At 64.6% G+C, this 57,671-nt stretch carries 46 protein-coding genes (2 of these 46 only partly in view); 29 read left to right on the forward strand and 17 right to left on the reverse strand.

Annotated features, from left to right (window positions below):
* Positions 1–3,101, reverse strand: the 5' portion of a protein-coding gene (locus AC07P1_RS14195) for a S8 family serine peptidase (protein WP_494696404.1). The gene continues 82 nt to the left of window position 1, outside the view; only the first 3,101 of its 3,183 coding nucleotides appear in the window; it begins with the start codon at positions 3,099–3,101; its stop codon lies beyond the left edge, outside the window.
* Positions 3,102–3,130: 29 nt separating this feature from the next.
* Positions 3,131–3,925, reverse strand: a complete 795-nt coding sequence (locus tag AC07P1_RS14200) for an NF038120 family PEP-CTERM protein (protein WP_494696405.1) — start codon at positions 3,923–3,925, stop codon at positions 3,131–3,133.
* A 397-nt stretch (positions 3,926–4,322) separates the two neighbouring features.
* Here AC07P1_RS14200 and gspG point away from each other — a divergent pair, with 397 nt between their 5' ends.
* The 11 genes from gspG to AC07P1_RS14255 all read left to right on the forward strand — a co-directional run bounded on the left by gspG (position 4,323) and on the right by AC07P1_RS14255 (position 13,920).
* Entirely contained in the window at positions 4,323–4,766 is a 444-nt protein-coding gene (gspG, locus tag AC07P1_RS14205) for a type II secretion system major pseudopilin GspG (protein ID WP_494696406.1), read from the forward strand.
* A 72-nt stretch (positions 4,767–4,838) separates the two neighbouring features.
* Complete coding sequence (locus AC07P1_RS14210; protein WP_494696407.1) at positions 4,839–6,035, forward strand: type II secretion system F family protein; 1,197 nt, start codon at positions 4,839–4,841, stop codon at positions 6,033–6,035.
* Positions 6,032–7,756 (forward strand): GspE/PulE family protein, encoded by a 1,725-nt coding sequence (locus tag AC07P1_RS14215; protein WP_494696408.1) that lies wholly within the window; start codon positions 6,032–6,034, stop codon positions 7,754–7,756. Before AC07P1_RS14210 ends, AC07P1_RS14215 begins: the two co-directional genes overlap by 4 nt.
* A complete protein-coding gene (locus AC07P1_RS14220; protein WP_494696409.1) occupies positions 7,749–8,627 on the forward strand; it encodes a hypothetical protein in 879 nt (292 codons plus the stop codon). The genes AC07P1_RS14215 and AC07P1_RS14220 overlap by 8 nt, the downstream gene beginning before the upstream one ends.
* Entirely contained in the window at positions 8,624–9,193 is a 570-nt protein-coding gene (locus AC07P1_RS14225; RefSeq protein WP_494696410.1) for a PilN domain-containing protein, read from the forward strand. Before AC07P1_RS14220 ends, AC07P1_RS14225 begins: the two co-directional genes overlap by 4 nt.
* Positions 9,178–9,750 (forward strand): hypothetical protein, encoded by a 573-nt coding sequence (locus AC07P1_RS14230; protein ID WP_494696411.1) that lies wholly within the window; start codon positions 9,178–9,180, stop codon positions 9,748–9,750. Before AC07P1_RS14225 ends, AC07P1_RS14230 begins: the two co-directional genes overlap by 16 nt.
* A complete protein-coding gene (locus AC07P1_RS14235) occupies positions 9,747–10,304 on the forward strand; it encodes a hypothetical protein (RefSeq protein WP_494696412.1) in 558 nt (185 codons plus the stop codon). The genes AC07P1_RS14230 and AC07P1_RS14235 overlap by 4 nt, the downstream gene beginning before the upstream one ends.
* Positions 10,304–12,340: a secretin GspD/PilQ domain-containing protein gene (locus AC07P1_RS14240; RefSeq protein WP_494696413.1), complete on the forward strand. Its 2,037-nt coding sequence runs from the start codon at positions 10,304–10,306 to the stop codon at positions 12,338–12,340. The genes AC07P1_RS14235 and AC07P1_RS14240 overlap by 1 nt, the downstream gene beginning before the upstream one ends.
* Before the next feature lie 13 nt (positions 12,341–12,353).
* On the forward strand, positions 12,354–12,827 hold the full coding sequence (locus AC07P1_RS14245; RefSeq protein ID WP_494696414.1) for a type II secretion system protein: 474 nt from the start codon (positions 12,354–12,356) through the stop codon (positions 12,825–12,827).
* A complete protein-coding gene (locus tag AC07P1_RS14250) occupies positions 12,821–13,201 on the forward strand; it encodes a type II secretion system protein (RefSeq protein ID WP_494696415.1) in 381 nt (126 codons plus the stop codon). The genes AC07P1_RS14245 and AC07P1_RS14250 overlap by 7 nt, the downstream gene beginning before the upstream one ends.
* Entirely contained in the window at positions 13,201–13,920 is a 720-nt protein-coding gene (locus tag AC07P1_RS14255) for a type II secretion system protein (protein WP_494696416.1), read from the forward strand. The genes AC07P1_RS14250 and AC07P1_RS14255 overlap by 1 nt, the downstream gene beginning before the upstream one ends.
* A gap of 58 nt (positions 13,921–13,978) precedes the next feature.
* On the opposite strand, the gene murJ is transcribed toward AC07P1_RS14255, so the two are convergent.
* Positions 13,979–15,523 (reverse strand): murein biosynthesis integral membrane protein MurJ, encoded by a 1,545-nt coding sequence (murJ, locus tag AC07P1_RS14260; RefSeq protein WP_494696417.1) that lies wholly within the window; start codon positions 15,521–15,523, stop codon positions 13,979–13,981.
* 192 nt (positions 15,524–15,715) lie between these two features.
* On the opposite strand from murJ, the gene rpsT reads away from it, so the two are divergent.
* On the forward strand, positions 15,716–15,982 hold the full coding sequence (gene rpsT / locus AC07P1_RS14265) for a 30S ribosomal protein S20 (RefSeq protein WP_090315381.1): 267 nt from the start codon (positions 15,716–15,718) through the stop codon (positions 15,980–15,982).
* Between the two features lie 165 nt (positions 15,983–16,147).
* Here the strand turns inward: rpsT and AC07P1_RS14270 are convergent, their stop codons facing one another.
* Together AC07P1_RS14270 and AC07P1_RS14275 are read right to left on the reverse strand one after the other, a co-directional pair.
* Complete coding sequence (locus AC07P1_RS14270) at positions 16,148–17,317, reverse strand: acyltransferase family protein (protein WP_494696418.1); 1,170 nt, start codon at positions 17,315–17,317, stop codon at positions 16,148–16,150.
* Between the two features lie 89 nt (positions 17,318–17,406).
* Positions 17,407–17,970 carry a pseudouridine synthase gene (locus AC07P1_RS14275; RefSeq protein WP_494696419.1) on the reverse strand — a complete coding sequence of 188 codons (564 nt, stop codon included), beginning with the start codon at positions 17,968–17,970 and terminating at the stop codon, positions 17,407–17,409.
* Positions 17,971–18,180: 210 nt separating this feature from the next.
* Here AC07P1_RS14275 and icd point away from each other — a divergent pair, with 210 nt between their 5' ends.
* Entirely contained in the window at positions 18,181–19,440 is a 1,260-nt protein-coding gene (gene icd / locus AC07P1_RS14280; protein ID WP_494696420.1) for an NADP-dependent isocitrate dehydrogenase, read from the forward strand.
* Between the two features lie 158 nt (positions 19,441–19,598).
* On the opposite strand, the gene AC07P1_RS14285 is transcribed toward icd, so the two are convergent.
* On the reverse strand, positions 19,599–21,422 hold the full coding sequence (locus tag AC07P1_RS14285; protein WP_494696421.1) for a serine hydrolase domain-containing protein: 1,824 nt from the start codon (positions 21,420–21,422) through the stop codon (positions 19,599–19,601).
* Between the two features lie 120 nt (positions 21,423–21,542).
* A complete protein-coding gene (gene cspE / locus AC07P1_RS14290; protein ID WP_010395943.1) occupies positions 21,543–21,746 on the reverse strand; it encodes a transcription antiterminator/RNA stability regulator CspE in 204 nt (67 codons plus the stop codon).
* Between the two features lie 324 nt (positions 21,747–22,070).
* On the opposite strand from cspE, the gene clpS reads away from it, so the two are divergent.
* The 5 genes from clpS (at position 22,071) to AC07P1_RS14315 (ending at position 34,177) form a co-directional block, all read left to right on the forward strand.
* Entirely contained in the window at positions 22,071–22,373 is a 303-nt protein-coding gene (gene clpS / locus AC07P1_RS14295) for an ATP-dependent Clp protease adapter ClpS (protein ID WP_090315375.1), read from the forward strand.
* A complete protein-coding gene (clpA, locus tag AC07P1_RS14300; protein WP_315220997.1) occupies positions 22,370–24,676 on the forward strand; it encodes an ATP-dependent Clp protease ATP-binding subunit ClpA in 2,307 nt (768 codons plus the stop codon). Before clpS ends, clpA begins: the two co-directional genes overlap by 4 nt.
* Positions 24,677–24,898: 222 nt before the next feature.
* Positions 24,899–28,219, forward strand: a complete 3,321-nt coding sequence (locus tag AC07P1_RS14305; protein ID WP_494696422.1) for a S41 family peptidase — start codon at positions 24,899–24,901, stop codon at positions 28,217–28,219.
* A gap of 10 nt (positions 28,220–28,229) precedes the next feature.
* Positions 28,230–31,538, forward strand: coding sequence for a S41 family peptidase (locus tag AC07P1_RS14310; RefSeq protein ID WP_494696423.1), 3,309 nt, complete (start codon positions 28,230–28,232; stop codon positions 31,536–31,538).
* A gap of 194 nt (positions 31,539–31,732) precedes the next feature.
* Positions 31,733–34,177, forward strand: a complete 2,445-nt coding sequence (locus tag AC07P1_RS14315) for an FtsX-like permease family protein (RefSeq protein WP_494696424.1) — start codon at positions 31,733–31,735, stop codon at positions 34,175–34,177.
* A 22-nt stretch (positions 34,178–34,199) separates the two neighbouring features.
* Here the strand turns inward: AC07P1_RS14315 and AC07P1_RS14320 are convergent, their stop codons facing one another.
* From AC07P1_RS14320 to prpR, 5 genes are all read right to left on the reverse strand, one after another.
* A complete protein-coding gene (locus AC07P1_RS14320) occupies positions 34,200–34,334 on the reverse strand; it encodes a hypothetical protein (RefSeq protein WP_494696425.1) in 135 nt (44 codons plus the stop codon).
* Between the two features lie 139 nt (positions 34,335–34,473).
* A complete protein-coding gene (locus tag AC07P1_RS14325) occupies positions 34,474–35,199 on the reverse strand; it encodes a LytR/AlgR family response regulator transcription factor (protein WP_494696426.1) in 726 nt (241 codons plus the stop codon).
* A complete protein-coding gene (locus tag AC07P1_RS14330) occupies positions 35,199–36,239 on the reverse strand; it encodes a sensor histidine kinase (RefSeq protein ID WP_494696427.1) in 1,041 nt (346 codons plus the stop codon). Before AC07P1_RS14330 ends, AC07P1_RS14325 begins: the two co-directional genes overlap by 1 nt.
* A gap of 7 nt (positions 36,240–36,246) precedes the next feature.
* Positions 36,247–37,128 (reverse strand): alpha/beta fold hydrolase, encoded by an 882-nt coding sequence (locus tag AC07P1_RS14335; protein ID WP_494696428.1) that lies wholly within the window; start codon positions 37,126–37,128, stop codon positions 36,247–36,249.
* Positions 37,129–37,364: 236 nt separating this feature from the next.
* Positions 37,365–39,002 (reverse strand): propionate catabolism operon regulatory protein PrpR, encoded by a 1,638-nt coding sequence (gene prpR / locus AC07P1_RS14340; protein ID WP_494696429.1) that lies wholly within the window; start codon positions 39,000–39,002, stop codon positions 37,365–37,367.
* Positions 39,003–39,166: 164 nt separating this feature from the next.
* Between prpR and prpB the strand changes: the two genes are divergently transcribed.
* The 5 genes from prpB (at position 39,167) to AC07P1_RS14365 (ending at position 48,484) form a co-directional block, all read left to right on the forward strand.
* Positions 39,167–40,066 carry a methylisocitrate lyase gene (gene prpB / locus AC07P1_RS14345; protein WP_494696430.1) on the forward strand — a complete coding sequence of 300 codons (900 nt, stop codon included), beginning with the start codon at positions 39,167–39,169 and terminating at the stop codon, positions 40,064–40,066.
* 13 nt (positions 40,067–40,079) lie between these two features.
* Entirely contained in the window at positions 40,080–41,225 is a 1,146-nt protein-coding gene (prpC, locus tag AC07P1_RS14350) for a bifunctional 2-methylcitrate synthase/citrate synthase (RefSeq protein ID WP_494696431.1), read from the forward strand.
* Complete coding sequence (acnD, locus tag AC07P1_RS14355; protein ID WP_494696473.1) at positions 41,225–43,822, forward strand: Fe/S-dependent 2-methylisocitrate dehydratase AcnD; 2,598 nt, start codon at positions 41,225–41,227, stop codon at positions 43,820–43,822. Before prpC ends, acnD begins: the two co-directional genes overlap by 1 nt.
* Before the next feature lie 2 nt (positions 43,823–43,824).
* A complete protein-coding gene (gene prpF, locus AC07P1_RS14360; RefSeq protein WP_494696432.1) occupies positions 43,825–45,021 on the forward strand; it encodes a 2-methylaconitate cis-trans isomerase PrpF in 1,197 nt (398 codons plus the stop codon).
* 184 nt (positions 45,022–45,205) lie between these two features.
* Entirely contained in the window at positions 45,206–48,484 is a 3,279-nt protein-coding gene (locus tag AC07P1_RS14365; protein WP_494696433.1) for a bifunctional diguanylate cyclase/phosphodiesterase, read from the forward strand.
* Positions 48,485–48,525: 41 nt separating this feature from the next.
* On the opposite strand, the gene xth is transcribed toward AC07P1_RS14365, so the two are convergent.
* Entirely contained in the window at positions 48,526–49,290 is a 765-nt protein-coding gene (gene xth, locus AC07P1_RS14370; protein WP_494696434.1) for an exodeoxyribonuclease III, read from the reverse strand.
* A gap of 418 nt (positions 49,291–49,708) precedes the next feature.
* Here xth and AC07P1_RS14375 point away from each other — a divergent pair, with 418 nt between their 5' ends.
* Genes AC07P1_RS14375 through AC07P1_RS14385 form a run of 3 tightly spaced genes read left to right on the forward strand, consistent with a single transcriptional unit; the run spans position 49,709 to position 50,833 of the window.
* Positions 49,709–50,128: a phiTE_015 family protein gene (locus AC07P1_RS14375; RefSeq protein WP_494696435.1), complete on the forward strand. Its 420-nt coding sequence runs from the start codon at positions 49,709–49,711 to the stop codon at positions 50,126–50,128.
* Between the two features lie 4 nt (positions 50,129–50,132).
* Positions 50,133–50,324 carry a DUF1653 domain-containing protein gene (locus AC07P1_RS14380; RefSeq protein ID WP_471704870.1) on the forward strand — a complete coding sequence of 64 codons (192 nt, stop codon included), beginning with the start codon at positions 50,133–50,135 and terminating at the stop codon, positions 50,322–50,324.
* Between the two features lie 59 nt (positions 50,325–50,383).
* Entirely contained in the window at positions 50,384–50,833 is a 450-nt protein-coding gene (locus tag AC07P1_RS14385; RefSeq protein WP_494696436.1) for a hypothetical protein, read from the forward strand.
* Positions 50,834–51,043: 210 nt separating this feature from the next.
* Here AC07P1_RS14385 and AC07P1_RS14390 read toward each other — a convergent pair whose 3' ends face one another.
* On the reverse strand, positions 51,044–52,543 hold the full coding sequence (locus AC07P1_RS14390; protein ID WP_494696437.1) for a leucyl aminopeptidase: 1,500 nt from the start codon (positions 52,541–52,543) through the stop codon (positions 51,044–51,046).
* A gap of 110 nt (positions 52,544–52,653) precedes the next feature.
* Here AC07P1_RS14390 and lptF point away from each other — a divergent pair, with 110 nt between their 5' ends.
* Genes lptF through AC07P1_RS14405 form a run of 3 tightly spaced genes read left to right on the forward strand, consistent with a single transcriptional unit; the run spans position 52,654 to position 55,382 of the window.
* Complete coding sequence (gene lptF, locus AC07P1_RS14395) at positions 52,654–53,790, forward strand: LPS export ABC transporter permease LptF (RefSeq protein WP_494696438.1); 1,137 nt, start codon at positions 52,654–52,656, stop codon at positions 53,788–53,790.
* Positions 53,787–54,956 (forward strand): LPS export ABC transporter permease LptG, encoded by a 1,170-nt coding sequence (lptG, locus tag AC07P1_RS14400; protein WP_494696439.1) that lies wholly within the window; start codon positions 53,787–53,789, stop codon positions 54,954–54,956. The genes lptF and lptG overlap by 4 nt, the downstream gene beginning before the upstream one ends.
* Before the next feature lie 24 nt (positions 54,957–54,980).
* Positions 54,981–55,382 (forward strand): sirohydrochlorin chelatase, encoded by a 402-nt coding sequence (locus AC07P1_RS14405; protein ID WP_494696440.1) that lies wholly within the window; start codon positions 54,981–54,983, stop codon positions 55,380–55,382.
* Here AC07P1_RS14405 and AC07P1_RS14410 read toward each other — a convergent pair.
* The 3 genes in view from AC07P1_RS14410 to cobA are tightly spaced (at most 49 nt apart) and all read right to left on the reverse strand, a layout consistent with a single transcriptional unit that may run on beyond the window.
* Positions 55,360–56,148: a glutaminyl-peptide cyclotransferase gene (locus tag AC07P1_RS14410; RefSeq protein ID WP_494696441.1), complete on the reverse strand. Its 789-nt coding sequence runs from the start codon at positions 56,146–56,148 to the stop codon at positions 55,360–55,362. The two genes, AC07P1_RS14405 and AC07P1_RS14410, sit on opposite strands and share 23 nt — an antisense overlap.
* A gap of 14 nt (positions 56,149–56,162) precedes the next feature.
* Complete coding sequence (locus AC07P1_RS14415; RefSeq protein ID WP_494696442.1) at positions 56,163–56,891, reverse strand: hypothetical protein; 729 nt, start codon at positions 56,889–56,891, stop codon at positions 56,163–56,165.
* 49 nt (positions 56,892–56,940) lie between these two features.
* Positions 56,941–57,671, reverse strand: partial view of a uroporphyrinogen-III C-methyltransferase gene (cobA, locus tag AC07P1_RS14420; RefSeq protein ID WP_494696443.1) — the 3' portion only. 31 nt of this gene lie beyond the right edge of the window; 731 of the gene's 762 nt are visible here — the last part of the coding sequence; its start codon lies beyond the right edge, outside the window — the gene reads right to left on this strand; its stop codon occupies positions 56,941–56,943.

Genomic DNA, 57,671 nt, shown 5'->3' on the forward strand with positions numbered 1-57,671 from the left:
GTGGCGGCCACCGCGCCGGCCGGGTTGAGGAACTGCGCCCCGCCCAGATAGCGCTTGCCCGTCGCCAGGCCGCTCCAGCTGGCCGTGACGGTGGCGGCGCTGCCGGCGTACACCTTGCCCGGCGTGGTCAGGCGCAGGTTGCCGCCGACATCGGCGCGACCGACCACCGCCGACGACAGCGTGTAGTCGGTGGCCACCTTGTCGGCCGGCGCGTAGCCGACCACGCAGGCGCGGTAGGCGCCGGCGGCCGGGCTGTTGAGCATGACCGACTCGTTGGAGCCGCCGTTCAGGCTGGAGGCGGCGACGCTGCCGTCCGGCGCCAGCAGCACCAGGTCCAGATCGTCGTTGCCGTTGCCCGAGGAGGTGTCGCGGTCGAACAGTTCGACCGACAGCACCACCGCGTCCGCCGGCACGGACAGCGGCGTGACGACGGTGCCGACCACGTTGGCGCGGCAGGCGGCGGCCGAGGCCTCCAGGTCCGCCGGCGGCGCGCCGACGAAGGCGCGCACCGTTTGCGCGGCGCGGCTGATTTCCTTGAGGCCGCCGGCGGCCACGCCGAGGCGTCCGGTGAAGCCGGTGTTCACGCTCAGCAAGGTGGTGCTGGTGGCGCGCGTGCTCTTGACCAGATCCTTCGCCACGACCTGCTTGCCTTCGCGGGCGCTGACCGGCACGCGCACGACGTGGCTGCCGTCGGTGAGCACCAGTTCGCCGAACTGCCAGACGTTGGCCGGCGCCGTGGTGCGGGTCAGCTTGACCGTGAAGCTGGCGCTGGCGTTCGGCGCCAGCGTCAGCGAGGCCGGGGTTACCGTCACGCTGTAGCCAGGCAACGTGGCGCTGGCGGTGTAGGTCGCCGTGCCGGCGCCGACGTTGGTCACCGTGCGCAGCACGTCGGTCGAGCCGAGCGTGTTGCCGACGGTGATGGACGGCAGGTTCAGGTTGTAGCCGGCGATGTTGCCCGACGCGCATTGCGCGCTGATGCCCGCGCCGCACTGGTATTTCTTGTAGTCGAGCGCGCCGAGGTCGAACACCAGGCCCGGATCGGCGGCGCCGCCCGGGTTGTAGGCTTTGCCGTCGGCCGGGCGGCGCACCGTGCCGACCGGGTTGACGTGGCCGGCGCCCTGGGCCCACGGCAAGGTGCCGGTTTGCGGGCTCGGCAGGTTGTCGGTGAAGGTCGGGGTGGCGGTGGTCATCATGGCCGACTTGATGGCGGCCGGCGACCAGGTCGGATGCAGTTGCTTGAGCAGCGCGGCGATGCCGGCCACGTGCGGCGACGACATCGAGGTGCCGTCGTACAGCGCCCAGGCCAGCGGCACCGGCGACAAGGTGCCGCTGACCAGATTGGCGCGCTCGGCCGCGCTCAGGTCCGGCGTCACGCCGGCCAGCACGTTGGCGCCCGGCGCCGTCAGGTCCGGCTTGAGCACGTTGGCGTCGTAGCGGTTCGGCCCGCGCGAGGAGAAGCCGGTGATCACCGGCGCCGGCGTGGTGCTGGCGCCGATGGTGAAGCGGCTGATCGCGGCGGTGGCGCCGGCGCTGGTGGCGTAGGTCTTGACCAGCGCGCCGTCGGCGGCGCTGATGTGCACCGTCGGCACCACGTGCGGGTCGGCCACCAGGCCGGCGCCGTTGTCGACCAGGATCATGCCCACGCCGCCGGCCTGCTTGACGGCCAGGCTTTTGTCGACGCGGTCGTTGGTGCCGCGGTCGCAGGTGACGACCTTGCCGGCCACCTTGGCCGGGTCGAGCGCCGGCGCGCCGCCGTTCCAGCCGGTGCTGTAGCACAGGCGGCCGGCGGTGACGGCCACGCCGGCCACGCGCGCGTCCTCGCCGCGCACCAGCGGCGAGGATGGCAGCGCGGTGGCGTTGAGCGAGTAACCCTTGTACTGGGCGCCGTTGCCCAAGGTGGCGGTGGCGCCGAACACCCGGTCGTGGCTCGAGGCGGCCACGGTGGCCAGCCACGGGCTGATGTGGGCGACCTGGTTGCCCGGGCCGCTGTTGCCGGCCGAGGCGGAGACGAACACGCCGGCGTTGACCGCGTGCAGGAAGGCCTGGTCGACCGGATCGGCCAGGGTCTCGCCGCCGCCGATCGAGAAGTTGAGCACGTTCACGCCGTCGATCACGGCCCGTTCGATCGCCGCCACCGAGTCCTGGCCCCAGCAGCTGTTCTTGCTGCCCGTGGCCTCGTCCGGGGCGACGAAGGTCCAGCACACCTTGTAGGAGGCGATGCGCGCGCGCGGGGCCATGCCCGAGACGTCGCCGACGCCCGCGCCGCCCAGGTTGGCGGCCACGCCGTTGTTGCCGCCGGCCGTGGTCGAGGTGTGGGTGCCGTGGCCGCCGTGGCCGGTGGCGCCGCCGAGCGAGTCGCGCGGCGAGACGAACTCGGTCCAGTGCAGCGTGCGGCCGGTGCTGTCGAAGCCGTCCTTGAAGTAGCGCGCGCCGATCAGCTTGTTGTTGCAGGCGGCCACGGTGAAGCCTTCGCCGTCCTGGCAGCCGCCCTGCCAGTTGGCCGGCGCGTCGTAGACCAGGGTGCCGCTGTTGGCGAACGTCGGCTTGCCGTTGGCGTCGATGCGGTCGGCGTAGGACGGGTTTTCCGGCCAGATGCCGGTGTCGATGATGCCGATGACGATGTCCTCGCCGGCGTTGGCCTTGCCGCCGAGCTGGCTCCACAGGCCGGCCGCGCCGTCCAGGCCGAGGAAGGCGGGCGTGTAGTTGGTCAGCGGCTCGCGCGCGACGTCGGCGGTGACGGCGGCGACGTTGCCGCTCGCTTGCAGCGCGCGCACCTCGTCGTCGGTCAGCATGGCCGAGAAGCCGTTGAGCACGACCTTGTAGTCATACACCAGCGGCGCGTTGGCCACCAGCGCCTTGACGCTTTGCTGCTTTTGCGCCAGGTAGGCGCTGTAGGCCTGGGCGGCGGCCGTGGTGAGGTTGAGCTTGGAGCCGGCGACCGGTTTGGTGGCGGCCAGGCCGGCGATGCCGCCGGTGTAGGACGACACCGGCTGGTCGGCCAGTTGCACGATGTAGGGGCGGCGCGTGTCGTCGGCGTGGGCCGGCGACACGAGCGCCGTCAGCAGCAGCGCGATGGCGGCGGAAATGGGACGTAGTTTCATCGATGGTTCTTTCGGAATGGGGTGGGGACTCAGGCGGCGCGGGCGGCGCGGCGGCGGCGGGCGGCGGTGCCGACGGCCAGCAGGCCGGCGCCGAGCATCAGCCAGGTCTGCGGTTCGGGCACGGGAGTGACCGCGCTGGTGCCGAAACTGATGTTGTCGATGGCGAACTGGCCGCGGCCGGTGCTGCCGGCGTAGCAGCTGCCGCTGTCGTCGCACACGGCGCCGAAGAAGTCGAAGCCCAGGTACTTGGACATGCCGAAGTCGGCGGCGGTGTTGTACACGCCGAACTGGAAGCCGCTGGCGCCGGGGCCGGCCAGCGCGTAGGTGACCTGGTCGAAGCCGCCGCCGGCGATGAAGCCGCGCACCACCAGCAGGCCGGCCGTGGCCGGATAGCTGAAGCTGCTCGAGCCGAGGAAGCTGGCGTCGAAGGAAGTGAGGCTCAGCAGTTGGCCCGGCGTGGTGCTGGTGATCTCGATGATGCCGTCGTTCAGGCCGGTCAGGTAGCTGCCGTCGCTCGCCGGGCACTGCACGGCGCCGCAGGCGGCCACCGCGTCGGTGCCGTCGACGATGGCGCCGACCACGTCGCTCGGCTGCGCGTCCGGGTCGAAGCTGTAGCCGGCGATCTGCAAACCGTCGATGGTGAAGGCCCGTTGCACGGTCAGCTCGCCCGAGGCGTGGGTGCCGAAGGTGAGCGTGGTGTCGGCGCGGGCCGGGGACAGGGCGGCCAGGGTCAGGCCGGCGAGCAAGACGGCGCGGGCCAATTGTGTCGGCCGGGTGCGCGGTGCCGCGTGTGGCGCGGCGGGGAGGTGCGAGCTACGATTCATGAATCAACCTTTGGTAAGTGAGGCCACGATGGCGATGGGCTCCCCGGCCGGCGCGGACGCCCGCCCACGACAGGGATGTCAAATAGCTTAGCAAGCGCAACAATAAAGATGTGGGAGAATTAATAATATTGTTTCGGCCGCCGGCCGTTCGATCGTTGGAAAACGCGGCGGCGCGTGCAGGCATGCGGTTTGCAAGGCACCCGCCCACTGTGATTTATTTACAACATTGTGGCGCGCGCGGCTGTCGGCGCGGCCGGCCGCGCGCGCGGGGCTGGCGGGCTGAAGAAAAGATTGTCTAGCTGGCAAAGCGCATGGTAGTCTTGCCCCTGCGGCGGGCACCCGCCGCGCAGCTCCGGCAAGCAGCGGAACATCTCGGGTTAATTAAGGAGTTGGTCGGATGGAAGTGGCGAAGAATCGCGGTTGGACGGCGGCCCGCAAGGCCGGCGGCTTCACGTTGTTGGAATTGCTGGTGGTGATCGTCATCATCGGTCTGTTGGCGGCCTATGTCGGCCCCAAATATTTCGCCCAGTTGGGCAAGTCCGAGGTGACCATCGCCAAGGCGCAGATCGACGCGTTCGAGAAATCGCTCGACACCTACCGCCTCGACGTCGGCCGCTACCCGACCACCGAGGAGGGGCTGGGCGCGCTGGTGGTGGCGCCGGCCACGGCGGGCGCCAAATGGAACGGCCCGTACCTGAAAAAGGGCGTGCCGCCCGACCCGTGGGGCCACCCCTACCAGTACAAGGCGCCCGGCACCAAGTCCGAGTTCGAGATCACTTCGCTGGGACGCGACGGCCAACCCGGCGGCACCGGCGAGGACGCCGAGATCAGCTCGCAGTAAGCGTCCGGGTCCCCCCCACGCGCCGCGCCCTCCGCCGACCTCTCCCCACCGTCAACGAAAGCCGCATTCGTCATGCAGTTCGATGTCCGCACCTTGTCGGCCGATATGGTCATCTCCCATCTGCTCATCGATGGCCGCGATGAGGCCGACGCGCGCCGCCAGGTCGAGGCGCGCGGACTGTTCGTCAGCGCCATCGCGCCGGCGCGCGGCGGCCTGACCGGTGGCGGACGCGCCGGCAGGCGTCCGGCGCTTTCGCTGGTGTTGTTCAGCCAGGAGTTGCTGGCGCTGCTGACGGCCGGCCTGGGCATCGTCGAGGGGCTCGAGGCGCTGCTGGAAAAAGAGGCCAATCCGGCCACGCGCGGCGTGCTCGAGCGGCTGCTGGCCGGCCTGCGCGAGGGCCAGCGCTTCTCGGCCGTGCTGGCCGAGCAGCCGGAACTGTTCCCGCCGCTCTACATCGGCATCGTCAAGGCGGCCGAGGGCACCTCCGACCTGCCGCGTTCGCTGTCGCGCTTCATCGACTACCAGCAGCGCATCGACCTGGTGCGCGGCAAGCTGGTGTCGGCCGCCATCTACCCGTGCATCCTGCTGCTGGTCGGCGGCGGCGTCAGCCTGTTTTTGATCGGCTACGTGGTGCCGCGCTTCGCCGAGGTCTACCAGGGCGCCGGGCGCGACCTGCCGTGGCTGTCGCAGCAGATGCTCAACTGGGGCCAGTTCGCCAGCCAGCACACCACGCTGATGTTGGGCGGCATCGCGGCGGCGCTGGCGGCGCTGGTGCTGACGGTGCGCCACCTGATGGGCAGCGGCGGCATCGTCCGCCTGCTGAGCCGGCTGCCGGGCATCGGCGAGCGCGTGCGCATCTATGAATTGTCGCGGCTGTACCTGACCCTGGGCATGCTCAGCGAGGGCGGCATCACCATCGTGCACGCCATCGAGACGGTGCAGGGCATGGTCTCGGCCGGCATCCGCCAGAACCTGCAGGCGGCGCGCGCGGCCATCGAGGCCGGCCTGCCGCTGTCGACCGCCTTCGAGGCCAACCAGCTGACCACGCCGATCTCGCTGCGCATGCTGCGCGTGGGCGAGCGCACCGGCGACATGGGGCCGATGCTGACGCAGTCGGCGGCCTTCTACGACGGCGAGATCACCCGCTGGATCGACCGCTTCACCCGCACCTTCGAACCGCTGCTGATGGCCGCCATCGGCCTGATCGTCGGCGCCATCGTGGTGCTGCTTTACATGCCGATCTTTGATCTGGCCGGAGACATGTCATGACGGCCCAGGCCAACCTCGTCGATACCGGAGCGGGTTCCCCCGTGCCGGCGCTTGACACCGCGCTGGTGGCGCGCGCGCGCCATCTGCGCCAGCAATCGAAACGCACGCTGGTCGAGGAGCTCGAAGCGCTCAGCGGCATGGAGCCGCGCCTGGTGGTGCGGGCGCTGGCGCAGCCGTTCGGCATGACGGTGCTCGAGACGGTCGACATGCTGGCCTTCGTGCCGGCCTTCGACCTGCTGCCGCTGTCGCAGGCGATGGCGCGCCACTGCGTGCTGCTGCGCGGCTTCGACGGCGTGGTGGTCGGCGTCATCGCCGATCCGTTCGACCTCGATTTGCAAACCTGGCTCGGCACGCAGGCGCGCGCCACGCCGCACGCGCCGCTGCCGGTGCGCCTGGCGCTGCAGGCAGACATCCAGGCCTACCTGTCGAAGCAGGAGGAATCGGCGCGCGCCACCGACTCGCTGCTGCCCGGCGCCAGCGAAGGCCGGCGCGACGGCAAGACCGCCGCCGTGCTGTCGTTCGCGTCGGTGTCGGAGGCGGCCAGTCCGGCGGTCCGCCTGGTGAACTCCACCTTGTACGACGCGCTCAAGGCCGGCGCCTCCGACATCCACCTGGAGAGCACCTCCGGCGGCCTGGCCGTCAAGTACCGGGTCGACGGCGTGCTCGATCACGCCACCGCCGTCAACGGCATCGAGGTGGCCGAACAAATCATCTCGCGCCTGAAGGTGCTGGCCGAACTCGATATCGCCGAGCGCCGCGTGCCGCAGGACGGCAGCTTCCGGGTCGAGGCCAACGGCCGCGAGATCGATCTGCGCGTCTCCATCATGCCGAGCATCCACGGCGAGGACGCCGTCATCCGTATCCTCGACAAGCGCGCCATGATCGAGGCCTACGGCTCGCTGACCCTGGAGGCGCTGGGCTTCGACGCGCCGTCGCTGGCGACCTTGCGCGTGCTGGCGCAGGAGGCCTACGGCATGCTGCTGGTGACCGGGCCGACCGGCTCGGGCAAGACCACCACCCTGTATGCGGCGCTGACCGAGATCCACAACGGCCGCGAGAAGATCATCACCATCGAGGACCCGGTCGAGTACCAGCTGCCGGGCATCCTGCAGATTCCCGTCAACGAGAAGAAGGGCCTGACCTTCGCCAAGGGACTGCGCTCGATCCTGCGCCACGATCCGGACAAGATCATGGTGGGAGAGATCCGCGACCGCGAGACGGCGGAAATCGCCGTGCAGTCGGCGCTGACGGGCCACCTGGTGCTCACCACCGTGCACGCCAATAACGTGTTCGACGTGTTCGGCCGCTTTACCCACATGGGCATCGATCCGTACGCCTTCGTCTCGGCGCTGAACGGCATCTGGGCGCAGCGTCTGGTGCGCATCAACTGTCCGCACTGCGCGGTGGAATACATGCCGGACGACCATGAACTGGCCAGCGTCGGCCTGCGCCGCGTCGATGTCCATGATTACCGCTTCATGCAGGGGCCGGGCTGCGGCGACTGCCGTGGCACCGGCTACAAGGGGCGCCGCTCGATCGCCGAGATCCTGACCTTGAACGACGAGATTCGCGAGCTGATCGTCGACAAGCGGCCGATCCGCCAGATCAAACAGGCGGCCTACGAAAACGGCACGCGCAGCCTGCGCCAGGCCGCGCTGGAACTGGTCAAGCGTGGCGGCACCACCCTGGCCGAAATCAAACGGGTGACCTTGCATGCGTAGAACCATCGGACAATCGCTGCGCATCGGCGTGGCCGGCCACGCGGTCAGCCTGGTGCGCGTGAGCCGCTGGCGCGGAGAGCCCTTCACCGTGCTGGCGGAACACGCGTTCGCGCCGTCGGCCGCGCATCCGTTCGACGCCATCGCCAACGCCTTGCGCGCGCTGCTGGGCGAACAGGACGTGGGCGGCTGGCCCACCAGCATCGTGCTGGCCGACGAATTGACGCGCATGTGGCGCGTCACGCCGCCACCCGGCGCCACCCGCCTGGACGACATGGAGGCGGCGGCCGGCCTGCGCTTCCAGTCGCTGTACGGCGAGGCGCCGTCGGCCTGGAGGATATCGGCCGACTGGAACGCGGCCGAGCCGTTCTTCGCCGCCGCCATGCCGCGCGCGCTGCTGGCCGTGCTGGAGCTGGTGGCGCGGGAATTCAAACTGTCCATCGTCGGCGTCGAACCGCATTTCGTCAGCGCCTGGAACCGTTGGCGGCGCGGCATGAAGCAGGGTGCCTGGTTTGGCCTGCTGCACGACAATCTGCTGACGCTGGCCGCGATCGACGCCAGCGCCGGGAAGGGCAAAGGCGGGCAAGCGATGCGGGCGATCCGCGCGCTGCCGGTGCCGCCCGGAGCCGATCCGGCATGGCTGGCGCAGACCTTGAAGCGCGAGGCGCTGCTGCTCGATATGCCGCCGCCCGAACTGCTGCAGCTGTGCGGGGCGGCATCGGCCAGCCCGGCCAGCGCCGCCGCGTGGACGCGCTCCGCCGGCAACGGCAACGCCGCGCAGATTCCGTGCGAGGCGCTCGATCAGGCGCAGCAGGCCGGCGGCGCCGGGCTGTCGATGGCGGCGCTGCTGGCGCGCGGCGGGAGCCTGGCATGAGCATGCATAAGAAAGCAAGGCACAACGCGATGCACATCGACTTCGCGCCGCGCAGCCTGCGCCGCACCCTGTTCCACACGCATCCGGCGCTGCTGGCGCTGGGCGCCGCCGGACTGCTGTTGTGCGCGGGCGCTGCCTTCGGTGGCTGGAAGCTGGTCGAGCAAAAGCGTGAGCGCGAACAGCAGCTGCGCCATATCCAGCAACGCGCGGCCGCCATGTCGGCGCGGCCGGTGGAGGTGGCGCGGGTGGTGATACCCGAAGGGCAGGCTGCCTTCGTCAACGGCGCCATCATGCAATTGAACCTGCCATGGCGAGAATTGCAGGACGCCGTGGCCGCCGCCACGCCGCGCAATGTGGCGCTGGTGGCGATGGAGCCGGACCCGCGCAAGCAGGTGCTCAAGATCACCGCCGAGACCAAGACCAGCGACGATATGGTGGACTACGTGGCGGAACTCAAACAGCAGGAAACCTTTAGTGGCGTGGTGCTGACGCGCCACGAGATCAACGACCAGGACCCGTTGCGGCCCTTGCGCTTCCAGTTGGAGGCCACATGGATAACCCGTTGAGCACCATGAACGCCGTGAACGCGCGGGCGCTGGCGCTGCGCGCCCGTCTGGCCTTGCTGCGCCTTGGCGCGCCGGCCTGCGTGGCCATTGCCTTGTGCGTGGCCGGCGTGGCGGCGTGGGCGTGGCTGCTGCCGCAGCGCGCGGCGCAGGCGCGGGTGATGGCGCGGCCGTTGCCGGCGCCGTCCTCGCTGGTGACCGCGCCGCCGCCGCCATCGGCCAACCAGAACCTGGCCGACTTTTATCAGGTGCTGGGCGAGAAGCGCTACGCGGAACAGCAGGTCAAGGTGCTGTTCGACCTGGCCGCGAAATCCAATCTGGTGCTGAGCCAGGGCGAGTACAAGTCGGCCTACGACAAGGCCAGCCGCGTGAGCACCTACCAGATCATCCTGCCGGTCAAGGGGCCGTACCAGGCCATCTGGCAGTTCGCCATGCAGGGTTTGCGCGAGATGCCGTTTGCCTCGCTCGACGAAATCGGCTTCCGCCGCGACACCATCGCCGATGCGACGGTGGAGGCGCGCCTGCGCTTCACCTTGTACCTCAAGGACGGCGAACCATGAAGCCTTATCACATCGCGATGGGGGTGGCGCTGGTCGGCGCCGCCGCGCTGGTGGTTTTTGGCGACAACACGCCGTCGTCGGACATCGCCGAGCCGGTCGCGCGCCCCGCCAGGGCGCCGGGCGCGGTGTCATCCGTGCCGGCGCCGGCCGAGCGCGCCGACAAGGACGGTAAGGCGGCGGACGCGATGATCCTGCGGCTGGTGCCGCGCGCCACGCTGGTCGGCGACTCGGCCGACGCCGGCTTCGGCGCGGGCGAGGGGGTGTTCCTGGGCCAGAACTGGAATCCGCCGCCACCGCCGCCGCCGCAATCGCAATCGAACGCGCCGCCACCGCCGCCGATGGCGCCGCCGGTTCCTTTCAATTACTTCGGCAAAGCCGTCGCCGACGGCCAGTGGGAAGTTTACCTGGCGCGCGGCGACAAGACCTATGTGGTGCGCAACAAGACCGTGATCGAGGGCGCCTACCGCGTCGACCGGATCGCGCCGCCGTTGATGACCGTGACCTATCTGCCTTTGAATCAGGTACAACAGATTAATATTGGAGCATTCGACTGATGGCTAGTCATCTGAACACATGGCGCCGCCGCGCCGCGCTGCCCGCCATGCTGGCGATCGTCGTCGGCGTGAGCGGCTGCGCCGGGCAAATGGCCTTCCGCGAAGCCAACCAGCTGGTCGCCAAGGACCAGGTGGAGGCGGGCCTGCTCAAGTACCAGGAGGCCGTCAGGGCCGAACCGGGCAACGCCGAGTACCGCACCGCCTATCTGGTGGCGCGCGACCGCACCGTCCAGCGCCTGCTCGAACAGTCCGAGCGCCAGCTGGCGGAAGGCCGTCCCGATCTGGCGGAGCAGGGCTTCCGCCGCGTCCTCGGCATGGACCAGATGAACGAACGCGCGCGCAGCGGCCTGCGCGCGATAGAGCGCGACAGCCGCCAGGACAAGCTGCTGGCCGCCGCCATCGAGCACGTGAACAAGAAGGAATACGATCTGGCCAAGCTGCGCCTGAACGCGCTGCTGACCGAGACGCCGTCGAACGAGAAGGCGCGGCTGCTGCTGCTCGAGGTGACCGAGAAAAGCGCGCAGCCGGTGGTGGAGTCGGGCCTGTCGAAGTCGTACAAGCAACCCATCACGATCGAGTTCCGCGACGCCCCGCTCAAGCAGGTGTTCGAGGTGATCGCGCGCCGCTCCGGCCTGAACTTCGTGTTCGACAAGGACGTCAAGACCGACCAGCGCACCACCGTCATGCTGAAGAACAGCACCGTCGAATCGGCGATCTACTTTCTGCTGCTGACCAATCAGCTGGAGCAGCAGGTCATGGACGCCAACACGATCCTGATCTACCCGAACGTGGCGGCCAAGCTGAAGGAATACCAGGAGATGACGGTCAAGACCTTCTTCCTGGCGAACGCCGAGGCGAAGCTGGTGGCCAACACCCTCAAGACCATCCTGAAGTCGCGCGACGTGGTGGTCGACGAAAAACTCAATCTGCTGATCGTGCGCGACAACCCGGAGGCGATCCGCCTGGCCGAACGCCTGATCGCGGTGCAGGACGCGCCGGAGGCGGAGGTGATGCTGGAGGTGGAGATCCTGGAGGTCAAGCGCGGTACCCTGATGAACCTCGGTGTCGAGTGGCCGACCAGCGTGGGATTGACGCCGCTGTCGACCGCCGGCGGCACCGGCATCACGGTGCGCGATTTGCGGGGTTTGAATTCGGACACCATCGGCGTCACCGGCATATCGGCCGCCATCAACGCCAATAAGACCGACACCGATTCCAACCTGCTGGCCAATCCGCGGATCCGCGTGCGCAACAAGGAAAAGGCCAAGATCGTCATCGGCGACAAGCTGCCGGTGATCACGGCGACGGTATCGTCGGGCATCGGCGGTTTCGCCAGCGACAACGTCACCTATGTCGATGTGGGCCTGACGCTGAACGTCGAACCGACCATCTACCTGAACAACGAGGTGGCGATCCGCGTGCAACTGGAGGTGAGCAACCTGACCAACACCATCACCACCCGCAACGGCGGCACCGCCTACCAGATCGGCACGCGCCAGGCCAGCACCATGCTGCAACTCAAGGATGGCGAGAACCAGGTGCTGGCGGGCTTGATCAACAACGAGGAGCGCGGCACCGCCAGCAAGCTGCCCGGCGCCGGCGATTTGCCGATCGTCGGACGTCTGTTCGGCAGCAAGCGTGACGACAACCAGAAGACCGAGATCGTGCTGTCGATCACGCCGCGTTTGATTCGCAATGTGCAGCGTCCGGAGGCCAGCGCCTCCGAATTCTCGGCCGGCACGGAGGCGAGCTTCCGCCGCCGTCCGGACCTGACCGTGCGCACGCCGGTGCAGTTGCCGGCGCCGCCGGGCGCATTGTCGGCGCCAGCGGCGCCGCCGGCGCAGAACAATCCGGCCAGCGTGCCGACACCGGCGCCGGCCGAGGCGCAAGGCGCGACCACGCAGGCCATCCTGCCGCCGCCGGTGCAGGCAATGCCGCTGTCGACGGGCCAGCCGGCGCCGCTGCCGCCGACGCAAGGGGTGCAGCCGCAACCGGTGCAGCCGGCGGTCGAGATTTCGCCGTCACCGCAGCAGTGACGCCAGGGTGGGCATGATGCGCGCGCGCGGTTTCACGCTGATCGAGTTGCTGGTGACGCTGACCATCCTCGGCCTGCTCAGCGTACTGGTGATACCGACCGCGCAGGTGGTGGTGCAGCGCCGCCAGGAGCAGGAGCTGCGCGAGGCGCTGCATCAAATCCGCCAGGGCATCGACGCCTACAAGCTGGCCTACGACCAGGGCCGCATCACCAAGTCGCTGGCCTCGACCGGCTATCCGAAGACGCTGGAGCTGCTGGTCGAAGGCGTGCCGGATCTGCAAAACCCCAAGCAGGCGAAGATCTACTTTCTACGTCGCGTGCCGCGCGACCCGTTCAATCCCGATACTTCGCTGAGCGAGTCGCAATCGTGGGGCAAGCGCAGTTACGCCAGCGAAGCGGACCAACCGAGGGAGGGCGAGGATGTCTACGATGTTTTCAGCACGAGCGAGAAGAGCGGCCTGAATGGCGTTCCGTACAATAAATGGTGACCATGAAGACCAAAGGTTTTACGCTGATCGAGTTGCTGGTGGTGCTGGGCATCGTCGCCTTGATGCTGACGCTCGCGGTGCCGCGCTACTTCCCCAGCATCGACAAATCGAAGGAGGTGGTGTTGGCCGATAACCTGCGCAATGTGCGCAATGTGATCGACCAGTACTACGGCGACACGGGCCGCTATCCCGACTCGCTGGAGCAGCTGGTCGAGAAAAAATATCTGCGCGCGCTGCCGGTCGATCCGATCACCGACAGTGAAACCACGTGGGTCATCATTCCGCCGGAGGACGGCGCCAAGGGCGGCGTCTACAACATCAAGAGCGGCGCCCCCGGCAACGACCGTAGCGGCAAGCCTTACGCCGACTGGTGATGCGGCGGCCGCGCAAGCGCCGCGACGGCGGCTTCACCTATCTGAGCCTGATCATCCTGGTGGCGATCATCGGGCTGGTGTCGGCATCGGCGTTGAAACTGGGATCGGTGCTGCAGCGGAGCAGGGCGGAGCAGGAACTGCTCGACATCGGCGCCGCCTTCAGCGACGCGCTGCAAAGCTATGCCAACGCCACGCCGGCCGGTTTTCCGCCGCAGCCGCCGTCATTGAAGGAGCTGCTCAAGGACCCGCGCTTTCCGACCGTGCGGCGGCATCTGCGCAAGGTGTTTGTCGATCCGATGACGGGCAAGGCGGAATGGGGCATCACCTACCTGGGCGACAAGGTCGGCGTGCTGGCGGTGTACAGTTTGTCGGACGCGAAGCCGGTCAAGATAGGCAATTTTCCGCAGCGCTTCCAGGGGCTGGCCGGCAAGCAGAAGATCTCTGAGTGGCGCTTCGCGGCGACCGGCGGCACGCTGCCGGTACCGGGGCAGGGTGCGCAACCCGGCGCGGTGGAAGTGAAACCCGGCACGCCTTTGCCGGGCAGCCCGGTTATCCCGATTCCGCCGGCGCCGGTCGCGCCCGCGCCACCACCACCACCGCCCGAGCCGGAACCGACCCCGCCGCCACCGGAAGAAGAAAAACCGGCGCCGGAACCCGAGCCGGAACCGCCGCCCCAGCCCGCCCAGCCGGAGCCACAGGACCAAAACAAGCCGTCATAACACGTAGGGCGGATTAGCGAAGCGTAATCCGCCATGCACGCTCCGTCCGCGGCTCCGACTAACGCGCCGTGCGTTTGAAATCCCGGAACCGGAACCCCATCGCCATCAGCGCACCGAAATACACCAGCGCGGACGCGCCGATGACCACAACCAGCGCGCCGATGCGCAACAGCGTCTGATGCGCCATCCCTGTCCAATCGACCTGCGCCGCGCTGTACCACGCCGTGGCGCCCATCAGCGCGCAGGCGACCACCAGCTTGCAGAAAAACAGCAGCCAGCCGGGCTTGGGTGTGTAGATGCCACGCCGGCGCAGGCCGGTGAACAGCAAGCCCGCGTTCAGGCAGGCGCCCAGGCTGATCGACAGCGCCAGGCCCGCCACCGCCAGGTGCGGGACAAAAATCATGTTCATCAACTGGGTGGCGACCAGCACGCCGACCGCGATGCGTACCGGCGTGCGGATGTCCTGCCGCGCGAAGAAGGCCGGCGCGAGGATCTTGACCAGGATGATGCCGAGCAGGCCGACGCTGTAGGCGATCAGCGGCTCGGCCGACGCGTGCGCCGCCGCCGCCGTGAATGCGCCGTTCTGGAACAGGGTGGAAATCAGCGGCACGGCCAAGGTGGCCAAGCCCACGGCGGCGGGCATCGCCAGCAAAAAGGTCAGCCGCAAGCCCCAATCGAGCAGTGATGAGTATTCCTCGGTGTCGCCGCCGACGTTTGCCTTGGACAGGCTGGGCAGCAAAATGGTGCCCAGGGCCACGCCCAGCATGGCGGTCGGGAACTCCATCAGGCGGTCGGCGTAGGTCAGGAAGGAGATGCTGCCCTCGGCCAGGTTGGAGGCGATGCTGGTATTGATCAGCAGGCTGATTTGCGCGGCGGCGACGGCGAACACTGCCGGCCCCATTTTCTTGAGCACGCGGCGCACGCCCTCGTCGCGCAGTCCCGACAGCGGATTGAGCGAGATGCGCGGCAGCATGCGGATCTTCAGCAGCGCCGGGATCTGGATCGCCACCTGCAGCAGGCCGCCGACGAAGACCGCGATCGCCATTGCGTAGATGGGCCGCTCCAGGTGCTGCTGCAGGAACAGCGACGCCAGGATGGAGGCGATATTGAGCAGCACCGGCGTGAAGGCCGGGATCTTGAACTGGCTCCAGGTGTTTAATATGCCGCCGGCCAGCGCCACGAACGACATGAAGGCGATGTAGGGGAACATCAGGCGCGTCATCCACACGGCGGCGTCGAAATCGTCGGGTTGCAGGCCGCCGGCGACCAGCATCAACAGCAGCGGGGCGCCGATGATGCCCAGCCCGCTGATGACGACCGTGGCCCAGACCAGGGTGGTGCCGACGTGGTCCGCCAGGTTCCTGGTGGCTTGCTCGGTCTGCTTGTTCTTGTATTCGGATAAAATGGGCACGAACGCTTGCGAGAACGCCCCCTCGGCGAACAGCCGGCGCAACAGGTTGGGGATGCGGAAGGCGACGTTGTACGCATCGGTCATGCCGCCGGCGCCGAAGGCCCGGGCGATGAGGATTTCGCGCAACAATCCGGTGATACGGGACAGCATGGTCATGCTGCTCAGGGCGGCTAGAGTTTTAAGCAAGTTCATGGGGCATGATTATAGTTGCTCCCGTCGAAAAAGATCGCTATAATCGCAGGCTGTACAGAATTCTGTTACGCAGACACTAATGTTTGGCAGGCAGTAGTTTGACTCACATGGTTCGGCAGACGCTACTGAACGCACCTGTTTGACAAACAATAATGTTTGCAAACGCACCTTTACCCTGATTTAGGAAATTCCATGGCAAATACCGCACAAGCGCGCAAACGTGCTCGTCAAGCAGTCAAGCAAAACGCTCACAACTCGTCCCAGCGTTCGACCCTGCGCACCGCTATCAAAGCGGTTCGCAAAGCGATCCAGGGCGGCGACAAAGCTGCTGCGACCGCAATCTTCCAATCGTCCGTGTCGAAAATCGACAGCATCGCCGACAAGAAGATCATCCACAAAAACAAGGCAGCTCGTCATAAGAGCCGTCTGGCAGCTGCCCTGAAGGCACTGTCCGCTTAATTCCCCTCGTCGGGAGTACAAGCAGAAACCCGCGCTGACTTCGGTCGGCGCGGGTTTTTTCGCTTGTGGCGCGGAAAGTTGAATTGCTTGATGACCGGTAAAGGGGGGGGGGGGCGGTGACATCCGCCGGGCCCGGCCGGCGGATGCGAGGGGAGCCCTGAAGACTCAGGCGGCCAGCTTCGGCTTGAAACGCAGCAGTACTTGTTTGCCCATCTGTATGCCCTTCTTTTCCACCGAATTGAACAGCAGCCATCCGATCGCATAGCTGATCGGCAGGGCGATCGCGATGACGATGCCGAAGCGCACCACGCTTGGCAGTGCCACATAGGCGGCCTGGCGCGCCAGCAGGCCGCCCACGGGCAGCACGATGAGCAAATGCACGAGGTAGACGCTGTACGAGGTTTCGCCGAGGAACATGGCGATACGGTTGGACAGCAGCTTGCGCAGGCCGATGGTGGCGCCGGCCAGCGCTTTGCTGCCGGGGAGGGTGCCGTTATTCATCAGGTAGAACATGCCGATGACCAGGACCACGCGCGCCACGGCAACCTGGTTGCGTTCGAGGAAGAGCCACATCAGCGCCAGGCCGACGCCGGCCAGGAAGCCGAGATGCATGGTGCGTTCGGCGCGCGCCTGGGCGATCCACATGCCGATCAGGAAGACGTAGAACTTGATGGCGAGGAAGGCCGGCATCGGGAAGGAGTGGAAGTAATCGCGGAAGAACAGGCGGATGGCCAGGCACACGCCGATCAGCAGGCCGCTGGCGATGATCGGCGACAGGCGCGACATGACGATCATGATGAACGGGAAGAACAGGTAGAACTGCATTTCCAGTCCGATCGACCAGTCCGGCAAGGCGGTGCGGAACGCATAGGTCGGCGAGAACCCGAACAGGAAACTCACGTGCATGACGATGTTGGTCAGGCTTTGGTCCAGATAGCGTTCCGGCGCGGTGGCCGTCGACGGCCACACCTGCGCGATGGCCTCGCGGAAATGACCCATTTGCGGACCGGCCACCAGCGCCACCACCAGCACGACGTAGTACAGCGGCGCGATGCGGAAGAAGCGGCGCACCCAGAATTGTCCGATGGTGCGCGCCGATTCCCAGGGTTCTGTCTGCTTGCGGGCGATATAGTTATGCGCCATCAAGAAACCGGACAGCAGCATGAACAGGTCGACGGCGAGCTCGCCCCATGACAACAGCGGGATGTCGCGCAGGCCGGTCAGAATTTGAATGTGGGAAAGCAAAACCCAGATGGAAGCGAGCCCGCGCAAGCCGTCCAGCCAAGGCAGATTGCCCTGGTTTTGCCCTGTGGCCAGGGCGGAGTGGTTATTCATTTAATTGCCTATTGACTATGGTTGTGGAAGGCGCAACCTTCCGCTTCGATAGCATAGCACTTTTGCATCATTCCAGCCGTTCGTTTCGCTCAGCCGTTACTTAGCTCGTCTGGCCGCACCGGCATCGATTCGCCCGGCATCAGCGGATGGGTCGCCAGCGAGATGGCGCCGATGGCGCTGCGCACCAGCCGCAAGGTCGGCAAGCCGACCGCCGCCGTCATGCGCCGGACCTGGCGGTTCTTCCCCTCCTGCAAAGTAATCGCCAGCCAGCTGGTCGGCTGCCCCGCGCGCTCGCGGATCGGCGGAGTGCGCGGCCACAGCCACTCCGGCTCGGCGATCCGCACCGCCTTGCATGGCTTGGTGACGAAATCGCCCAGATCGATCGGCGCCTGCAATTTGGTCAGGCTGTCGGCGTCGGCCACGCCTTCGACCTGCACCAGATATACCTTGGCCTCCTTGTGGTCCGGATGGGCGATCTGGTGCTGCAGCTTGCCGTCGTCGGTCAGCAGCATCAAGCCCTCGCTGTCGGCGTCGAGACGGCCGGCGGGGTAGATGTTGGGGATCTTTAAATAGTCGGCCAGGGTGGCCTTGTCGTCCTGCGGCGAGAACTGGCACAGCACCTGGAAAGGTTTATTAAATAGAATGAGGGGCATGCTTGTGTGATGATGGAATTGGTGTAGGCTTAAAGGCCGGTGTCGTAAAATCGTGGCGCCCACTAAAATACTGGTGCATAATGCAAAACGCCTGTCTTATGTCTTATAGAAGACCTAGGTATTTGTACTAACTTGGCAATAAAACAAAGAATCCTTGCCCCGGTAGCTGTATTGTATGCCGCTTGCCGAGCGTCCATTTCGGAGAACACGATGTACCAACATATCAAAGTACCTGCCGACGGCCAGAAAATCACCGTCAACGCCGATTTTTCCCTGAATGTACCAGATAACCCGATCGTTCCCTACATCGAGGGCGATGGCACCGGCGCGGACATTACCCCGGTCATGCTCAAGGTGGTCGACGCGGCGGTGGCCAAGTCCTACGGCGGCAAGCGCAAGATCAACTGGATGGAAATTTTCGCCGGCGAAAAGTCGACCACCGTGTACGGCCCCGACGTGTGGCTGCCGGAGGAGACCCTGGCCGCGGTGAAGGATTACGTGGTATCGATCAAGGGTCCGCTGACGACGCCGGTCGGCGGCGGCATCCGCTCGCTCAACGTCGCGCTGCGCCAGCAGCTGGACCTGTACGTCTGCCTGCGTCCGGTGCGTTACTTCACCGGCGTGCCGTCGCCGGTCAAAGAGCCCGAGAAAACCAACATGGTCATCTTCCGCGAGAACTCGGAAGACATCTACGCCGGTATCGAATACCAGCAGGGTTCGGAAGGTGCCAAGAAATTGCTCGACTTCCTGGTCAAGGAAATGGGCGTGACCAAGATCCGCTTCCCGGAAACGTCGGGCCTGGGCATCAAGCCGGTATCGATCGAAGGCACGCAGCGCCTGGTGCGCAAGGCGATCCAGTACGCGATCGACAACGACAAGCCATCGGTGACTATCGTCCACAAGGGCAACATCATGAAGTACACCGAGGGTGGCTTCCGTGACTGGGCCTACGAGCTGGCGCTGAAGGAATTCGGCGCGGAGCTGATCGACGGCGGCCCATGGTGCAAGGTCAAGAATCCGAAGACCGGGCGCGACATCACGATCAAGGATTCGATCGCCGACGCCTTCCTGCAGCAGATTTTGTTGCGTCCGGCGGAATACAGCGTCATCGCCACGTTGAACCTGAACGGCGACTACATCTCCGACGCGCTGGCGGCCCAGGTGGGCGGCATCGGCATCGCGCCGGGCGCCAACCTGTCGGACTCGGTGGCGATGTTCGAAGCGACGCACGGCACCGCGCCCAAGTATGCAGGCAAGGATTATGTGAATCCGGGTTCGCTGATTCTGTCGGCGGAGATGATGCTGCGTCACATGGGCTGGACCGAGGCGGCCGATCTGATCATCAAGTCGATGGAAAAAGCCATCGACTCGAAGAAGGTCACGTACGACTTCGCGCGCTTGATGGAAGGCGCGACGCAGGTATCGTGCTCCGGCTTCGGCGAGGTCATGATCGAGCAGATGCAGGACTAAGTTTGCGCCGTGTGATTTGTCACGGAGATACGTAGGGCGGATTAGGCGGAACGCCGTAATCGGCCATGGATGCGCCGTCGGCGGCTCAACCATGGCCGATTACGCTACGCTAATCCGCCCTACGTGTTTTAGATGTGGTTTCATACCGTGGCCGTGAGCTACTTCCAGAGCATGAACGGCAGCATGCCCCACGCGGCCAGCACCAGCATGCATTGCAGGCTGGCGATCAGCGCCAGCGTATCTCCGACGTGCCGTTGCCCACCGCGCCACTGCATCGCCAGCCCCGCCGCCAACGTCAGCGGCAACACCGCCGTCACCACCGCCAGCATCCCGCTGGCCACCGTCAATTCCCCCATCCGCATGAACGACTGCATGTAAAACAGCGGCGCCGGCAGCGCCAGCGCGAACACGCCCATCAACGGCGCGAACAGCGGATCGCGCGTCCGCAGCCGCCTGCGCAGCAGCCGCCAGCAACCGATAGTCACAATGTAGGCCAGCCCCAGCAGGCCTATCGCCAGGCTGGCCCATAGCCCGATGAACCGCACCATGTCCGCCTTGGCATAGTTGCGGATGCCGTCGCTGACGATGCGCTGGCCGTCGTCGCCGATCAGCATCACGTGCGTGTTGCCCAGGCGCCCGTCCTGAGTGAACAAGTGGCCGCCGGTCGGCGTCAGCACGCTCGGCTTGCCCTGGAACGGCGTCAGCCGCACAACGTCATCCTCCCGCTCCACCCGCATGAAGTTAAATACGATGTCGGTCCAGGCCAGATTGCTGACTCTATGCATCGCCGGCACATAAATCCCGAGCCAGTCGGCGATGTCGGCGGCCGGAGCGCCGGGCTGCACCGCTGGCGCGGCGGGCTGGAGATGCAGCGCGTCGCTCAGCAACTTGTTGAAGCGGTCGTAGTCCGCCGTTTCGCTGTCCGTATTCATGGCGACGAAGAACGCCTTGCGCTGCGCCGGGTACACGCACAACATGGCGTTGAAGCCGACCGTGGTGCCGGGATGGCAGTAGCCGAGCTGGCCGTGACGGTCGCGTCCGACCAAGGCGTGGCCGTGGCCGGTCGTCAGGCCCGCCCGCACGGCTTCGGTGCCGCTCGGCGTGCCCAGCTGCGCCATCAGCCTCGGGTCGATGAAGGGGCGGCCGTCGATGCCGCCGTCACCCATGAGAAAAACGGCGAAGCGCGCCATGTCGGCGGCGGTGGTGGTGAGCCGGTCGGCCGGGGACAGGTAGCTGCGCACGGCGGCCTGTGTGACGCCGCGTTCGAAATGGCCCATCGCCAGGCCCGGGTCCGCCTCCGGCCCGGTTTGTGTGACGAAGCCGAACGTGCTGTCGCGCATGCCCAACGGTTGCAGCAGGTGCGCGTCCAGGTAGCGGTCGTAGCGCTGGCCGCCGACCGCTTCGATGACCATGCCCAGCAGCGCGTAGCCGATGTTGGAATAGGCGAAGCGGCTGCCCGGCCGCGCTTGCACGGTCAGCAGCGCCGCATCGGACGGCGCGTCGGCGAAGGCGGCGCCGAGCGGTGTGTCGGCCCGCGCCGCCAGGCTGAAGATGTGCCACAGCCGGAAGTTCTCCAACCCGGCCGTGTGCGAGAGCAAGTGCCGCACGCGGATCGGATCGGTGTCTTGCCACGGATTGGTGAACGATAACGCCGGCAGCAAGGTGGCGACCGGCGTGTCGAGCGAGAGCTTGCCCTCGGTGATCAGGCGCAGCACCCCGGCCGCCAGCGCGACCTTGGCGACGGAGCCGACCTGCACCCGGTGGTCGGCGCGCATCGGCGCGCCGCTGTCGGCGTTGGCCAGTCCGGCCGCGCCGGTGGCCGCGCCGCCCTCGGGCGTGACGGCGACCCAGACGGCGCCGGTCAGCTGTTCTTGCTGCAAGGTGCGTTGTATTTCGGTCGCCAGCGACGGCGAGCCAAAGCCGGACATCGGCGTCGCCAGGACAATCAGGGTGGCCGCCACCAGCGTTATCAGATGAGTCATAGGGGAGAGGGGAACGTCGGACTTCTACAACACTTTCGTTTGGCTATCCAGGGCCGGGGGCGACCGACGGACGAAAAAAAACCCCGCAGACGGGGTTTTTCACATCTGGTGCCGTGTAACTTAGGCAGCTTGGATGTTGGAAGCTTGCTTGCCTTTAGGGCCTTGCGTGACTTCGAATTGAACTTTTTGACCTTCTTTGAGGGTCTTGAAACCGTTCATGTTGATTGCGGAGAAGTGAGCGAACAAATCCTCGCCGCCGTCATCTGGAGTGATGAAGCCAAAACCTTTGGAATCATTGAACCACTTAACTGTACCTGTTGCCATAAAAAGAACTTTCAAAATTAAAACGGATCACACGAGCCATAAAAGCAAGAAGCTTCTTGCCCCCTCCTCACGCCTCACTTCTTATCAACATGTACATTTCTGCACGAAGCCGATAACGCATTGTTAGCGGACAGATTTTTAAAGTCAAGCAGATTTGTATGCATTTTGCTACTTTTGATCTGCTTAGCGAAAAAGCAACTCTTGATTTTAACAAATGGGTCGCCATCTGCGCCATGTTAAGAAAACGCGTAAGATGGAAAACAATTGAATGTGTATAGTGAAATGCACATTGCATCAACCCCGAAAGCATTAGAATATAAGCGTATGGCAACCAAGCATGACACCGAAACCCTTTTGGAGCGGCAAGCGCTGAAGCCGCCACCTTTGTACCAGGTGGCGTTGCTCAACGATGACTACACACCGATGGAGTTTGTAGTCGCTATCATCCAGGAGTATTTCAACAAAGACCGTGAAACAGCCACGCAAATAATGCTCAGTGTTCATCGCTACGGCAAAGGAGTGTGCGGCGTGTTCTCTAAAGATATAGCCTGTACCAAAGTGGAGTTCGTTTTAACGCATGCGCGCAAGGCAGGTCATCCCCTGCAGTGCGTGATGGAGGAAGTATGATTGCGCAGGAATTAGAAGTAAGTTTGCACATGGCGTTTGTCGAAGCGCGACAGGCCCGGCACGAATTCATCACGGTGGAGCACTTGCTGCTGGCCTTGCTGGACAACCCTTCGGCTGCCGAAGTGTTGCGCGCATGCGCCGTCAACATTGAAGATCTGCGCAAAACCCTGACCAATTTCATCGGCGATAACACGCCGACCGTGCCCGGCACCGGTGAGGTCGATACCCAGCCGACGCTCGGTTTCCAACGCGTGATCCAGCGCGCCATCATGCACGTGCAGTCGGCGTCCAATGGCAAGAAGGAAGTGACCGGCGCCAACGTGCTGGTGGCGATCTTCGGCGAGAAGGACTCGCACGCGGTCTACTACCTGCACCAGCAGGGCGTGACGCGTCTGGACGTGGTCAACTTCATTTCGCACGGCGTGCGCAAGGACCAGCAGACCGATGCCGCCAAGGCATCCGAAGGCGTGGAAGAGGGCGCTCCGGGCGGCGAAGGCCAGACCAAGGAAAGCCCGCTGGACCAGTTCACCCAAAACCTGAACAAGTCCGCCGCCGAGGGCAAGATCGATCCGCTGATCGGCCGCGAGGACGAAGTCGACCGCGTGATCCAGATCCTGTGCCGCCGCCGCAAGAACAATCCGCTGCTGGTCGGCGAGGCCGGCGTCGGCAAGACCGCCATCGCCGAAGGCCTGGCCTACCGCATCACGCAAAGCGACGTGCCGGAGATCCTGCAAAACGCCGTCGTGTACTCGCTCGACATGGGCGCGCTGCTGGCCGGCACCAAGTATCGCGGTGACTTCGAACAGCGCCTCAAGGCTGTCTTGAAGCAATTGAAGGACAACCCGAACGGCATCCTGTTCATCGACGAGATCCACACCATCATCGGCGCCGGTTCCGCCTCGGGCGGCACGCTGGACGCATCGAACCTGCTGAAGCCGGCGTTGGCCAACGGCCAGCTGAAGTGCATCGGCGCGACCACCTACACGGAATTCCGTGGCGTGTTCGAGAAGGACCACGCGTTGAGCCGCCGCTTCCAGAAAGTGGACGTCAACGAGCCGACCGTCGAGCAGACCGTGCAGATCCTGCGCGGCCTGAAGTCGCGCTTCGAAGAGCATCATGGCGTCAAGTATTCGTCGTCGGCGCTGTCGACCGCCGCCGAACTGGCCGCGCGCTTCATCAACGACCGCCATCTGCCCGACAAGGCGATCGACGTCATCGACGAGGCCGGTGCAGCGCAGCGCATCCTGCCGAAGTCGAAGCAGAAGAAAACCATCGGCAAGACCGAGATCGAGGACATCATCGCCAAGATCGCCCGTATCCCGCCGCAGACCGTCAACCAGGACGACCGCAGCAAGCTGCAGACCATCGACCGCGATTTGCGCAACGTGGTGTTCGGCCAGGATCCTGCGATCGAAGCGCTGGCGTCGGCGATCAAGATGGCGCGCGCCGGTCTGGGCAAGACCGACAAACCGATCGGCTCCTTCCTGTTCTCCGGTCCCACCGGCGTCGGCAAGACCGAGGTGGCGAAGCAGCTGGCCTTCATCCTGGGCATCGAGCTGATTCGTTTCGACATGTCCGAGTACATGGAGCGCCACGCCGTGTCGCGCCTGATCGGCGCGCCGCCGGGTTACGTCGGTTTCGACCAGGGCGGGTTGCTGACCGAAGCCATCACCAAGAAGCCGCACGCGGTGCTGCTGCTCGATGAGATTGAAAAAGCCCATCCGGACATTTTCAACATCCTGCTGCAGGTGATGGACCATGGCACGTTGACCGACAACAACGGACGCAAGGCCGACTTCCGCAACGTGATCATCATCATGACCACCAACGCGGGCGCCGAGAGCTTGCAGAAGTCGTCGATCGGCTTTACGAATTCCAAGCAGGCGGGCGACGAGATGGCCGACATCAAGCGCATGTTCACGCCGGAGTTCCGCAACCGTATCGACGCAACCATCAGCTTCCGCGCGCTGGACGAGGAAATCATCCTGCGCGTGGTGGACAAGTTCCTGATGCAGCTGGAAGAGCAGCTGCACGAGAAGAAGGTCGAAGCGATCTTCACCGAGAAACTGCGCAAGTTCCTCGCGAAGAAGGGTTTCGATCCGCTGATGGGCGCACGGCCGATGTCGCGCCTGATCCAGGACATGATCCGCAAGGCGCTGGCCGACGAGCTGCTGTTCGGCCGTCTGGTGACCGGTGGCCGCGTGACCGTCGATCTGGACGAGAAGGATGTCGTCAAGCTGGAGTTCCCGGAACCGCCGGACGCCGCGCCGACGACGCCGCCGGAGACCGTCGAAGTCGACTAAATACTGGCTTGGCAACGAACCCGCCCACGCGAGTGTGGCGGGTTTTTTTACGTCCGCGAACCAGTACCGCCAGGCGGGGCGCGTGCGCATCGCCGAAGCCGTGCCGGGGCACTTTTTCTTTGCTCGGAGCGGACAAGATATGACAGAATCGTCGTTCCTATCGACAACTTGCAAAGCCTGTCCATGTCCCCGTTCCGCCTCCGCCCCCTTGCTCTGATACTGATGTCCGCCGGCCTGTTGGCCGGGCAGGCGGCCGCCGCCGCCGAATCCTACTACCGCTTCCCCGCCATCCGTGGCGACGCCGTCGTCTTCACCGCCGAAGGCGATTTGTGGCGCACCGGCGCCCAGGGCGGCCAGGCCCAGCGCCTGACCACGCACCCCGCCGCCGAGACCAATGCCGCCATCTCGTACGACGGCAAATGGATCGCCTTCTCCGCCTCGTACGAGGGCGCGCAGGAAGCCTATGTCATGCCGGTCGCCGGCGGCCTGCCGAAGCGGCTGACGTTCGAGAACGGCGCGGTGACGGTGCTGGGCTGGACGGCGCAGGGCGAGGTGCTGGTCAGCACCCAGGATTCGAAGGGGCCGTCGGCGCACCGCATCGTCGCCGCCGTGCAGCCATCGACCTTGCAGCGCCGCGTGTTCGCCGTCGCCGACGCCAACGACGCGGTGCTCGACGACGCCGGCAAGACGCTGTACTTCACGCGCTACGGCCTGGCCCTGACCAACGACAACGTCAAGAACTATCGCGGCGGCGCCCACGCGCAGCTGTGGCGCTACGATTTGAACGCGGGCGCCGGCGCCGAAGCCGTGCCGCTGCTCGCCAGCGACGCCGGCAACAACAAGCGCCCGATGTGGTGGCAGGGCCGCGTGTATTTCATCAGCGACCGTGGCGGCTCCGACAACCTGTGGTCGATGGCCCCCGACGGCGGCGATCCTCGCCAGCTCACCAGGCACACCGACTGGGATGTGCGCAACGCGGCGCTCGGCGACGGCCGCATCGTGTATCAACTGGGCGCCGACCTGCGCGTGTTCGACCTGGCCGCGTCGGCCGAGCGCCAGCTGTCGATCGGCCTGGTGTCCGACTTCGACCAGCAGCGCGCGCGCCAGATCCGCTCACCGCTGGATCAATTGACCAATGTGCAGCTGTCGGCCAAGTCCGAGCGCCTGGTGCTGACGGCGCGCGGGCGCGTTAGCCTGGCCGGCACCGGCGCGCAGCGCCGCGTGGAGATCGCGGTGCCGGAAGGCGCGCGGGCGCGCGAGGCGGTGTTCAGCCCCGACGACAAGTGGGTCTACGCGATCGTCGACACCACCGGCGAAAACGAGATCTGGAAGTTCGCCGCCGACGGTTCCGGCCCCGGCGAGCAGTTGACCCGCGACGGCATCAGCCACCGCTGGCAGCTGTACCCATCGCCGGACGGCCGCTGGCTGGGCCACACCGACAAGAAGGGCCGTTTCTGGCTGCTGGACCTGGCCACCAAATCGAACATCGTCATCGACGACGCGGGCAAGGCCGGTGTCGACAAGCACGACGAAATCCTGTGGTCGGCCGACAGCAAGAACCTGGCCCTGGTGCGCGCCGCGACCACCGAACAGCGCGAGCAAATCGGCTTGTACAACCTGGCGTCGAAGCAGCTGGCCTTCGTCACCAGCGACCGTTACACCTCGCGCTCGCCGGTGTTTTCGCCGGACGGAAAATGGCTGTACTTCCTCTCGGCCCGCAACTTCCAGCTTGCGAACGGTTCGCCGTGGGGCGACCGCAATATGGGGCCGGTGTTCGACAAGCGCACCGGCGCCTACGCGCTGGCGCTCCAGCCGGGCAACCGCTTCCCGTTCAAACCGGACGATGAACTGGGCAAGCCGGGCGAGAAGGTGGCCGAGGGCACGGCCGACAAGGCGGTCGAGCAGGCGGCCGAGAAAGCGGCGGAGAAGGCGGTGGAGAAAGCCACTGCCAAAACGGCGCTGCCGGTCAAGAAGGCGGACAAGTCGCTGCCGGAGATCGTCTTCGCCGGCTTGCAGGACCGTTTGTACGAAGTGCCGCTGGCGCCCGGTAACTACCGCGGCCTGAACATGGACGACAAGCGCCTGTACTTCCTGGACGTGGAGTCCAGCGACGGCAAGGCGAACCTGAAAACGCTTGCGATCGCCTCCAACGGCCCGCAACCGGAAACCTTCGCCGCCGGCGTGCGCGAATTCGACCTGGCCGCCGACAAGAAGCACATCTACTACCGCACCTTCAGCGGTGGTCCGGGCGACATGATCATCGTCGAAGCGGCCGCCAAGGCGCCGACCGACACCTCCAAGGCCAAGGTCAAGGTCGACGACTGGAGCTTCACCTCCAATCCGCGCCTGGAATGGAAGCAGATGTTCAACGACGCCTGGCGCATGCACCGCGACTTCCTGTACGACGCCAAGATGCGTGGCGTGAACTGGACCGCCGTGCGCGATAAATACACGCCGCTGGTCGAGCGCGTGACCGACCGCGCGGAGTTGAACGACATCCTGGGCATGATGATCAGCGAGGTGGGCGCGCTGCACTCGCAGATCGCTCCCGGCGACATCCGCCGCTCCTCTCCCGAGGGCGTGCCGTCCGGCCTGGGCGCGCTGCTGACGCGTACCGCCGAAGGCTACCGCGTCGACCACATCTACCGCAGCGAGCCGGAACTGCCGTCCGAGCGCGGACCGCTGGCGCAGGCCGACGTCAACGTGAAGGAGGGCGATATCATCACCGCCGTCAACGGCAAGTCGGTGCTGGAGTCGCGCGACATCGCCGACCTGCTGCTGAACCAGGCCGACCGGCAGGTGCTGCTGCAGATCAAACGCAAGGCCGGCGGCACCGGTCCGGTGATCGTGATGCCGGTGAATATGACCAAGCAGGCCGGCCTGCGCTACAGCGATTGGGAACAGAGCCGCGCGCGCCAGGTGGAAGGGGCATCGAAAGGACGCATCGGCTACCTGCACCTGCGCGCCATGGGGCCGCGCGACATCGCTTCGTTCGCGCGCGACTTCTACGCCAACGTCAACCGCGAAGGTTTGATCATCGACGTGCGCCGCAACAACGGCGGCAACATCGACAGCTGGATCATCGAAAAGCTGTTGCGCAAGGCCTGGGCCTTCTGGGCCGCGCCGGGCGCGCAGCCGGCGCCGAACATGCAGAACACCTTCCGTGGCCATCTGGTGGTGCTGGTCGATGAACTGACCTATTCGGACGGCGAGACCTTCGCGGCAGGCGTCAAGGCGTTGGGTCTCGCGCCGCTGGTCGGCAAGCGCACGGCCGGCGCCGGCGTCTGGCTGAGCGACAGCAACCGCTTGAGCGACAACGGCATGGCGCGCGTGGCCGAGAACGGGCAGTTCAACACCGCCGACGGCCATTGGTTGATCGAAGGCGTGGGCGTGACGCCCGACGTGGAAGTGGACAATCTGCCGCATGCGACCTTCATGGGCCAGGACCGTCAGCTGGAAGTGGCGTTGGAACTGCTGGATAAGAAGTTGAAGGACAGTCCGATCAAACCATATCAACCGCAGGTGATCCCCGCGTTGAAATAAGGAGACCTTGATGCATATGAAGCGCCTGTTATCGATTGCCGTCGCCGGTGCGGTCATTACAATTGGCCAAACCGCGCAGGCACTGCCCAGCACCAGCGATACCCGCATGCTGACCGAACCGGCGTTGTCGGCCACCCATCTGGCGTTTATCTACGCCGGCGACGTGTGGCTGGCCAACCCGGATGGCGGCGCGCCGCGCCGTCTGACGTCCGACCCGGGTGAAAAATCGAACCCGCAGTTTTCGCCGGATGGCAAGTTGATCGCCTACAGCGCGCAGGTCGACGGCAACACCGATGTCTATCTGCTGCCGATCGAGGGCGGAGTGCCGAAGCGGCTGACGTATCATCCGGGCGCCGACGTGGTGCAGGGCTTCGCGCCCGATGGAAAATCGGTGATGTTCACATCGCCGCGCGCGGCCTTCAACAATCGTTATCGCAAACTGTTCACCGTGCCGGTGACGGGCGGCGTGGAGACGCAGCTGGAAGTTCCGAACGCCGCGCGCGCCGCCTGGTCGCCCGATGGCAAGAGCATTGTCTATAACCCGTTCTCGCCGGCCTTCCTGCAATGGAAGCACTATCGGGGCGGTACCAACTCGATCCTGTGGCTGTTCAACCGGGGCGACAAATCGGTGGTCAAGATACCGCAGCCGGCCACGCATTCGAACGACGTCGATCCAGTGTGGATCGGCGACACCGTTTACTTCCGCTCGGACCGCGACGGCGAATTCAATTTGTATGCTTATGACGTGAAGTCCAAGGCCGTGCGCGCGTTGACGAAGCACACCGACTTCCCGGTGCTGAACGCTTCGGCGTCGGGCAACGGCATCGTCTACGAGCAGGCCGGCTATCTGCACGCGCTGGACCTGGGCAGCGGCCAGGCGCGCAAGCTGACCATCGGCGTCAGTAGCGACCTGGGGATGTCGCGTCCGCGCTGGGTCAACGGCGCCAAGTACATCCGCAATTTTTCGGTGTCGCCGTCCGGCGCGCGGGTGGCGTATGAATTCCGTGGCGAGATCGTTACCATCCCCGCCGACAAGGGCGATGTGCGCAACCTGACGCAGACCACCGCCGCCAACGAGCGCTCGCCCGCCTGGTCGCCGGATGGCCGCTCGGTGGCCTACTTCTCCGACGAATCGGGCGAGTACGCGCTGCATATCCGCGCGCAGGACGGCAAGGGAGAGCCGCGCAAGTTCAAGCTGACCGGTTCCGGCTTCTACGACAATCCGGTGTGGTCGCCGGACAGTAAAAAAATCGCCTACACCGACAACTCGTGGACCTTGTACGTGATGGATGTCGCTTCCGGGGCGATCAACAAGATCGCGTCCGAGCCGCTGTACGGCGTGAACAAGACCCTGCGCGCGGCGTGGGCGCCGGATTCGCGCTGGATCGCGTACGCGCTCAATTCGATGACCTACACGCGCAGCGCCTATATCTATTCGCTGGAGCAGAAAAAATCGTGGCCGGTGACGGACGGATTGTCGGACGTGGTCAATCCGGTGTTCGACAAGAGCGGCAAGTACCTCTACTTCTTCGCCTCCACCAACGCGGGGCCCAGCAACAACTGGTTCTCGCAGCAGAACGAGGATAACCGCGTCACGCGCACCGTCTGGATGGCGGTGTTGCGGCGCGACCTGCCGTCGCCGCTGATCAAGGAAAGCGACGAGGAAAAAGCAGCCCCGGTCACGCCACCGGTGTCGGAGAAAAAGGAACCGGCCAAGCCGGAGACGCCGAAGATCGATCCGAAGACGGGACGCGACGATCCGAAAGTCACCGTGGCGCCGGTCGCGCCGATGGCTATCGATTTCGACGGCATCGAAACGCGCATCGTCGATTTGCCGATACCGGCGGCGTCGCTGTCGGATCTGGAGGCGGGGCAGGACGGCCAGATATTCTTCCTGCGCGAGAGCGACGGCAAGAAGGCCATCCAGCGCTTCGACCTGAAGGACCGCAAGGCCGAAACGCTGCTGGCCGAGGCGGATGAATTCGAGGTGTCTTCCGATGGCAAGAAGATCGTCTACCGCCTCAAGGAAGCCTGGGCCATGGGCAGCGCCAGCGCCAAGACGCTGACGCCGGGCGAGGGAAAGATCAAGGTCGAGGCCATCGAAGTGCGCGCCGAGCCGCGCGCCGAGTGGACGCAGATATTCAACGAAGCGTGGCGCATCAACCGCGACTTCTTCTACGATCCCGGCATGCATGGCGCGAACTGGAACAAAATGCGCGAGAAGTACGCGCAATTCCTGCCGGAGCTGTCGTCCCGCGCCGATCTGAATCGCCTGATCCAGTGGCTGTGCAGCGAGCTGGGTGTGGGCCATCATCGGGGCGGTGGGGGCGACTTCTTCACCGACAGCAAAGCGGTGCCGGGCGGATTGCTGGGCGCGGATTACGAGATCAGCGATGGCCGTTACCGCTTCAAGAAAGTCTACGGCGGCTTGAACTGGAATCCGGCGCTGCGCGCACCGTTGACGGAGCCGGGCCTGAACGTCAAGGCAGGCGAGTATCTGCTGGCCGTCGATGGCCGTCAGTTGGTGGTGCCGACCAATCTTTACAGCGCCTTCGAAAACACCGCCAACAAGGCGATCGATATCACCGTCGGTCCGAACGCGGACGGCAGCAAGTCGCGCACCATCACCGTGGTGCCGGTGCCGACCGAGGACGCGCTGCGCAACCGCGATTGGATCGAGGGGAATATCCGCAAGGTCAACGCGGCCACCGGCGGCAAGGTAGCTTATGTGTACGTGCCGAACACCGCAGGTTTGGGTCATACCTACTTCAAGCGCTACTTCTTCCCGCAGGCCGACAAGGACGCCGTCATCATCGATGAACGCTTCAATGGCGGTGGCAGCGTGGCCGACTACTACCTGGAGATTTTGCAGAAGAAGGAAATCGCCTGGTGGACCATGCGTTACGGCGCCGACATGAAGACGCCGTCCGCCTCGATCCAGGGGCCGCGCGCGATGCTGATCGACGAGACGGCCGGCTCGGGCGGTGACCTGCTGCCGTGGATGTTCCGTAAAAACCAAATGGGGCCGCTGATCGGCAAGCGCACCTGGGGTGGATTGGTTGGGGTGCTTGGCTTCCCGGTGCTGCTCGATGGTGGCACGATCACCGCGCCCAACCTGGCCTTCTGGACCCGCGAGGGCGGCTGGGGCGTGGAGAACGAGGGCGTGGCGCCGGATATCGAGGTCGATCAAACGCCGGCGGACGTCATCGCCGGGCGCGATCCGCAGCTAGAGAAGGCGATTGAGGTCATCAAGGCGGAGCTGGCGAAGAATCCACCGGTGCGGCCGCCACGTCCTGCTTTTCCGGTGAAGTCGAAGTAGATCCACGTAGGGCGGATTAGCGAAGCGTAATCCGCCATGCATGCGCCGTCGCCGGCCTAGCAAAGTGTTCGGAAATGAACAGCGACCCCGTTCACTTCCGAACAAAGATCGTCGGTTCCGAGCGTGGAAGGGGGTAAAAAGCCGTGGCATGGTAGTTGCAATATCCCCTTATCCTCCATCCACGGACTTACCCAATGAAGCTACACGACTTGCGCATCGGTTGGCGCACCCTGATCCAGGAGCCGGCGTACACCCTGGCCTCCGTGCTGGGTCTCGGCGTGGGCCTGGCCGCCTGCCTGCTGCTGCTTGGCTACGTGCGCTACTCGATGGAGTACGACACGCATTTGCCCGATGCGGATCAGGTCTACGTCGTCAAACATCACTTCAATGTCGAACAATCGTCGCCGCTATTCGATCTTGCGCCGATGTTCCTGCGCGAGACGGCGCTCAAGATCCCCGGCGTCGTCGACGCCACCAGCTACATTCCGGCGCGCCCGGAAATCACGCCGCTGACGGTGCGCGTCGGCCGCAACCTGATGACGGTGCGCGGCCTGATCGTGCTGCCCGGTTTTCCGTCGATGCTGGGCCTGCGGGCGGTGCAGGGCGATCTGGCGCAGGCCCTGGAGCGGCCCGACCTGTTTGTCATCACCGAAACGGCGGCGCTGCGCCTGTTCGGCACGCGCAACGCGTTGGGACGGACCATGCTGTCCGAAGGCGCGACCATGCAGGTCGGCGCCATCGTGCCGGCGCCGCCGGCCAATACGACGATTCCGTTCGAGGTGCTGTTCGGCGTCCACGCGGGTGTGGTGGAAAAAGTCATACGGCACGAGATGCTGACCGGCGAAAGCGGCTGGATGACCAAGATGCTGCTGCGAGTGAAGCCGGGTACCCCGGTGCCGGGTATCGTCAGCCGTTTGCAGCACGCGGTGGACGTCGCGCCCAGCATGAATCAATGGCCGCCGGAGGTGCGCGAACGGCTCGGCAAGCGCAAGCCGATCGAATTGTCGATGTCGCCGCTGCGCGACGCCTACTTCGACCATACGGTAAGGAACAGCTTTATCGCGCTGCCCGGCGACCGGGCCAGCCCCGTCGCCACCGCCGGCCTGGCGCTGATGGCGGTACTGATCCTGCTGCTGGCCGGGATCAACTATGTCAACCTGGCGATGGTGCGCGTGCTGCGCCGTCAGCGCGAAGTCGCGATGCGCAAGGTGCTGGGCGCCGGCGCGCCACGCATCGCGCTGCAGTTCGTGCTCGAATCGCTGCTGGTGACGATGGTGGCGACCGTACTCGCCTTGTTGTTGGCGTGGCTGGCGTTGCCGGTTTTTTCCCAGCTGGTCAACCGCCAGCTCGACGGCCTGTTCTCGCTGCAAAACGTCGCCGCGGCCTTCGGTATCGGCGGGCTGTTGGGATTGGCCACGGCCGCCTATCCCGTTTGGATCGCGCTGCGGGTGCCGCCGCGACAGGCGCTCGAAGGGCGGCCGGATACGGAGTCGATGGGCAGCATGCAATGGCGCCGCGCGCTGACCGTGTTGCAGGTCGCCGTCGCCATGGGCTTCGCCAGCGTCACCATCGCCGTGGCGTGGCAGACCGACTACGCGATGCACGCGTCGCCCGGTTTCGATCCCGCGCAGATAGTGATCGTCGATATGCCGGAGCGCGTCAAGGACAGCGAGAAGGCGCGGCGGTTTTTCTCGGCATTGAAGGCGTTGCCCGGCGTGGCTGGCGTGGTGATCTCCGAGGACCCGGTTGGGCGGCTCGACTACCTCTGGACTCGGGCGCTCAAGCGCCCCGGCGGACAGGCCGCGACAATGGAGATGAAATCGGTCAGCGCGAATTTCTTTGAGGTGCACGGTATCGCGCCGGTGGTCGGGCGGCTGTTCAAGGAGGGCGTGGACGCCGAGAACGACAGGGTGCCGGTGGTGCTGAACGCCGTCGCCGCGCGCGAACTTGGCTTCGCCAGCGCGGAGGAGGCGGTGGGACAGACGGTGATGTTCACCGGTATTGACAACGTCGTGACGGCGAAGCGTATCGTCGGCATCGCGCCGGAGCTGCGTTTCCGTTCATTGCGGGAGAAGCCGAACGCGGTCGCTTATGACCTTTGGACCGCCGGGACGGTGCTGAGTTTGCGCGCTTCCGGTGTCCCGGCGGATATCGAACGCGCAGCGCGTGAGCTCTGGCCGAGTTATTTTCCCGATGCGATTCCGCGCACCTACCGCGCCGCCGACGTCCTGGCCGTCAATTATGAAGAGGATGCGCGCCTGGCGCGGTTGCTGGCGGTGGCCACGGGCATCGCGTTGGTGATCGCGGCTTTCGGCACTTACGTCTTGTCTGCCAACACGGTGCAGCGGCGGGCGCGCGAAATCGTGCTGCGCAGGCTGCACGGGGCGCGCCGCACCGACATCGGTCTGCTGGTGTTGCGGGAGGTGGGGGTGCTGCTGCTGGCGGCCGCCGTGCTGGCGCTGCCCATCGCGGCTGTGGCGATCAACCGCTACCTGGCCGGCTACGTGGAACATGCGCCGATCGGCTACTGGACGTTACTTCTGGCGCTTTCGCTGACTTGGGCGATCGCGCTGATCGCGATCGCGCGCCATACCTGGCTCGCGATGCGCATGGTGCCGGTGCTGGCATTGCGCATGTGAGTGCGCAATGCCCGTCGACCGCTTACATTGGCATGTATGGGCTGTTGGCGTATGGCGCGCCTGCCAGCTCGAACGCGCGGCGGATCAGGGCTTTCCAGTCGATGGACTTGGCCATCGGCGCCGCGATGGCTTGCTGGGGGGCGGGGTAGGTGATCATATAAACTCCTTTGTACGGCTTTTTGCGATAACTGCAGTCTAGCCGCTCCCCAGATATAAATGTAATTTTAAATTCCGATATTCGATATTCAGGTTGTCTATGACCTCTGTCATTTGAACCCGGGCCGGGCCTTTGGTTGCTACAGGCTGGCGAGGAGCTTGAACTGCGCCGCGCGACGGCGCGAAACCTCGATCCGCAACCCTTCGCGCAATGTCAGATCCAGCCCGCCGGTGTCGTTGGGCGTCACCTGCTCGACGTCATCGAGGTTGACGATGTGGCGGCGGCTGGCGCGGAAGAAGCGCTGCGGATCGAGCCGCTCTTCGAGCTGGTTCAGGGACCGCGGCAGCAGCGGCTTGTGCTGGCCGAAGTACACGCGCGTGTAATTGCCCTCCGACTCGAACAGCCGCACGTCCTGCAGGCTGACGAACCAGCATCGCTCGCCGTCCTTGATGAACAGTTTTTTCGCCACCGTGGGCATGACCGCGCCCGCCGCCGCCGAGTATTCCAGCGTGCGCCGAAGCCTCGATGCACAACGCCGCAAAGCGGCCGCCATGCGCGCCGCCTGGATCGGTTTTTGCAGATAATCCAGCGCGTTGACCTCGAACGCTTGCAGCGCATACCGGTCGAACGCGGTCGTGAAGATGACCTCCGGCGGCTCTTCCAACGCCGCCAGCATATCGAAGCCGCTGCCCCCGGGCATTTGCACATCCAGGAAAACCAGGTCGGGTTTGAGCGCGGCGATCTGCTGCACGCCGTCCGCCGCGTTGACGGCTTCTCCCACGATCTCCACTTCGGGGTGCGCCGCCAGAAGGCGCCTCAGTTCGGCGCGCGCCAGCCGCTCGTCGTCGATTAATAGCACCCGCATCACGCGGCCTCCGGCAAGGTCATTGTCGCCCGCACCCAACCGCTGTGTTCCGTCAAATCGAGATTGGCGCCGGAACCCAGTACCAGTGCCAGTCGTTTGCGGGTGTTGACCAGGCCGACCTTGGTCGAGTTGGCGAAGGGGAGTATCGCGCCCAGGTTGGCGATCTCGATGCGAATCATGCCGTCGTCGGCGCGGTAGGCGCGTATCTTGATCTCGCTGCCGGTGGGGTTGGCCTCGACGCCGTATTTGACCGCGTTCTCCACCAGTGTTTGCAGTGCCATCGGCGGGATGCGCACTTGTTCGAGCCCCACTCCGATGTCGACCCTGACCTGCATGCGTTCCTCGAAGCGTATTTTCTCGATCGCCAGATAGGCTTGCACGGCTTCGACTTCCGCCGACAGCGGCACCGTGTCGTACTGGCCCGACTGCAAGGCATAGCGCATCACGCTTGCCAGTTGATCGACCATTTGCGCTGCCGCGTCCTGGTCTTCGTAGATCAGGGCGCGTACGCTGTTCATGCTGTTGAAGAAAAAATGCGGATTGACCTGTGCCTGCAAGGCGCGCAGTTCGGCATCCTTGGCGCTGATCTCCAGCCGCAACGCTTCGGCTTCGAACCGGTTGGCGCGGCGCACCGCCAGTACCGACATATAGCAGGTGTTCCACACCAGATGGATGGTCCACCACGAGATCAGCGCGCCGGGAAGCCAACCGATGCCACGCACCGGGCCAAATGGTTTGATGATCAGGAAGCCGACGTATTGAACACCAGTATGGATGGTGCCGAGTACCAGGATGGCCACGGCGATGGTTTTCCAGGTGATCCGGATGCCATTGCGGATGCGCCGCTTCAGCATCCGGTGCCAGATGTCGGAGATCACCAGGCCCGCCACCGCTCCCCAGTAGCCTACCGCCAGCATGGCCAATGGGCGCGGACTGGTTGGCGTCATGGACACCATCATGATCGGCAGGGCGTTCCAGCCGACCAGCTGCAACAGCCAGTACCAGTTGAAACGGGCGAGCAGCGGGCGGTCGTTCTTCATATGGGACTTAGTTCAGGAATTGGTCGATCCGATCATACATCCAGGCCGGATCGTCGTACATGATGAAGTGGCGGGCGTTGTCCGACAGTTCCACCTTGACGCCGGCGAGCCGCTGGTACTGGGTGTTGTACGTCTGTTCGAACATCGGTTTGACGCCGTAGTCCTTGTAGGCGATCCAGCTGCCCAGCACCAGCGTGGGCGCCTTGATGCGGCTGACATCCTGGCGCAGGTCATCCGACATCAGGTCGGCCATCGCATTGATGACGGTGACGCGGTCGGAACGCTTTCCCCAGGCCGCGACGCGGTCGATGTCTTCCTGTTTGGTGACCATCGTGCGCAGCATTTGTTGTTGGCCGGCGGCGGCCGTCGCGGCGTCCTGCGTCATCATCTGTTTACGCATGCCTTCGCCCATTTCCTTCAGCTGGGCGCTGGTGGCGCTCGGCATTTGGGTGGCGCCCAGGGCGGGCAGGGAGTCGACGATGATCAGGCGGCCCACCTGGTCTGGGTGGTCGGCAGCAAGCTTCAGGCCGAGAAAGCCGCCGAGGCTATGGCCGATGACGACTGGCTTCTTCAATTTTTGGGTGGAGATGTAGTCGCTCAGTTGCTGTTCGACTGCCAGCAGCAGTGGCCCTTCGATGGCGGGTACGCCTGCGAAGCCGGCCAGCGTCAGTACGTGGCATTGGTATTTGCCGCCGTCGCAGTAGTGCGCCACTGTGCCGTCCCATACCTCGCCGGACGAGGCCAGACCGGGGATCAGGATAAGCGGCGCGCCGGTGCCGGTGACTTTTACCTGAAAGGCGGAGGGCGCGGCGCTGGCGGTGGCCGACAGCAGCAAGCCTGCGATGAGGGTGATGGCGGTGGGCAGACGGGTGAACGTGCTTCGTTTCATGGGTTGATTCCTCCTGTACCGCTATCCTAATGGCGCGCCGAGGTAACGGGGGCGATGAAGTGACGAACGGTCGCCGGCCATGATGAGTGGCGCGTTCCACCGTTCCACGTAGGGCGGATTAGGCGGAACGCCGTAATCGGCCATACATGAGTCGCCGACGGAGCTGAGCTTGGCCGATTACGCTGCGCTGATCTGCCCTGCGTGATTCCGTGGCGCCGCGTTTGCAGTGGCGTGATTTAATTTGATTGAACGCTGTCTGCTTCGGTGCGCAATCTGCGCCACAATGTGGTGCGGCTGATTCCCAGATAATCGGCGGCGGCGTCGCGGCGTCCTCCGAACCGGGCCAGTATCTCGGTAGCGCTTTCGACGCGTGCCGGTTTTATCGGCGCGGCCGGTTCGATATGAGTCGTCGGCGTTTCCAATTCCGGCGCCACGCTGAGAACAAACGCCGGCGTCAACGCCTGCAGCGGTTCGGCGGCGAGAAACAGGGCCAAACGCTCCGTCAGGTTGCGCAGCTCGCGCACATTGCCCGGCCAGTCGTAGCGCCGCAGCAGCGGTGCGCAGGCGTTCATCTCCGCGTGCAAATTCGGATGCGGGCGCGCGCCCAGCGATGCCAGCGCGTTCTTCAGGGACCACTCGGCCAGCGTCATCACGTCTTCCGTACGTGCCCGAAGTGGCGGCAGCGACAGCCGCAGCACCGCCAACCGGTAAAACAGGTCGGCGCGGAAGCGGCCTTCGCGCACGCGCTGTTCCAGGTCGCAGTGGGTGGCGCTGATGATGCGCACATTGACCGGAATCGGCCGCGTGCCGCCGACGCGCACCACTTCCCGTTCCTCCAGCACGCGCAGCAGGCGGGTTTGCAGCGCCAGCGGCATCTCGCCGATTTCATCGAGGAACAGCGTGCCGCGATTGGCCGCTTCGAACAATCCGGCATGGCCGCCGCGCCGCGCGCCCGTGAACGCGCCTTCCTCGTGGCCGAACAACTCCGATTCCAGCAGCGATTCGGCGATGGCGCCGCAATTGACGGCGACGAAGGGCCGGTTCTGTCCAAGGCTGCGCGGGCTTTCGCGGTGGATCGCTTGCGCCACCAGTTCCTTGCCGGTGCCCGTTTCGCCTTGTATCAGTACCGTGGCCGGCGATTTCGCATACAGCACGACGGACTGCCGCAGCGTCTCCATCGCCTCCGATTCGCCGCGCAGATCGTTGAGGCCATGCCTGGCGCGCAGGGTGTCGGTCACCACCGCGCCGCGCGTGCGCGCGCGGTGCGATTCCAACTGCGTCAGGCGCGCCATTTCCAGCGCGTCGTCGAAGGCGTGGCGGATCGAGGCGGCGGAGTAGACGAACACTCCGGTCAGTCCCGCTTCCTCGGCCAGGTCGGTGATCAGGCCTGCGCCGACGATGGCCTTGATGCCGGCCGCTTTCAGGTCGTTGATCTGCGCCCGCGCGTCTTCCTCGGTGGCGTAGGTGCGCTGCGCGACATCGAAGCCGAAGGTGCCGGCGAATTCCGCCAGCTCCGGCAAACGCTCCTGATACGTGATGACCCCTATCTTGTCCGATACGCGTCGCGCGCGTGCCAGCGCCTGCATCACGTCGAAGCCGCTGAACTTGGCGATCACCACCGGCACCGACAGGCGGCCTTTCAGATATGCGGCGTTGGAGCCGGCGGCGATAACGGCGTCGCAGCGCTCGGTGGCCATGCGTTCGCGGATATGGCGCGCCGCTTCGTCGAAACCGAGGTTGATCGGTTCTATCGTGGCGAGGTTGTCGTATTCCAGCGTGATGTCGCGGAACAGGTCGTACAGGCGCGACACCGAGACGGTCCAGATGACCGGTTTATTGTCGGGATCGAAGGGCAGGGGCATGGAATGTCGCATGATCCAATTGTAGCGCAATCGTTGCATGATATGTTTCGGCGTTTCACGGTGAAACAAAAATGAAACATTAAAAAAAGCTAAGTGTTTGATTTATATGAAAGGATCGGGTGGCATGCCCCTTGCAATAACATTGCAACTTCAATGCAATGCTGAAAGGTCACAACATGAGTCAATATTCCGCGGGCGCCGCCTTCCGCAAAGCTGTTCAGGAAGAATCCCCGTTGCAGGTGGTCGGCGCGATCAACGCCAATCATGCCCTGCTGGCCAAACGCGCCGGTTTCAAGGCGATTTATTTGTCGGGCGGCGGCGTGGCGGCGGGTTCGCTCGGCCTGCCGGACCTGGGCATCTCGAACCTGGATGACGTGCTGACCGACGTGCGCCGCATCACCGATGTCTGCGATCTGCCGCTGCTGGTCGATGTGGATACCGGTTTCGGCGCGTCCGCGTTCAATGTCGCGCGCACCGTCAAGTCGATGATCAAGTTCGGCGCCGCCGCGATGCATATCGAAGACCAGGTCGGCGCCAAGCGCTGCGGCCATCGTCCGGGCAAGGAGATCGTGTCGAAGCAGGAGATGGTCGACCGCATCAGCGCCGCCGTCGACGCGCGCACCGACGATAACTTCGTCATCATGGCGCGGACCGACGCGCTGGCGGTCGAGGGACTGGACGCGGCGATCGAACGCGCCGTCGCCTGTGTGGAAGCGGGCGCCGACATGATCTTCCCGGAGGCGATGATCAGCCTCGATATGTACAAACAGTTTGCCGCCGCCGTCAAGGTGCCGGTGCTCGCCAACATCACCGAATTCGGTTCGACGCCGCTGTTCACGGTGGACGAATTGCGTGGCGCCGATGTCGGCCTGGTGCTGTATCCGCTGTCCGCCTTCCGCGCCATGAACAAGGCCGCCGAAAACGTCTATGGCGCGATCCGCCGCGATGGCACCCAGCAGAACGTCGTCGATACCATGCAGACCCGCGCCGAGCTGTATGAGCGCATTAACTATCACAGCTTCGAGCAAAAGCTCGACGCCTTGTTTGCGGCGCAAAACGCGACCCAGAAAAAATAACAGGAGACCAGACATGACCGAGACCACCTTCAAACCAAAAAAATCCGTCGCGCTGTCGGGCGTCACCGCCGGTAACACCGGGCTGTGCTCCGTCGGCAAAACCGGCAACGACCTGCATTACCGTGGCTATGACATCCTGGACGTGGCCAACTCCTGCGAGTTCGAGGAAATCGCCTATCTGCTAGTGCACGGAAAACTGCCCAACGAGGCGGAACTGCGCGGCTACAAGGCCAAGCTGCGCTCCCTGCGCGGCCTGCCGCAGGCGCTGAAGTCGGCGCTGGAGGCGCTGCCGGCGTCGGCGCACCCGATGGACGTGATGCGCACCGGCGTTTCGGTGCTGGGCTGCGTGCTGCCGGAGAAGGACGACCACAACGTGCCGGGCGCGCGCGATATCGCCGACCGCCTGATGGCGTCCTTCGGTTCGATGCTGCTGTACTGGTATCACTTCAGCCACAATGGCAAGCGCATCGACGTGGAAACCGACGACGATTCCATCGGCGGCCACTTCCTGCATTTGCTGCACGGCTTCAAGCCGTCCGACAGCTGGGTGCAGGCGATGCACACGTCGCTGATCCTGTATGCGGAACACGAATTCAACGCGTCGACCTTCGCCGGGCGCGTCATCGCCGGCACGGGGTCGGACATCCACTCGGCCGTCACCGGCGCGATCGGCGCGCTGCGCGGCCCGAAACACGGCGGCGCCAATGAGTTCGCGTTCGAGATCCAGAAGCGCTATGAGAATCCGGATGAAGCGGAAGCGGACATCCGCAACCGGGTCGCCAACAAGGAAGTGGTGATCGGCTTCGGCCATCCGGTGTACACGATCTCCGATCCGCGCAATGTCGTCATCAAGGAAGTGGCGCGCAAGCTGTCGCGCGAAGGCGGTTCGATGAAAATGTTCGACATTGCCGAACGCCTGGAGACCGTGATGTGGGACGTCAAGAAGATGTTCCCGAACCTGGACTGGTTCTCGGCCGTGTCGTACCACATGATGGGGGTGCCGACGGCGATGTTCACGCCGCTGTTCGTCATCTCGCGCACGTCCGGCTGGGCCGCGCACATCATCGAACAGCGCATCGACAACAAGATCATTCGTCCGAGCGCGAACTACGTCGGCCCGGAAGATCTGCAATTCGTGCCGATCAAGGACAGGAAATGATGAATACCTTATTCCGTAAGCCCTTGCCGGGCACCCGGCTGGATTACTTCGACGCGCGCGCCGCCGTCGACGCGATCCAGCCAGGCGCCTGGGCCAAACTGCCTTACACGTCCCGCGTGCTGGCCGAGAACCTGGTGCGCCGCTGCGATCCGGCGACGCTGAATGCCTCGCTCGGCCAGTTCATCGAACGCCGCCGCGACCTGGATTTCCCGTGGTTCCCGGCGCGCGTGGTGTGCCACGACATTCTCGGCCAGACCGCGCTGGTCGACCTGGCCGGCCTGCGCGACGCCATCGCCTTGCAGGGCGGCGATCCGGCGCTGGTCAATCCGGTGGTGCCGACCCAACTGGTGGTCGACCATTCGCTGGCCGTCGAATGCGGCGGCTTCGATCCAGATGCCTTCGACAAGAACCGCGTGATCGAGGACCGCCGCAACGAAGACCGCTTCGATTTCATCAACTGGACCAGGAAGGCGTTCAAGAACGTCGACGTGATCCCGCCGGGGAACGGCATCCTGCATCAGATCAATCTGGAGCGCATGTCGCCGGTGATCCAAACCGTGGACGGTGTGGCCTTCCCCGACACGCTGGTCGGCACCGACTCGCACACGCCGATGGTCGATGCGCTGGGCGTCATCGCCATCGGCGTCGGCGGACTGGAGGCGGAAAGCGTGATGCTGGGCCGCGCATCGTGGATGCGGCTGCCCGACATCATCGGCGTCGAGCTGACCGGCAAGCCGCAGGAAGGCATCACCGCCACCGACACGGTGCTGGCGCTGACCGAATTCCTGCGCAAGCAAAAGGTGGTGTCGTCGTACCTGGAGTTCTTCGGCGAGGGCGCGGCCCACCTGACCCTGGGCGACCGCGCGACCATCTCCAACATGGCGCCGGAATACGGCTCCACCGCCGCGATGTTCTACATCGACGAGCAGACCATCAAATACCTGAAGCTGACCGGCCGCGATGATGAACTGGTCAAGCTGGTGGAGCTGTACGCGAAGGAGACCGGCCTGTGGGCGGACGCGCTTAAAACCGCCGAATACGAGCGCGTGTTGACGTTCGACCTGTCGTCGGTGGTGCGCAATATCGCCGGTCCGTCGAATCCGCACAGCCGCGTGCCGACGTCGGAACTGGCCGCGCGCGGCATCAGCGGCGTGGTGGAAAACGAACCGGGCCTGATGCCGGACGGCGCCTGCATCATCGCCGCCATCACCAGCTGCACCAACACCAACAACCCGCGCAATATGATCGCCGCCGGTCTGCTGGCGCGCAACGCCAACGCGCGCGGCCTGACCCGCAAGCCTTGGGTGAAAAGTTCGCTTGCTCCCGGCTCCAAGACCGTCACCTTGTACCTGGAGGAGGCGGGGCTGATGCCGGAGCTGGAGAAGTTGGGGTTCGGCGTCGTCGCCTACGCCTGCACATCGTGCAACGGCATGTCCGGCGCGCTCGATCCGGTGATACAAAAGGAAGTGGTGGAGCGCGACCTGTACGCCACCGCCGTCTTGTCGGGCAACCGCAATTTCGACGGCCGCATCCATCCTTATGCGAAGCAGGCCTTCCTGGCGTCGCCGCCGCTGGTGGTGGCGTACGCGATCGCCGGCACCATCCGCTTCGATATCGAGAAGGATGTGCTGGGCCACGACGCCAACGGCCAGCCGGTCACCTTGAAGGACATCTGGCCGTCGGACGAGGAGATCGACCGCATCGTCGCCGCCAGCGTCAAGCCGGAGCAGTTCCGCAAGGTCTACATCCCGATGTTCGCCAAGGAGGAGGACGACGGCCTGAAAGTGAGCCCTTTGTACGACTGGCGCCCGCAGACCACGTATATCCGCCGTCCGCCATACTGGGAAGGCGCGCTGGCCGGCGCCCGTCCGCTGAAGGGCATGCGTCCGCTGGCGCTGCTGGGCGACAACATCACCACCGACCATCTGTCGCCGTCTAACGCCATCATGCTCGATAGCGCGGCCGGCGAGTACCTGGCGAAAATGGGCCTGCCGGAGGAGGACTTCAACTCCTATGCCACGCACCGTGGCGACCACCTGACAGCGCAGCGCGCAACCTTCGCCAATCCGACCCTGAAGAACGAGATGGTGCGCGGGCAGGACGGCAAGGTGATGGCCGGTTCGCTGGCCCGCATCGAACCGGAAGGCCGCGTCACGCGCATGTGGGAAGCCATCGAGACCTATATGGAGCGCAAGCAGCCGCTGATCGTCATCGCCGGCGCCGACTACGGCCAGGGCTCGTCGCGCGACTGGGCGGCCAAGGGCGTGCGGCTGGCCGGTGTGGAGGCGATCGTGGCCGAGGGCTTCGAGCGCATTCACCGCACCAATCTGGTCGGCATGGGCGTGCTGCCGCTGGAGTTCATGCCCGGCGTGAACCGCTTGACCTTGGCGCTGGACGGCACCGAGACCTATGACGTGATCGGCGCGCGCACGCCGCGTTCGACGCTGACCCTGGTGATCAATCGCCTCAGCGGCGCGCAGGTGGAGGTGCCGGTGATCTGCCGTCTGGATACGGCGGAGGAAGTGTCGATCTACGAGGCGGGCGGCGTGCTGCAGCGCTTCGCCCAGGATTTCCTTGAATCCGTGAAGGCGGCATAGATATGACGAACAACACCATCCACCCGCCGCAAATCAAGATCCCCGCCGTGTATATGCGCGGCGGCACCAGCAAGGGCGTTTTCTTTCGGCTCGGCGATTTGCCCGAAGCGGCGCAAACCCCGGGCGCCGCGCGCGACGCGCTGCTGCTGCGCGTGATCGGCAGTCCCGACCCCTACGGCAAGCAGATCGACGGCATGGGCGGCGGCACCTCCAGCACCAGCAAGACGGTGATCGTGTCGAAAAGCGACAGGCCCGATCACGATATTGATTATTTGTTCGGCCAGGTCTCCATCGACAAGGCGTTTGTCGACTGGAGCGGCAATTGCGGCAACCTGTCGGCCGCCGTCGGCGCCTTCGCCATCAGCGCCGGCCTGCTGGACCCGGCGCGCGTTCCGCAAGACGGGATTGCCGTGGTGCGCGTGTGGCAGGCCAATATAGGCAAAACCATCATTGCCCACGTGCCGATGAACAACGGCGAAGTGCAGGAGACCGGCGACTTCGAATTGGACGGCGTCACTTTCCCGGCGGCCGAAGTGCGGTTGGAGTTCATGGACCCGGCGGCGGACGAGGAGGGCGCTGGCGGCTCCATGTTCCCGACCGGCCGGCTGATCGACGATCTGGAGGTGCCGGGCATCGGCACGTTGAAGGCGACCATGATCAACGCCGGCATCCCGACCATTTTCGTCGAGGCGGACGCCATCGGCTACACCGGCATTGAACTCCAGGACGCGATCAATGGCGACGTGGCGGCGCTGGCGATGTTCGAGACCATACGCGCGCACGGCGCGCTGCGCATGGGCCTCATCAAGCATCTCGACGAGGCGGCGCAGCGCCAGCACACGCCGAAGGTGGCGTTTGTAGCGAAGCCGGCGACCTACATTGCCTCCAGCGGCAAGCGGATCGGCGCCGGCGATATCGATCTGCTGGTGCGCGCGCTCTCGATGGGCAAGCTGCATCACGCGATGATGGGCACCGCCGCCGTGGCGATCGGCACCGCCGCCGCCATTCCCGGCACGCTGGTCAACCTGGCGGCTGGCGGCGGATCGCTGGAGGCGGTGCGCTTCGGCCATCCATCGGGTACCTTGCGCGTCGGCGCGCAGGCGACACACCAAAACGGCGAGTGGCGCGTGACGAAGGCGGTCATGAGCCGCAGCGCGCGCGTGCTCATGGAGGGCTGGGTGAGGGTGCCCGCCGCGTGAAGCTGGCATGATGCGAGTCGGTGCGCGACGGGGGCGCGCGTCGTCGTATCGCTGCGGCGCAGTGTCGTATTTAAGAACGCGAAATTGGCACGTGGATGGCTAATGGTACCAATGTGGTTTATCATCTGCCAACAATGCTGCCGATATGTAACGACCAAGGCGGCATTTCTTTCGGGTGCTCCTGGTGTTCATAAATCGCGTTTCATCCCATCCTGATTTCGTCGCGGACGCCTTGGCGCTGATCGGCGTTCCCGCGTGCGCTTACAGCGCCGGGGGATTGGTGCTTGCGGCGAACGCGGACTTGACCGCCTTGCTGGAATACGACCCCGGCGGCCAGACCGTTGAGACCCTGTTCGCGCGGCACCTGCGCGGCGCCAGCGCCGCGCGCCTGAACGATGCGGAGACGGGGCGGCGCTGGGACAGTTGCCTGGTTTCCGCCAGCGGCAAATACATCGCCGTGCAAGTCTGGACCAAACCACTGCCGGCCGGCGCCGATACGGATGGCGGCACCATCGTGTTCCACGATATCAGCGACGTGCAGCGCTCGCAGCGGGCGTTGCGTAAAACGCTGCTGGAACAGCAGGCCATCCTGGAGAACGCCGCCGTGGGCATCCTGTTCGGCAAGGATGGCCGCATCGCCGAATGTAATATCCGTTGCGCCGAGATGCTGGGCTACAGCCGCGAGGAGTTGGAGGGCGCGCCCAGCGTGACCGTCTATCCGAGCGAGGAGGACTTTCTCAAACTGGGGCGCGAGGCCGGGCCGCCGCTGGCGCAGGGCTTGCCGTTCAAGACGGAACTGGTGTTGCGGCGCAAGGACGGCAGCACATTCTGGGCGCGCCTGTTCGGCCGCGCCATCGATACGATCCACACCAGCGAAGGCACGGTGTGGATCGTCGAAGACATCAACGAGCATCGCATCGACGAGGAAAAGCTGCGCCGCGCGCTGATCGAGCAAAAGGCCATCCTGGACAACGCGTCCATCGGCATCCTGTTTAGTAAAGGCCAGATCGTCCGCAACTGCAACCGGCGCATGGCGGAGATGTTCGGCTACACCGTCGAGGACATGGTTGGCATGCCGGCGTCGGACATGTTCCCGTCGCACGAAAGGTATCAGGCCTTCGCCGTGGAGGCGCGGGCGCAGCTCGACAACGGCAAGCCGTACGAGAGCCCCGCGTTCGAATTCAAGCGCAAGGATGGCGCCTTGATCTGGTGCCGCGTGCGCGCCAACGCGATGAACGAAGTAAACACCGAGGGCGGCGCCATCTGGATCATCGAGGACGTGACCACCACGCGCCAGACGCAGATGGAAGTGGAGGCGATCATGACCAACGCCTCGATGAGCATCCTGTTCACCAAGAACCGCGTCATCACGCGCTACAACCGCGGCTTCGGCGACATGTTCGGCTATCCCGGCGACACCGGCCTGGGGGTTCCCGGGCAGGCGCTGTATCCGTCGCAGGAAGCCTACGAGCGACTGGGCGCCGAGGCCTATCCTTTTCTGTCGACGGCAAAGCCTTTCCAGACCGAGATGGAAATGCGCCGCGCCGACGACACGCGGCTGTGGGCGCAGCTGATCGGCTACGTGGTCAATCCGACCGACCCTGGCCAGGGCACGATCTGGGTGATCGAGGACCGCACCGAGCAAAAACGCGCCGAGGAGGCGCTGCGCAACGCGCTGCTGGAGAACCAGGCCATCCTCGACAGCGCGGTGTTGGGCATCTCGGTGGTGGAGCAGGGGCTCAACCTGCGCTGCAATGCCAAGATGGAGGAATTGTTCGGCTACGCGCCGGGCGAAATGAACCACCTTAGCGTGCAGGCTTTTTATGCCGACCAGTCGGCGTGGCGGGAGGCGCGCGCGGCGACGGCGCAGGATTTCCGCACCGGCCGCGTCAACGTCGCCGAGTATCAACTGGTGCGCAAGGACGGCAGCCGGTTCTGGGCGCGGCTATCGGGCCGGCCGTTCGACCTGGCGCAGCCCGGCGGACGCTCCGTGTGGCTGGTGGACGACATCACCGCGCGGCGCGAGGCGGCCGAAGCGGTCAGCCGCGCGCGCGACGAGCTGGAAGTGCGCGTGCTCGAACGCACGGCCGAACTGGCGGGCGCCAACGCGCTGCTGCAAGGCGAGATCGTCGAGCGCCGTCAGGCCGAGGCGCGCGTGCATCACATGGCCTACCACGACAGCCTGACCGGCTTGCCCAACCGCGCGTTGCTGTCGGACCGGCTGGACCGCGCCATGCTGGCGGCGCAGCGTTCGCAGCGTCAGTTGGCGGTGATGTTCATCGACCTTGACCGCTTCAAGACCATCAACGACTCGCTGGGCCACATGACCGGCGACCAGTTGCTGAAGGAGGTGGCGAGCCGCTTGTGCCGCGCGGTGCGCGCCAGCGACACCGTGGCCCGTTTGGGCGGCGACGAGTTCGTGGTGCTGGTGCCGGGCATCGCCAGCGTGGACGAGGCCAGCCAGGTGGCCGAGAAGATCATCCTGGCGCTGTCCGAGGGCTTCCCGCTGGAGGGACGCAACCTGCACATCACGCCGTCCATCGGCATCTGCGTGTATCCGAACGACGGCGCCGACGTGGCGACCCTGATGCGCCACGCCGACGCCGCCATGTATCACGCCAAGGCGAGCGGCAGGAACAACTACCAGTATTTTAAAGAGGCGATGAACCAGTCGGCGGCGCGCCACTTCGAGCTGGAATCGAGCCTGCGCAGCGCGCTGGCGCTGGACGAATTCACGTTGCACTTCCAGCCGATCATGGATATCGGCACGCGCCGCTTGCATGCGATGGAGGTGCTGCTGCGCTGGCGCCGCGGTAACGCGGAGCTGGTGATGCCGGACAGTTTCATTCCGCTGATCGAGGAAAACGGTTTGATCGTGCCGGTGGGGGAATGGGTGATACGCCAGGCATGCGTGCAGAGCATGACGTGGCAGCGCGAAGGCCTGGTCCCGGTGCCGCTGGCGGTGAACCTGTCGCCGCGCCAGTTCATGCATCGGGGGCTGGTCGAATCGATACGGCGCATCCTCGACGAAACGGGCATCGATCCGTCGCTGCTGGAATTCGAGATCACCGAGACGGCGCTGATGCAGCACGGCGAGCACACGCTGGATGTCCTGGGGCAGATCAACGCGATGGGCATCCGCCTGTCGATCGACGATTTCGGCACCGGCTATTCCAGCCTGGCCTACCTGAAGCGCTTCCCGGTCAAGAAGATCAAGATCGACCGCGCCTTCATCAAGGACTTGGAGGACAGCGCCGAGGACCGCGCCATCGTGGCGGCGATCATCGCGCTGTCGGACAGCCTGCAGTTGTCGGTGGTGGCGGAGGGGGTGGAGACGGAGGGCCAGTACGCGCTCCTGCAGCGCAACGGCTGCCAGTTCGCGCAAGGCTATCTGTTCTCGCCGCCGGTGCCGCATGCGACCGCGCGGCTGCTGCTGCCGCGGCCCCCGATCACGGCCGTTTAGTGGAACAGGCGGCCGCGATCGGGGCGGGGGCGGCGGCGGGGTTAGTCCAGCGTGGCGATCACCGGCGCGTGGTCGGACGGCTGCTCCAGCTTGCGCGGCGCGCGGTCGATGACGCAGGCGCTGCAGCGTGCCACCAGCGCCGGCGACAGCAGGATGTGGTCGATGCGCAGGCCTTTGTTCAGCCGGAAGCCGAGGCCCCGGTAATCCCACCAGCTGAACGATTTTTCGGGCTGTTCGAACAGGCGGTAGGAATCGGTGAGGCCGATGTCGAGCAGGCGGGCGAGGGCGGCGCGTTCCTTCTCGGAAACGTGGACCATGCCTTCCCAGGCGGCCGGATCGTGGACGTCGCGGTCCTCGGGGGCGATGTTGTAATCGCCGACGACGGCCAGTTGCGGGTGCAGGGCGGCCTCTTGCTTGATCCAGTCGTGGAAGGCCGAGAGCCAGCCCATTTTGTATTCGTATTTCTCGGAGCCAACGCTCTGGCCGTTCGGCACGTAGGCGCAGACGACGCGCATGCCGTCGATGGTTGCGGCGAGGATACGTTGCTGTGGATCATCCAGGAGTGGATTGTTTTTGACGACGTCGGTGATCGGCAGCTTGGAAATAATGGCGACGCCGTTGTAAGTTTTTTGCCCGCTGTACACAACATGATAGCCTGCGGCTTCAATAATGCTAGCTGGAAACTTGTCATCCGTTAATTTTGTTTCTTGCAAACAGAGCACGTCTGTTGGATTTTCCGCAAGCCAATTCATAACGTGCGGCAGTCTTACGTTCAGTGAGTTAACATTCCATGTGGCTAGTTTCATCGGGGGAGCAGTGTCCTTGCGGGTTTGGTGGAGGCGATACGCCTATGAAACGCATCTTACCGTAACTTGATTTAACAGATGAGCTTGTCTATTTGTCGTGTTTTATAAAAAAACATGAAATAGAACTTCGCAAGTGTGGTGGTAAGGCATAAAATGTTGCAAAAAGTGTGAAATAAAAAAAGAATTGCTACTTTTGTCTCGTAGTTGTCAAAATTGTACTTCAGTAGGAGACAGAATGGTAAAAGAGAAATATACTGATACAAATTAGTGGAAAACTAGTGTTTCCTATCAGCAACCACAAAATAGCAAGAGCCGTGTATATTATTCATTGTGATGCCGCAATAAGTGATACTATTCGGAAATAACTTGTAGTTTTAACAGTGAATTGCGCGTAGCGCATTTACAAAGGAATTGAAAAATGCGAACTGCATTTGAGGCATGGGCACAGCGCGACGGACATATCGTTCGCCGCCGTGAAGATAAGCCAGAAGAGTATCTGGTCTTTGAGACGCAGCGCCGCTGGGTGATCTGGCAAGCGGCGCTGGAACATGGCAAAACGCCGGGCGGTCGCAAGACCGCCGCGCAAAAGGAGGCGGCCGCCGCCGAAAAGCGCGCAGCGGAAGCGCTGCAACGTCCACCGGTTATCAATTCCGACGAGGCCGCCGTCCGCAACCAGGTGTTGAACGAAGTGCTCGACGCTTTCTCCACCCTCGGTGGCGAGCGCGGCATGGATGACATCCTGAAGGTGGTGCAGGGCTTGAAGAAGAAGCAGGAACAGGAACAGGGCAATGTCGAGGAACGTGTGGCCAAGTCGGCGCAGGTGCGTCAAAACGCCTGACCTGATGACACGCTTCCGGCATTACAAGGGCGGCCTCTACGAGTTGGTGTGCGAGGCCACCCTGGAGTCCGACCTGAGCACCATGATTGTTTACCGCGCGCCCGACGGGTCCATCTGGGCGCGGCCGAAAGACGTGTTTTTTCAACTCATCGAGGTCGATGGCGTAAAAGTGCAACGCTTTACGCCTCTTGATTGAGCGAATCAATTCGCGCCCGGCTTGCTACACTGTGTCTGTATCTACTTTAGAGGCAGACCATGTTTCTCCGCCCCGTCGCCGCGTGCACCGCGCTGCTGGCCATGCTCGCATGCGCCGGTTGCGCGTCCCTCACTGAATCGACCCAACAGAATGTGCTGGTGCAGACCGTGCTCGATCACCGCGAGATCGGCGGCGTTGGCTGCGTGTTGTATAACGATGTCGGTAAGTGGTTCGTCACCACGCCGGCCCGCGTGACCCTGCGCAAGAGCGCGGCCCCGCTGCGCATCGATTGCCAGAAGGAGGGCGCGGCCTGGGCTTACGAGAAGGTCGATCCCAAGGTGAACGGCAATTTGTGGGGCAATGTGATCTTGACGGCGGGTGTCGGCTATGTCATCGACCGCAACACGGGCGCGGGCTACGATTATCCGTCGATCCTGACGGTGGTGATGCGTCCGGCCGAGGGCAGGGATGAGGGACCGCCGCCGGCGGCCGGGGTGACGTTGTATTGAGCGGGTATGCGGTGTAAGGGACGCTGTGTTTGCGGCGCATAAATGGCGGATTACGGCGTTCCGCCTAATCCGCCCTACGTGCCTCCGTGGTTTTCACCGGTCCCGGCGCATCTGGCCACCGCCATTGATGAATTCTGAACCACGTAGGGCGGATTAGCGCAGCCTAATCCGCCAAGCGCCGCCGGGGACCCCGGCGGCGGATCGCGGCGCTTACGAACCGGCGCGGCCGATCAGGAAGTTCGACAGCAGCGGCACCGGACGGCCGGTCGCGCCCTTCGCGCCGCCCGATTTCCATGCGGTGCCGGCGATGTCCAGGTGCGCCCAGGTGTACTTGCGCGTGAAGTTCTCCAGGAACGCCGCCGCCGTGCACGAGGCGCCGCCCGGCGTGCCGATGTTGGCCAGGTCCGCGAAGTTCGACTTCAGCTGCTCGTTGTACTCCTCGCCGATCGGCAGGCGCCACGCGGTGTCGCTCGAGGCTTTGCCGGCGGCCATGATCTCGTCGGCCAGCTGGTTGTGGACGTCGTCGTCGCGCGTGAACAAGCCGCTCTTGTGGTGGCCCAGCGCGACGATGCAGGCGCCCGTCAAGGTGGCGATGTCGATCACGGCGGCGGGGTTGAAGCGCTCGGCGTAGGTCAGCGCGTCGCACAGCACCAGGCGGCCTTCGGCGTCGGTGTTGAGGATCTCGATGGTCAAGCCGTTCATCGAGGTGACGATGTCGCCCGGCTTGGTGGCGCGGCCCGACGGCATGTTCTCGCAGCTGGCGATCACGCCGATCACGTTCAGTTTCAGGTCCATCTCGCCGATGGCGCGGAAGGTGCCCAGCACCGAGGCGGCGCCGCCCATGTCGTACTTCATTTCGTCCATGCCGGGACCCGGCTTGAGCGAGATGCCGCCGGTGTCGAAGGTGATGCCCTTACCGACCAACACCACCGGAGCGTCCTTTGACTTGCCGCCCATGTGCTTGAGGATGATGAACTTCGGCGGCTGCTCGCTGCCGTTGGTGACCGACAGGAAGCTGTTCATCTTCAGCGCTTCGAGCTGTTTGCGGTCCAGGATCTCGACGTCGAACTTGTAGTCCTTGGCCAGTTTTTTTGCGGTGTTGGCCAGGTGGGTCGGGGTGCAGACGTTGGCCGACAGGTTGCCCAGCTCCTTGGTCAGGTCCATGCCATTGGCGATGGCCACGGCCTGCGCCAGCGCCAGCTTGGTGGCGGGGCTGCTCGGCACCGCCAGGGCGATCTTCTTGACGCCGGCCGGTGCCGGGTCCTTCTTGCTTTTCTGGCCGTCGGTGCGGAACGCGGCTTCGTGGGCGCTCTGCACCACGCAGCGGATCGCCCAATTGACGTCGCGCTCTTTCACTTCGGTCATCGGCAGTGCGATAATAGCGTCGCTCGTGCCCAGGGCCGAGAAAGCCTTCAAGGCCGCGGAAACGCCGCTGGCGAAGCTTTTCTCGCTGACTGCGTCGTCGCTGCCCAGGCCGACCAGCAGCACGCGCTCGGCACTGGCGCCCTTGACGCCGCGCAGCAGCAACGTGGTGCCGGCCTTGCCGCTGATGTCGCCGGACTTGAGCGCGGCCGTGATGTCACCGGAACCGTCCAGTGCTTTGGCAGCTTGCGACAGCTTTTTATTCTCGAACACCGCCACGGCGACGACGCCCGTTTTGGCCGAGTTGATGGTGTTTTTTGTGTCGAATGCTTTTATGCTAAAGTCCATTTGATTCTCCGTGTCGTGTACGAATTGCCAGCCCCTTGGCCTGATTGGCCGGGCTGTTATTAACTTGTGGCCCTGTGACGAGCCCTTAACTACCGAATTATAACTTTCGAATGATCTTTCAACGCACCCTACGACGTGAAATGGCCAGCACCGCCTTCGCCAGCTTCACGATCCTGTTCAGCGTTTGCGTTACCTGGACCTTGATCGGCATCCTCGGCAAGGCCGCCGGCGGCAAGGTCGCCTCCAGCGACGTCGTCGCGCTGATCCTTTTCGCAACGGTGAATTATCTGCCAACTATCCTCATCCTCACCAGCTTTATTTCGGTGCTGATGGTGGTCACGCGCAGCTATCGCGATTCCGAGATGGTGGTGTGGTTCGCCTCCGGCTTGAGCCTGACCCGCTGGATCGCGCCGGTGCTGACCTTCGGCCTGCCGATGGTGCTGCTGACGGCGGGCCTGAGCTTCGTCGCCGCGCCGTGGGCCAAGGAAAAAAGCGCGGAGTACGTCGAGCGCTTCGCCAAGCGCGAAGACCTGCAAAAGGTCTCGCCCGGCCAGTTCCGCGAATCGTCGTCGGCCAACCGCATCTTCTTCGTCGAAGGCGTCGCCGGCGACACGTCGGTGGTGCAGAACGTGTTCGTCAACACGGTCGACAAAAACGGCACGGCGGTCATCGTCGCGCGCGAGGGCGTGATTTCGACCGGACCGAAAGGGGAGCGCTACCTGGTGCTCAAGAACGGCCGGCGCTACCAGGGCATGCCGGGCCAGTCCGACTTCCAGACCATGGAGTTCGATACCTACAGCATGCGCGTGACCAGCCAGTCGCAGGATCTCGACTCCGAGCGCGACACCGACGCCGTGCCGACCATGACGCTGCTCACCGATGCCACCAATTCCGGCCGCGCCGAGCTGCTGTGGCGGATCGCCTCGCCGCTGACCTGCCTGGTGCTGGTGCTGCTGGCGATCCCGCTGGGATTCGTCAATCCGCGCGCCGGCAGTTCGGCCAACCTGATTATCGCGCTGCTGATCTTCTTCTCGTACACCAACGCGGTCAAGCTGGTCGAGGCCAGCGTCAGACAGGGCAAGTTCACGTTCGCGCTGTCGTGGTGGCCGTTGCACCTGATGGCGGCATTGACGGTTCTCGGTCTGTTCGCATGGAGGCTCAATCTGAATCACCGTTATCACCCGCTGGCGTTGCTGGCGGCGATGAAGCGTTCGCGCAATGCGAATAAAAAGGCGGTGGCGCCATGAGGATCCTGCAACGCTACTTCGCGGTCACCATCTTCCAGGCGGTGGCCTTCGTGCTGGTCGCCTTCCTGGCGCTGCAAGCGTTCATGGACCTGACCGGCGAACTGCCGCGCGTCGGCAAGAACGGCTACGCGATCCAGTATGTGCTGTTGTTCGTGGCGGTCAAGCTGCCGGGCCATGTGTACGAGGTGATGCCGCTGGCGGCGCTGATCGGCACCATCTATACGATGGCGCAGTTCGCGTCGACGTCCGAGTTCACCATCATGCGCGCCTCCAGCATGACCACCGGAATGGTGGCGTGGATGCTGGCCAAGATCGGTGTCGTGCTGGTGATTATCACCTTCATCTTCGGTGAGTTGATCACGCCGCGCACCGCGCCGCTGGCGGAAAAAATCAAACTCAGTGGACGCGGCACGACGATTTCGACCGAGTTCCGTTCCGGCCTGTGGACCAAGGATATCGTCAAGTCCGAAGGCATGACCGGGGAAGTGATCGGTTCGCGCTTCTTCAACGTGCGCGAGGTGCGCCCGGACGGCAAACTGGTCGACGTCAAGCTGTACGAGTTCGATAACAACTTCCGCCTGCGTTCCATCACGGTGGCCAAGAGCGGCACTTACCAGGGTACGAACAAGTGGCTGCTGTCGGACGTGAAGGAAAACATCTTCACCAATCCGGCGCTGCTCAAGCCGGGCAGCCAGGCCAATCTGGCGAACAACTATGAGCAGGGCAGCAGCATGATCGAGACGCGCACCAGCGCCACCAAGGAGCTGCTGTCCGAGATCACACCGCGCATCCTGTCGGTGTCGCGCTCCGATCCGGAGCGCATGTCCGCCAGCGAGCTGGCGCTGTACACCCGCCACTTGCAGGAGAACAAGCAGGAGACGGAACGCTTCAAGATCGCGTTCTGGAAAAAACTGTTCGATCCGCTGGCGATCTTCGTGCTGATGGCGTTGGCGCTGCCGTTCGGCTACCTGCACACCCGCAGCGGCGGTGTCAGTCTCAAGATTTTCGTTGGCATCATGATCGGCGTTAGCTACCTGCTGGTCAACACCTTGTTCTCGCACCTTGGTTTGTTGAGCACCTGGCCGGCCGCACTGACGGCGATCGCCCCGAGTTTAATTTTCCTGCTGCTGGCGCTGGGCGCCTTGTGGTGGGTGGAGCGACATTAGATGAATAGCATCGTGAGTAGCAGCGTGAACAAACAAGCACTGGTGCTTTTCGCGCACGGCGCGCGCGCCGCGTCGTGGGCGGCGCCGTTCGAACGCCTGCGCGACCTGACGCAGGCGCGCACGCCGGATGTCCCGGTATCGCTGGCGTTCCTGGAGTTGATGGAGCCGCGCCTGCCGGAGCAGGTGGCCGCGCTGACGGCCGGCGGCGTCACCCATATCACGGTGGTGCCGGTGTTTTTGGGGCAGGGCGGCCATGTATTGCGCGACCTGCCGCTGATGGTCGATCAATTGCGCATCGATTATCCGCAAACCACGATCAACGTGGTCGAAGCGGCCGGCGAGAACGCGGCGGTGCTCAACGCGCTGTCGGATTACTGCGTCGCGTCCCTGGCACCTCCACTTACTACTTCCTCGGGACCAGTTTGATCTCGTAAAGCTTGGGCCACAGTTTGCCGGTGACGAACAGGCGTTTTTTGTCGCCGTCCCAGGCGATGCCGTTCAAGACGTTTTCGGTGTTGAGACCTTTCCCGGCCTCCGGATACAGCTTGCCCAGATCGATCCAGCCGACGATCTTGCCGGTGTTCTGATCGATGCGGGCGATCGTGTTGGTATGCCAGATATTGGCGAAGATCTCGTCGCCCACCACTTCCAGCTCGTTGATCTGGTCGACCGCGATGCCGTCGGCCGTCACCTTCACGCGGCGCACTTCGAGGAAGGTCTTCGGATCGAGGAAGCGCAGGGTCGCGCTGCCGTCGCTTAACACCAGCTCCTTGCCGTTTTGCGCCAGGCCCCAGCCCTCGCCCGGATAGGCGAACTGGTTGCGCAGGTCGAAGGTGGCGAGGTCGAAGACGAAGCCGGTCTGCGTTTGCCAGGTGATGCTGACCAGCGTGTCCTTCCAGGCGGTCAGGCCCTCGCCGAAGTACTGCGGCGGGATGTCCTTGCTTTGCAGGACCTTGCCGGTCTCCAGGTTCACCTTGCGGATCGACGATTTGCCGTTCAGGCCCGTGCTCTCGTAGAGAAAACCGTCGCGGTACAGCAGGCCCTGGGTGAACGCCTGCGGGTCGTGCGGGTAGCTGCGCACGACCTTGAAGTCGTAGGTCGGTATCGAGGGGGCGGCCAGCGCGCCGGCGGCCGGCAGCAGGGAAAGCGGCAGGGAAAGCAGGAGCGGGGTTGTAATGCTTTTTATTTGCACAATTCGTTTCACTGTCAGGCTACCGTTGAATTCTGTAGTTCGACCATGGCGTCGAGGGTCGTGCCGGGGCCCGCGAATTCGGCCTCGATGCAGGCGCGCGCCTCCGGCGACAGGATCAGGCCGACCGCCTGGCGACGCATTGCCTCCGCCGCGTCGATTTCGCCACAGCCGGCCAGCAGTTCGAGCAGCAGACGCACTTCGGCCATGTAGTTGTAGACGGTGGCCAGCAGGTCGGACATGCCTTCGTCGGTGAGCAGCTGGAGCTGGGCGACGTGGGCGTTGACTTCGCCCGCGTAGGCCGCCAGGTGTTTTTCCGGCTCGGGAAGGTAGCTGCGCGCCAGCGCGTAGTCGCCGCAGGCCATCATCGACGTCAGCGCCGAGTTGGCGCATTCCGCCGCCAGCGGCGCCGGCAGCTGCTTGAACAGCAGCCAGGTGTTTTGCAAGTCACCCAGTTTGTCGTTGATGGCGCGGATGTCGTTGAAGAGGATGGCGTCGCCGCCGTCGGCCATCAGCCGATCCGTGAGGCGCTGGCGCAGCGCGACCAGCGCTTGCCGCGCCGGCAGGTGTTCCTCGGCCAGCTTGGCCCAGGCGCTCAGCACATAGGACAGCCGCAGCGGCGCCACTTCCGTGTCGCGCACGGACGTGGCGTCGAACAGCCAGATATAGTCCTTCAGGGCGGTGTCGAACTCGCCGGCGGAATGGGCGCCCCAGGCGCGCTCCAGAACTTCGTGAACATTATCCATTACTACCTCTTATGAGATGAATGGACATTCTATTACGGATTTCGGGGAATCAGGCGCCGAGCTGGCGGTCTATTGCGCCGCTGATCTCCGCTTCGAGGCGTTGATGCGAGCGGCTTTGCATGGCGTCGCCCAGCATCACCAGCACCGGACCATGGGCTTCGCCCAGCCCCAGGGCCAGCGCGGCGATGGTCAGGCGGCGGATGCGCTGGTCCGGACGGCTGCAGTTTTCGATGACGACGACCGGGGTGTCCGGACGGTGGCCGTGCGCCAGCAGGCGTTCGGCGGTGGCGATGGCTTCGCGCCCGCCCATGTACTGCACCAGGGTGTCGGTGTCGGGGATGGCGTCGTGGTGTGCTTCGTCCGGCGCCGTCGACGAGGTGAAAAAGGCCACGCTGCGGGCCACGCCGCGTTTGGTCAGCGGTTGCTTGCTGGCGGCGGCGGCGGCGACGGCGGTGGTGATGCCGGGGACGATTTCGACATCGATGCCGGCTTCCTCCAGCGCGCGCAGCTCCTCGTCGGCGCGGCCGAACAGCATCGGGTCGCCGCCCTTGAGGCGCACCACCAGCGCATGGCGCTGGGCGTTCTCGACCAACTGTTGGTTGATGACCTGCTGCGCGGTCGAGCGCTGGCCACTGCGTTTGCCGACCGAGATTTTCTCGGCCTGCGGGCACAGCTCCAGCATCTCCGGGGTCACCAGCGCGTCGTGCAGCACGACGTCGGCTTGCGCCAGCAGGCGCGCGCCGCGCATGGTGATGAGGTCCTGGGCGCCGGGGCCGGCGC

Source organism: Duganella sp. GW821-FHT07F09, assembly GCF_059418705.1.

Bases quoted from the DNA above. Each gene is read 5' to 3' on its own strand.
- AC07P1_RS14415 (WP_494696442.1), bottom strand. From the start codon at position 56,891: ATGGATAATGTTCACGAAGTTCTGGAGCGCGCCTGGGGCGCCCATTCC.
- AC07P1_RS14230 (WP_494696411.1), top strand. From the start codon at position 9,178: ATGGATAACCCGTTGAGCACCATGAACGCCGTGAACGCGCGGGCGCTG.
- AC07P1_RS14235 (WP_494696412.1), top strand. From the start codon at position 9,747: ATGAAGCCTTATCACATCGCGATGGGGGTGGCGCTGGTCGGCGCCGCC.
- AC07P1_RS14375 (WP_494696435.1), top strand. From the start codon at position 49,709: ATGCGAACTGCATTTGAGGCATGGGCACAGCGCGACGGACATATCGTT.
- icd (WP_494696420.1), top strand. From the start codon at position 18,181: ATGTACCAACATATCAAAGTACCTGCCGACGGCCAGAAAATCACCGTC.
- clpS (WP_090315375.1), top strand. From the start codon at position 22,071: ATGGCAACCAAGCATGACACCGAAACCCTTTTGGAGCGGCAAGCGCTG.
- acnD (WP_494696473.1), top strand. From the start codon at position 41,225: ATGAATACCTTATTCCGTAAGCCCTTGCCGGGCACCCGGCTGGATTAC.
- prpR (WP_494696429.1), bottom strand. From the start codon at position 39,002: ATGCGACATTCCATGCCCCTGCCCTTCGATCCCGACAATAAACCGGTC.
- clpA (WP_315220997.1), top strand. From the start codon at position 22,370: ATGATTGCGCAGGAATTAGAAGTAAGTTTGCACATGGCGTTTGTCGAA.
- prpC (WP_494696431.1), top strand. From the start codon at position 40,080: ATGACCGAGACCACCTTCAAACCAAAAAAATCCGTCGCGCTGTCGGGC.
- prpF (WP_494696432.1), top strand. From the start codon at position 43,825: ATGACGAACAACACCATCCACCCGCCGCAAATCAAGATCCCCGCCGTG.
- murJ (WP_494696417.1), bottom strand. From the start codon at position 15,523: ATGAACTTGCTTAAAACTCTAGCCGCCCTGAGCAGCATGACCATGCTG.
- AC07P1_RS14325 (WP_494696426.1), bottom strand. From the start codon at position 35,199: ATGCGGGTGCTATTAATCGACGACGAGCGGCTGGCGCGCGCCGAACTG.
- AC07P1_RS14200 (WP_494696405.1), bottom strand. From the start codon at position 3,925: ATGAATCGTAGCTCGCACCTCCCCGCCGCGCCACACGCGGCACCGCGC.
- AC07P1_RS14240 (WP_494696413.1), top strand. From the start codon at position 10,304: ATGGCTAGTCATCTGAACACATGGCGCCGCCGCGCCGCGCTGCCCGCC.
- AC07P1_RS14255 (WP_494696416.1), top strand. From the start codon at position 13,201: ATGCGGCGGCCGCGCAAGCGCCGCGACGGCGGCTTCACCTATCTGAGC.
- AC07P1_RS14320 (WP_494696425.1), bottom strand. From the start codon at position 34,334: ATGATCACCTACCCCGCCCCCCAGCAAGCCATCGCGGCGCCGATGGCC.
- AC07P1_RS14210 (WP_494696407.1), top strand. From the start codon at position 4,839: ATGCAGTTCGATGTCCGCACCTTGTCGGCCGATATGGTCATCTCCCAT.
- AC07P1_RS14390 (WP_494696437.1), bottom strand. From the start codon at position 52,543: ATGGACTTTAGCATAAAAGCATTCGACACAAAAAACACCATCAACTCG.
- cspE (WP_010395943.1), bottom strand. From the start codon at position 21,746: ATGGCAACAGGTACAGTTAAGTGGTTCAATGATTCCAAAGGTTTTGGC.
- AC07P1_RS14385 (WP_494696436.1), top strand. From the start codon at position 50,384: ATGTTTCTCCGCCCCGTCGCCGCGTGCACCGCGCTGCTGGCCATGCTC.
- gspG (WP_494696406.1), top strand. From the start codon at position 4,323: ATGGAAGTGGCGAAGAATCGCGGTTGGACGGCGGCCCGCAAGGCCGGC.
- AC07P1_RS14215 (WP_494696408.1), top strand. From the start codon at position 6,032: ATGACGGCCCAGGCCAACCTCGTCGATACCGGAGCGGGTTCCCCCGTG.
- prpB (WP_494696430.1), top strand. From the start codon at position 39,167: ATGAGTCAATATTCCGCGGGCGCCGCCTTCCGCAAAGCTGTTCAGGAA.
- AC07P1_RS14250 (WP_494696415.1), top strand. From the start codon at position 12,821: ATGGTGACCATGAAGACCAAAGGTTTTACGCTGATCGAGTTGCTGGTG.
- AC07P1_RS14315 (WP_494696424.1), top strand. From the start codon at position 31,733: ATGAAGCTACACGACTTGCGCATCGGTTGGCGCACCCTGATCCAGGAG.
- AC07P1_RS14335 (WP_494696428.1), bottom strand. From the start codon at position 37,128: ATGAAACGAAGCACGTTCACCCGTCTGCCCACCGCCATCACCCTCATC.
- AC07P1_RS14270 (WP_494696418.1), bottom strand. From the start codon at position 17,317: ATGAATAACCACTCCGCCCTGGCCACAGGGCAAAACCAGGGCAATCTG.
- AC07P1_RS14380 (WP_471704870.1), top strand. From the start codon at position 50,133: ATGACACGCTTCCGGCATTACAAGGGCGGCCTCTACGAGTTGGTGTGC.
- lptG (WP_494696439.1), top strand. From the start codon at position 53,787: ATGAGGATCCTGCAACGCTACTTCGCGGTCACCATCTTCCAGGCGGTG.
- rpsT (WP_090315381.1), top strand. From the start codon at position 15,716: ATGGCAAATACCGCACAAGCGCGCAAACGTGCTCGTCAAGCAGTCAAG.
- AC07P1_RS14275 (WP_494696419.1), bottom strand. From the start codon at position 17,970: ATGCCCCTCATTCTATTTAATAAACCTTTCCAGGTGCTGTGCCAGTTC.
- AC07P1_RS14285 (WP_494696421.1), bottom strand. From the start codon at position 21,422: ATGACTCATCTGATAACGCTGGTGGCGGCCACCCTGATTGTCCTGGCG.
- AC07P1_RS14330 (WP_494696427.1), bottom strand. From the start codon at position 36,239: ATGAAGAACGACCGCCCGCTGCTCGCCCGTTTCAACTGGTACTGGCTG.
- AC07P1_RS14310 (WP_494696423.1), top strand. From the start codon at position 28,230: ATGCATATGAAGCGCCTGTTATCGATTGCCGTCGCCGGTGCGGTCATT.
- AC07P1_RS14305 (WP_494696422.1), top strand. From the start codon at position 24,899: ATGTCCGCCGGCCTGTTGGCCGGGCAGGCGGCCGCCGCCGCCGAATCC.
- lptF (WP_494696438.1), top strand. From the start codon at position 52,654: ATGATCTTTCAACGCACCCTACGACGTGAAATGGCCAGCACCGCCTTC.
- AC07P1_RS14225 (WP_494696410.1), top strand. From the start codon at position 8,624: ATGAGCATGCATAAGAAAGCAAGGCACAACGCGATGCACATCGACTTC.
- AC07P1_RS14220 (WP_494696409.1), top strand. From the start codon at position 7,749: ATGCGTAGAACCATCGGACAATCGCTGCGCATCGGCGTGGCCGGCCAC.
- xth (WP_494696434.1), bottom strand. From the start codon at position 49,290: ATGAAACTAGCCACATGGAATGTTAACTCACTGAACGTAAGACTGCCG.
- AC07P1_RS14245 (WP_494696414.1), top strand. From the start codon at position 12,354: ATGATGCGCGCGCGCGGTTTCACGCTGATCGAGTTGCTGGTGACGCTG.